A 57,671-nucleotide genomic window follows, 5' to 3' on the forward strand; every position below is an offset into this window, starting at 1 on the left:
AAACAAGGCGATAATGATGCCAAAACCACTGAAGATATCGACGAAGCCCTGCAAAAGGGTAAACATGGACCAGATAAAGATGGACCAGAAGTAAACGCGTTTTGAACCAAAGCGGTCAAGCAGCCAGCCGCCCGGTATCTGGCCGATAACATAGGCCCATGAGAATGCGGAGAAAACGTAACCCATACCCACCGCGTCCAGGCCAATATCTTTCGCCATCTCCGAACCGGCAATAGACAAGGTGGCGCGGTCGCCGTAGTTGAAGGATGTGACAATAAACAACATCACCACTATCCAGTAACGAGCATTGGTGCGCTTTTCCGCCCCGCTCGCAGCCTGACTTAATGAACTCATTGTTGTACTCCTGAATTATAGCTTTCGGCTACATTCACTCTGAACAGCACAACCTGTAGGGTAATCAGAATGACGTATTTGTGTTTTTATCGCAGTGTGTCGTTATGTCTTGCTGACTGCGTTTTATAACTGGCTCAGGAAGTATAAAAAGAGGTCACCTGTGGCTCACCGTGCATCTTCACAGCATTCACGCGGTAAATAAAAGAGATTTATGGCTTATGCACAACGCGCTGGAAGATACCTCACGGAAATGAAAACTGTTTGCGGGAAGAGCACGTTACAAACACAGAGGAAGGCAGAGTGTGAAACAGCTCTCTTGACGCAGTGAAAACGCCCTGCGCTAACCCATTATTAAATGGGCAAATATTGGCATTCGCCCGAGGCAGGTGGCGAAAATGAGGAATAAGATAGTGAAAGCTGCTAGTGCAGCGAACTGGCGATTTAAGGGAACGCCCTCTGCGTAGGGAGAGGGCGACACCTTACTTAAGCAATGTTGCCCACTGCTCAACCCACGGGTTCGACACGCCCTCTGGTTCAGGATCTTCGCTGGCGTCAATCATCAGCATGTCGCCGATACGCTGCGCGCCCTGTTCCTGCAACAACGCATCAAACGTTTTCCCGCCGCCGCAGAAATTAGCGTAGGTACTGTCACCCAGCGCGATAATTCCGTAGCGCAGATGCGGCTGATACATATCTTTGAGATCGTTAAACAGCGGCACGATGCTGTCTGGCAAATCGCCCTGCCCGGTCGTGGAGGTCACCACCAGCACGTATTTGCCGACATACTCTTCCCACTCGCTGACCTGCGGGTCTTCAAACACTTTGGCGGTATGGCCCTGATTGCCCAGAATCGCCTGCGCTTCTTCGGCGACTAACAGCGAATTGCCATACATGGTGCCTACAAAAATCCCTACTTCAGCCATGATTTAACTCCCTGTTTACTTTCAGATGTTCTCATCCTGACCGCTGTTGGCGACAAACTCAACCCTTTCGTTATCGGGGAGAAGCCCGCGCCAGCCAAAGTGTGACAAGGCCTGCATCCAGGTCTCGTCGAACCCGGCGCGCAGCGTAAGCGGTTCGCCAGTAAACGGATGCGTCAGCGAAAGCGAGCTGGCGTGCAGCATCAGACGCTGGCAGCCGAAATGTTCCGCCGCGCTACGGTTCTGACGCAAATCACCATGCTTGCTGTCGCCAAGAATAGGATGACGCAAATGGGACAAATGGCGGCGCAATTGATGCTTGCGCCCGGTTTTCGGTTCCAGCTCAACCAGCCCGTAACGGGTCGTTGGGTAGCGCCCGGTGGCGACCGGCATTTCGACCGTCGCCAGCCCACGATAGTGCGTCACCGCAGGCTGCGGATCTTTATTCTCTTTCGCGAATTTATCGGCGATTTTGTCGAGCTCTTCCACCAGCGGGTAATCGAGCACCGCGTCATCCATCAGCCAGCCGCGCACAATCGCATGATAGCGCTTCTGCATTTGATGCTGCTCGAACTGCTGAGACAACAAACGCCCCGCCTCGCTGGAGAGCCCCATTAGCAGAACGCCTGAAGTCGGGCGATCGAGGCGATGAGCGGTAAACACGTGCTGGCCAATCTGGTCGCGCACCGTTTGCATCACCACCACTTTTTCATCGCGGTCCAGCCAGCTGCGGTGAACCAGCCAGCCGGATGGTTTGTTGACGGCCACCAGCCACTCATCCTGATAAATAATTTCCAGCATCAGTTAGCGTCATCGGCAAAAAAGGCATCGAGCTTTTGCAGCTCCAGCAGAATAATCTCGCGCTGCGGATGCTGTGCATCCAGCGCCATTTCATAATACGGCGCAATGGCAAAACTTTGCGGCAGCGGCTGGCCGTTATCCAGCAATTGATGCATGCGCGGAATCAATACCCACTGCAACCACTCCAGCGGCTCCAGCGTGTCCATGCAAAAAGGTTGGTCGCTGGTAAATTTGCTGGCATGCGGCGCTTCGTCCTGCCAGTGTTGATGCAGACGCAGCATCGCTTCAATGGCCTGAAGTTGTTCGCGCAAATTATCGTGAAGGGTCATGGCTACCTCGGTAGAAACAAAATCGCGTGCAGGATACACCAGCCGAACGCAAAACAAAAAAAGGGAGCACTGTATAAACAGTGCTCCCGGTTCGTTTCGCAGCATTCCAGCTACTTTTCGTGCTCCCTGCTCGTCCGTGACAACTTTTCCTACGGCCTTGCGGCCTGTTCATCCGTAAACTGTTGCGTCCTGCTCACACCACCCCGATGCGAATCTACCCAATCCCTGAGTATGTCCTGAACTTCTTGCTCCACCAGGCATCCTGTCTGGCTCTCATTCTCCGTCCTGGAGGTGTCCTTTAACGCGTCCTGCGTTATCCTTTTGCCTCGTCCTGAAGCCTTTCCTTGTAACACCATCCTGGCGTATCCACTTACCTCATCCTGAGGCCTATCCCTGAAGCACCGTCCTGGTGTGTCCTGTTTGAAGTGTCATCATCCTGATGTTCACTTCACTGTGCGACTCCTTGTCGACGGACATAGAATCGCTTATTCCGCCCCGTCTTACAAGGGCCCTTCAGGCAATCCTGTAAGGACATTTTCATATGAAAGAGCCTAAGAAAAATCTTAATAAACTGATTTATAAGGAAAACATAATAATCGATCAGTAGCTGTCCTACTTACAGCCTGGCGATCTCCTACAAGGCTTGTAAGAGATCTCTCACAAGCATTCGGGCAAACTGGATTACAAATCGGGGTCTAATTGGTTGAGGAAGCTCTCAAGAGAGGGGGCGAGAGTCTGGCGCTTGCGGGTGCCGAGCGTCTCTTTAACCACTTCGCCGGTCAGATTACAGACGGAAATTACGTCCAGTTCACTGTCCAGCGTGGCGATAAACAACGTCGGCGAAAGCTTCAGGCGTTTCTGAGTGACCAAATGGCCGATCAGATTCTCCTGCACGCGACGAAAATCATCCGGGCTCCATACCTGTAGCAGCGTCAGTCGTTGTCCGGCAAAACGGGCTTCCATGTCGCCAGCATACTGAGTGGTATAATAAGTATGAAGGGGTGGTTGTACCACAATGTCCAACGCACGTTCAACGCCATTTACATTCTGTTCACCACTAAACGGCAACGGTTGCCAAAAAACCGCGTCGTCGGTGGTATTGACGATGCAGGGAGACGCTACGCCAAACAGCTCTTCGCTGCGCGGCCAGCAGTGATTCTGTTGCTGCCAGGCGTCGCAATAACGTTGGGTAAAGGCTTTAAGCGCTTCTGCGGTCTGATGGTCCACCGATTTCTCTCTTCTGGTTAGTCAGGTTACACTTGGCGCATAGTCTACCTGCTTTATAACGGTGAAACATGTCTTCTTATGAGAATCATCAGGCGCTGACGGGCCTGACGCTTGGTAAATCAACGGATTACCGCGACACTTACGATGCCGGGTTATTACAGGGCGTTCCGCGTAGCCTGAACCGCGATCCGCTGGGCCTGCATGCCGACACGCTGCCGTTCCACGGCGCCGACATCTGGACGCTGTATGAACTCTCCTGGCTTAACGCCAAAGGGCTGCCGCAGGTGGCGGTGGGTCACGTTGAGCTGAGCCATACCACCGTTAACCTGGTTGAGTCCAAAAGCTTCAAGCTTTACCTGAACAGTTTTAACCAGACGCGTTTTGGCTCATGGGAAGATGTCCGCCATACGCTGGAGCGCGATCTCAGCGCCTGCGCGCAGGGCGACGCCACCGTTTCGCTTTATCGTCTGGATGAAATTGAAGGGCAGCCTATCGCCCATTTCCACGGCACCTGCATTGATAATCAGGATATCGAGATTGATAACTATCAGTTCAATGCCGATTACCTGCTGAACTCAACCGGCAGCAAGAGTGTGGAAGAGACGCTGGTCAGCCATCTGCTGAAATCCAACTGCCTGATTACCCATCAGCCAGACTGGGGCTCGGTGCAAATCCAGTATCGCGGGCCGCAGATTGACCGCGAAAAGCTGCTGCGTTATCTGGTGTCGTTCCGTCACCATAATGAGTTCCACGAGCAGTGCGTCGAGCGTATTTTTAGCGATATTCTGCGCTTCTGTAAGCCGGAAAGCCTGAGCGTCTATGCGCGCTATACCCGTCGCGGCGGGCTGGACATTAACCCATGGCGTTCGAATACGGACTTTGTGCCGGCGATTGGGCGACTGGTCAGGCAGTAAGCTCGCACAAACCTAAATAATTTCTCAATTTGCAACCATTCTCCCACACAGGATGGTTGTAGTATTCCTACAGGCAAGGCTATTGTAATCAGCAGGGAAGACGATTCTCGTCCCGTAAGGAGCTCACTTGATTACACATATTAGCCCGCTTGGCTCAATGGATATGTTGTCGCAGCTGGAAGTCGACATGCTTAAACGCACGGCCAGCAGCGACCTGTACCATCTGTTTCGTAACTGCTCGCTGGCGGTACTGAATTCAGGCAGCCTGACCGATAACAGTAAAGAACTGCTGTCACGTTTTGAGAATTTCGATATTAACGTGCTGCGCCGCGAGCGCGGCGTGAAGCTGGAACTCATCAACCCGCCGGAAGAGGCGTTCGTTGATGGCCATATTATTCGCTCGTTGCAGGCGAACCTGTTTGCCGTGCTGCGCGATATCCTGTTCGTTTACGGCCAGATTCATAACGCCGTACGCTTCCCGAATCTTGATTTGGAAAGCTCCACGCATATTACCAACCTGGTCTTCAGCATTCTGCGTAACGCGCGTGCGCTGCACGTCGGCGAAGCGCCGAGCATGGTCGTTTGCTGGGGTGGTCACTCCATTAACGAAAACGAATACCTCTACGCGCGTCGCGTGGGGAATCAGCTTGGCCTGCGCGAGCTGAATATCTGTACCGGCTGTGGCCCGGGGGCGATGGAAGCGCCAATGAAAGGCGCGGCGGTTGGTCACGCGCAGCAGCGTTACAAAGAAGGCCGTTTCATCGGCATGACTGAACCATCAATCATCGCTGCTGAGCCGCCTAACCCGCTGGTTAACGAGCTGATTATTATGCCGGATATCGAAAAACGTCTCGAAGCGTTTGTCCGTATCGCTCACGGCATCATTATCTTCCCCGGCGGTGTCGGTACGGCGGAAGAGCTGCTGTATCTGCTCGGAATTCTGATGAACCCGGCGAATAAAAATCAGGTACTGCCGCTCATCCTCACCGGCCCGAAAGAGAGCGCCGATTACTTCCGCGTGCTGGATGAGTTTATCGTCCATACGCTGGGTGAGAGCGCGCGGCGCCACTACAAAATCATCATCGACGATGCGGCGGAAGTGGCTCGTCAGATGAAGAAAGCGATGCCGCTGGTGAAAGAAAATCGTCGCGATACGGGTGATGCTTACAGCTTTAACTGGTCGATTAAAATCGCGCCAGACCTACAGATGCCGTTCGAACCGACTCACGAAAACATGGCGAACCTGAAGCTTTATCCGGACCAGCCGGTTGAAGTGCTGGCCGCTGACCTGCGCCGCGCCTTCTCGGGTATTGTCGCCGGTAACGTGAAGGAAGTGGGTATCCGCGCCATCGAAGAGCATGGGCCGTATAAGATCCACGGCGATAAAGAGATGATGCGCCGTATGGACGACCTGTTGCAGGGTTTTGTCGCCCAGCACCGTATGAAACTGCCAGGTTCCGCTTATATCCCTTGCTACGAAATCATGGCCTGATAAGGCCTGTCACGCCGTCGCCCGCTCGTCGGGCGACTTATCCCTTCTTGCCCATTGAATCCATTAGCATAAAACGCCACCCCGTTTCGTTTATCCCCTCACATGTGCTAACGGCGTTGAACAAAAAATGACAACAATCCCTTATCGTTAATCACTTTCCCTCAATCGTTTGCGTACTCAGCAAAGCGTGAATTATTGACAACAAAGATAAATAAACCGTCTAAAACGCTATTTTTGACACTTTTATTAGTGCAAACCGCGTATTTACACTCCTGCCTATTTACCAACCATACTGCTAATGCTAGGTTTCGCGCCCATAAATTTCTGCCCAAATAACAATCACAGGCAGATGAACTGCAAACACAGCGAAGAGGAGTGAATTATTACATTTGGGATCATGATCACTGATAGATTCATCAGTTAAATGTATCTTTCCGCCCCGTCGTAGTGATGGGTGGAAAATCATAAAAAAACCGTCACTGAAAAGATTTCATATTACTGTCGGTCTTAATTCCATTGGATTTAACTAAAAACCGGCAATTTTAGTCCTCCAGGAGATACAGATGGAAAGCACTCAAACCAGCACCATCGCGTCAACACAATCCGCTAGCGGATGGCGCAAAACAGATACCATGTGGATGCTGGGTCTGTACGGTACAGCAATCGGCGCGGGCGTTCTGTTCCTGCCGATCAACGCAGGCGTCGGCGGTATGATCCCGCTGATTATCATGGCAATCCTTGCCTTCCCGATGACCTTCTTCGCACACCGCGGCCTGACCCGCTTCGTGCTGTCCGGTAAAAATCCGGGCGAAGACATCACGGAAGTTGTTGAAGAACACTTCGGCGTAGGCGCAGGTAAACTGATTACCCTGCTCTACTTCTTCGCTATCTACCCGATTCTGTTGGTATACAGCGTAGCCATCACCAACACCGTAGAAAGCTTCATGACGCACCAGCTGCAGATGACTGCACCACCGCGTGCGATTCTGTCGCTGATTCTGATCGTCGGTATGATGACCATCGTTCGCTTCGGTGAGCAGATGATTGTTAAGGCGATGAGTATTCTGGTGTTCCCGTTCGTTGCAGCCCTGATGCTGCTGGCTCTGTACCTCATCCCTCAGTGGAGCGGTGCGGCGCTGGAAACCCTGTCCTTTAGCTCTGCCTCCTCTACCGGCAACGGTCTGTGGATGACGCTGTGGCTGGCTATTCCGGTCATGGTCTTCTCCTTCAACCACTCGCCGATCATCTCCTCTTTCGCCGTAGCGAAACGTGAAGAATACGGTCAGGGTGCGGAGAAAAAATGTTCTAAAATCCTGGCATGCGCACACGTCATGATGGTGCTGACGGTAATGTTCTTCGTCTTCAGCTGCGTACTGAGCCTGACTCCGGCAGACCTGGCAGCAGCGAAAGCACAGAACATCTCGATTCTGTCTTACCTGGCGAACCACTTTAACGTCTCCTTCATCGAATGGATGGCACCAATCATCGCGATTATCGCTATCACTAAATCGTTCCTGGGCCACTACCTGGGTGCACGTGAAGGCTTTAACGGGATGGTGATTAAGTCTCTGCGCGGCAAAGGCAAATCCATCGAAATCAACAAACTGAACAAAATCACTGCGCTGTTCATGCTGGTTACCACCTGGATTGTGGCGACCCTGAACCCAAGCATCCTGGGTATGATTGAAACCCTGGGCGGCCCGATTATCGCGATGATTCTGTTCCTGATGCCGATGTATGCGATTCAGAAAGTACCGGCGATGCGTAAATACAGCGGCCACATCAGCAACGTCTTCGTTGTGATTATGGGGCTGATTGCTATCTCCGCTATCTTCTACTCTCTGTTCAGCTAATATCCCCCGCGCCGCCTTCGGGCGGCGCGTCTCTTCTTTTCCTACAGCAATGGATGCATCATGATCAGCGTATTCGATATTTTCAAAATCGGCATTGGTCCCTCCAGCTCTCATACTGTCGGGCCAATGAAAGCAGGCAAACAATTCACGGACGACTTGATTGCGCGTGGGATCCTGACCGACATCACCCGCGTCGTCGTCGATGTATATGGCTCACTCTCCCTCACCGGGAAAGGCCACCATACCGATATCGCCATCATCATGGGCCTGGCGGGTAACCTGCCGGACACCGTCGATATCGACAGCATTCCTGGCTTTATCCAGGACGTGAATACCCACGGTCGTTTACTGCTGGCAAACGGCCAGCACGAAGTGGAGTTCCCGGTTGATAAGTGCATGAACTTCCATGCCGACAACCTCTCTTTGCATGAAAACGGCATGCGCATCACCGCACTGGTGGGCGAAAAAGCGGTTTACAGCAAAACTTATTATTCCATCGGCGGTGGCTTTATCGTCGATGAAGAGCATTTCGGTCAGCAGACTGAAGCACCGGTCGCCGTGCCTTATCCGTACCGCAGTGCGGCAGATTTGCAGCGTCATTGCAGCGAGACGGGCCTTTCCCTCTCGGGCCTGATGATGCAGAACGAACTGGCGCTGCACAGCAAAGAAGAGCTGGAAAAGCACTTTGCTGACGTCTGGGCGGTTATGAAAGGCGGCATCGAACATGGCACCACCACCGAAGGCGTGCTGCCGGGTAAACTGCGCGTCCCGCGCCGTGCCTCCGCGCTGCGCCGTATGCTGGTCAGCCAGGATAAAATCAGCAGCGACCCGATGGCGGTCGTTGACTGGATCAACATGTTCGCGCTGGCGGTAAACGAAGAAAACGCCGCTGGCGGACGCGTGGTGACAGCGCCAACCAACGGTGCCTGCGGGATTGTTCCGGCGGTGCTGGCGTACTACGACAAGTTTATCCGCGAAGTGAACGCCAACTCTCTCGCACGCTACCTGCTGGTGGCCAGCGCAATTGGCTCGCTTTACAAGATGAACGCCTCTATTTCCGGCGCGGAAGTGGGCTGTCAGGGCGAAGTGGGCGTGGCCTGTTCCATGGCTGCCGCAGGCCTGGCGGAACTGCTGGGCGGTAGCCCGGCTCAGGTGTGCATTGCCGCTGAAATCGGCATGGAGCATAACCTCGGTTTAACCTGCGACCCGGTTGCCGGTCAGGTTCAGGTGCCGTGCATCGAGCGTAACGCGATTGCCTCTGTCAAAGCGGTCAACGCTGCCCGTATGGCGCTTCGCCGTACCAGCGAGCCGCGCGTATGCCTCGATAAGGTCATCGAAACCATGTATGAAACAGGCAAAGACATGAACGCCAAGTACCGTGAAACCTCTCGCGGCGGCCTGGCAATGAAAGTGGTTGCCTGCGATTAATCCCCCCAATTGCCCGGTGGCACGCTGCGCCGGGCAGTTTTTTGCGAGTCGCCTTCCTGATTTTTTATCCCGCGTAGCCTCCCCCTGACGCAAATGTTACCCTAGCCTCAATTGTTACAAGGAGGTCCCGGTGTCCGTTCATCTGCTTATCGTCGACGCACTCAATTTGATTCGCCGCATTCATGCCGTGCAGGGTTCCCCCTGCGGTGAAACGTGCCTGCGGGCGCTGGAGCAACTGATTGCCCACAGCCAACCCACGCACGTGGTCGCCGTATTTGATGATGAAGAGCGAGGTCAGGGTTGGCGACACCAGCGTCTGCCAGACTACAAAGCGGGCCGTGCGCCGATGCCGGACACGCTGGTTGAAGAGATGCCCGTCTTACGCACGGCCTTCGAACAGCGCGGCATTAAATGCTGGGCGCTACCCGGCAGCGAAGCCGATGACCTGGCCGCGACGCTTGCGGTGAAAGTGGCGCAGGCCGGGCACCAGGCGACGATTATCTCGACGGATAAAGGCTACTGCCAGTTGCTCTCACCCACCATTCGCATTCGTGACTATTTCCAGAAACGCTGGCTGGATGCGCCGTTTATCGCCAGTGAATTTGGCGTCACGCCGCAGCAGTTACCTGATTACTGGGGGCTGGCGGGGATCAGCAGTTCGAAAGTGCCGGGTGTGGCAGGAATCGGGCCGAAGAGCGCCACGCAGTTACTGAATGAGTTTGAATCGCTGGAAGGGATCTATGCGCAATTAGAGAAAGTGCCGGAGAAGTGGCGCAAAAAGCTCGAAGAGCATAAAGAGATGGCGTTTATCTGTCGCGACGTTGCGCGGCTGGAGACAAATCTACAGCTGGATGGGAATTTGCAGCAGTTGCGGTTGATGCGGTAGAACTCCCCCTCACCCCGCCCTCTCCCGCAGGGAGAGGGCGAAAACCGGCTCAGTTCTGTCAGATATGCACAATCGGTTCCCTCTCCCTGCGGGAGAGGGTTAGGGTGAGGGGGGCCTTACCGCTCGTCCCGACGTCCACCGACCGCTGCCCACCAGCGACGCATGTGAACCGTCACTTCTTCGCGGTCATGGTACAGCTGACGCGCCTGAATCTCTGCATTGATACCGTTGTCCTTCAGCGCCTGCTCAATATGCGCCAGGTTTGACGACAACTCTTCATAGCGCTTTTTCATCGGCAGCTTAAGGTTGAAGATGGTTTCGCGACACCAGCCGTTTACCAGCCACTGCGCCATCAGCGCGGCGACTTTCGCCGGTTTCTCGACCATATCGCACACCATCCACGAGATGTTGTTGCGAGTCGGACGATAGCGGAAACCATCTTCGCGCAGCCACGTCACCTGCCCGGTATCCATCAGGCTTTGTGCCATTGGGCCGTTATCCACGGAGGAAACCCACATATTGCGTTTCACCAGCTGATAGGTCCAGCCCCCAGGACATGCCCCGAGGTCAACCGCGTACATCCCGTTCGCCAGACGCTCATCCCACTCATCGGCGGGAATAAAGACGTGGAACGCCTCTTCCAGCTTCAGGGTTGAACGGCTTGGCGCATCGGACGGGAACTTGAGGCGCGGAATGCCCATATAGAACGGGGAATTATTGGTACTGTAGGAATAACCGGTGTAGCAACAACCTGGCGCGATAAAGAACACATGCACGACCGGGCGCTTAGGCGTGTCGTATTTGGCTAATACGCCAACCTCACGCAGTGCCGAACGCAGCGGTACGGTGAATTTGCGACAGAACTTCATCAGCTCTTTGCTTTCGTTGGTGTCGGCCACTTCCACACGCAGATCGCCGCCTTTTTCGACCACACCCTGCAACATGCCGACTACTGGCGTAATGCGATCTTCCGGCGGCAAATCTTTGAGTAACTCACCGACAACAAACATCTGACGCGCGAAAATCAGTGAGCTAAACGGCAGCTCACGGGCCAGTTTATCGGCCTCGCCTTCCTGATAACACTCGAATATCACATAGCCAGAGTTATCTTTTACTCGCGCAAAACCAAAGACTTCGCGGCGTGCGGCTTTATCTGTAATTTCCGCAGCACACTCTTTCTCAAACCCAGGGCGGCAATAGAGCACAACCTTATTCATGAACAACACCCTTACGTTTAAGACGAATAGCGCCGACCAACATCAGCGCCCAACCTGCGAGGAAGCTAACGCCCCCCACCGGAGTAACAAACGCCCACAGGCGTAAATGAGAGAGCGCCAGGCAGTACAGGCTGCCGCTGAATAACACGGTTCCTAATGCCAGGAAAACGCTGCTCCAGTAGAACCAGATGCTGATGCGACGCTGCATCGCAACGGATAAGCCGAGAATTGCCAGCGTATGGAACGCCTGGTACTCGAGGCCGGTTTGGATCCAGCCCATCTCAACAACACCCAGAGATTTGCTTAACACGTGTGCGCCAAAAGCGCCCAGTGCGACAAAGATAAAGCCGCTAATGGCGGCGAAAATCAGCATAAAACGGCTGGTCATGCGATTACCCTACATTCATTTATTGTTCGTAGCGGAAGCGGAATGTCTCTTGTTCATTGGCCGCTTTCGCCAGTATCCATTGCCGGAAGGCAGCTATTTTACCCAGTTCAGCCTGACTGTCATGACAAACCAGATAAAAAGCGTTTTTACTGACCAGGACATCATTAAACGGGCAGACCAGGCGGCCTGCTTCTATTTCCGATTGCGCCATGACGTTATTCGCCAGCGCAACGCCTTGTCCATGAATGGCAGCCTGTAGCACCATCGCGCTATGGCTGAAGATCGGTCCCTGCTGAACGTTGATGTGGTTAAGCCCCAACTGACGAGTATAGGTTTGCCAGTCGCGACGCGAAGCATCGTGTAATAACGTGTGCTTTGCGAGATCTGCTGGCGTTTTAAGCGCTTTATCGCCCGTCAGCAGCAGCGGTGAGCAAACCGGCAGCAGATATTCTGCGTACAATTTTTCGACACGCAGCCCCGGCCAGTTGCCGCGACCATAAAAAATAGCCACGTCAACATCGTCAGCCAGCTTGTCTTCCTGACGGTCAACAGCCTGGATTCTGACGTCGATTCCCGGATAAGCTGAGTTAAAGCTTGTAAGACGAGGCACCAACCACTGAATGGCAAAACTGGGCAATAAACTGACCGTCAACGCCCCTTTTGCACTTCGTGCCTGTAGTTTACGCGTTGCCTCGGTTAATTGCGAAAAGATCTCTTTGATGTCGAGGAAATAGCTCTGCCCCTCTTCCGTAAGCAGCAACGATCGATTGCGGCGTCGGAACAGCTTCAGACCCAAAAAATCCTCAAGTGACTTGATTTGGTGGCTTACTGCGGCCTGTGTCACAAAAAGCTCATCGGCGGCGCGAGTAAAACTTAAATGGCGGGCTGCTGCATCAAATACACGTAATGCATTCAGAGGTGGCAATCGCTTCGACATGGTCCCAGAACCTGAATGTTAATAGGATTTAACAAATAGGAAACAACGTTTAACCTATTAGTTTTTTTTATCTGAGACATTATAAATTGTCCGTTGAGCTTCTACCAGCAAATACCTATAGTGGCGGCACTTCCTGAGCCGGAACGAAAAGCTTTTTTCGGAATGCGTGTTCTGATGGGCTTTTGGCTTACGGTTGTGATGTTGTGTTGTTGTGTTTGCAATTGGTCTGCGATTCAGACCACGGTAGCGACGCTACCCTTTTTCACTTCCTGTACATTTACCCTGTCTGTCCATAGTGATTAATGTAGCACCGCCAAATTGCGGTGCTTTTTTTTGCCTGTAAACCTGACTTAGTCTTCCAGGGCAACCATCTCTTTCACATCGGTACGGTTAATCTGCTGCTTGTTCCCGTTGGCATCTTTGTAAGAAATCATCCCGGTTTCGTCATCCGTTTTCGGCTTACCATCAGAGACGATACTACGGCCATCATTCGTGTGCATGACGTAGTTCGGGGAAGAACAGGCGCCCAGGGCAAAGGTCATTACACAAGCTGAAATAATTGCGGCAGTCTTTTTCATCTTCTACTCCTTTAAGCGATTTATGCCAGATAGTTCATATTCCGTAACAGGCAAAAACATTTGCCTAACGTTATTTAGCATATGTCACTGGTCAGATTTCGCCAGGATATCCAGATTATTCTGATGGTTAGCACAAGCCTTGTCACAGGGCGTGTTTTGCGCCACGATCGCACTACTGAACCGAGGAATATCATGAACGCTTTCAACCCCGCGCAGTTTCGCGCCCAGTTCCCTGCTTTGGCCGATGCAGGCGTCTATCTTGATAGCGCCGCGACGGCCCTTAAGCCGCAGGCCGTCATTGAAGCCACGCAGCACTTCTATTCGCTCAGCGCAGGCAATGTCCACCGCAGCCAGTTTGCACAAGCGCAAAAGCTCACCGCCCGTTATGAAGCCGCCCGCGATCAAGTTGCAGAGCGCCTGAATGCCCCTTCCGGGAAAAATATCGTCTGGACGCGCGGAACGACAGAAGCCATCAACATGGTGGCGCAGTGCTATGCACGGCCTCGCTTGCAGGCAGGTGACGAGATTATCGTCAGCGAAGCAGAACACCACGCCAACCTGGTGCCGTGGCTGATGGTTGCGCAACAAACCGGGGCGAAAATCGTTAAGCTCCCGCTGGGCAGCGATCGTCTGCCCGATCTCAACCTTTTGCCTTCGCTTATCACACCGCACAGTAAGTTTCTGGCGCTGGGGCAAATGTCCAACGTGACCGGCGGCTGCCCGGATTTAGCGCGCGCCATTACCCTTGCTCATCAGGCAAATATGGTGGTGATGGTTGATGGGGCACAGGGCGCGGTGCACTGCCCGGCGGATGTGCAACAGCTGGATATCGATTTCTACGCTTTTTCCGGGCATAAACTGTATGGCCCGACAGGTATCGGCGCGCTGTACGGCAAAAGCGACCTGCTCGACGACATGTCGCCATGGCTTGGCGGCGGCAAGATGATCAGTGAAGTCACCTTCGACGGATTTACCACGCAACCGGTACCTTATCGCCTGGAAGCGGGCACGCCAAACGTAGCGGGCGTCATTGGCCTGAGCGCCGCGCTGGAGTGGCTTGCGGATATCGATATCGTACAGGCAGAAAACTGGAGCCGTGGGCTGGCAACGCTTGCGGAAGATGAACTGGCGAAGCGACCGGGATTCCGTTCCTTCCGCTGCCAGGATTCCAGCCTGCTGGCCTTCGATTTTAAAGGCGTTCACCATAGCGATATGGTTACGCTGCTGGCAGAGTACGGTATCGCCCTGCGTGCCGGGCAGCACTGCGCACAGCCGCTGCTGGCCGCACTTGGCGTAAGCGGTACGCTGCGTGCTTCCTTTGCACCCTATAATACGCAGGATGACGTTTACGCGCTGGTCAACGCCGTTGATCGGGCGCTCGAATTACTGGTGGATGAATGACAGCTTCCCTACTCGCCGGGCATCCGTTCGGCACAACCGTAACCCCCGACTCGCTGCGCCAGCTTTTTGCGCCATTGCAGCAGTGGGAAGAGAAATACCGGCAGGTGATTCTGCTGGGCAAGCAGCTTCCTGCGCTCAGCGACGATCTCAAAGCGCAGGCACGGGAAATCCCCGGCTGCGAAAATCGCGTCTGGCTGGGTTATACGGTTACGCCATCGGGTGCAATGCATTTCTTTGGTGACAGTGAAGGAAGGATTGTGCGCGGGCTGCTGGCTGTATTGCTGACAGCGGTAGAAGGACGAAGCGCCAGCGATCTGGCTTCAGCCGACCCACTGGCGCTATTTGATGAACTGGGGCTACGCGGTCAACTTAGTGCTTCACGCACGCAGGGCCTGGCGGCCCTGAGTGAGGCGGTAACGCAAGCTGCACGTCAGGCGCTGGCCTGACGCTCCGCTTTCGCCATCATTTTTTTCAACGCATGGGATACCGCAACAAAGCCGAAGGTTGCGGTGACCATGGTCGCCGCGCCAAAGCCGGAGGCGCAGTCCATCCGTTTTGGCCCTTCTGCCGTGCTTTTCATCGCACACACTGAACCATCCGATTGCGGATACACCAGCGCTTCGGTGGAAAATACGCAGTCCACACCCAACTTGCCTTTACTGTTTTTCACCACGTTGAACTCACTCTTCAGCCGCTCACGCAGTTTCGCTGCCAGCGGATCCTGAATCGTTTTCGCCAGATCGGTCACCTGAATCTGCGTCGGGTCGATTTGCCCGCCCGCCCCGCCGGTGGTTACCAACGGCACCTTATAACGACGACAGTAAGCAATCAGCGCCGCTTTAGGACGCACGCTGTCGATGGCATCAATCACATAGTCATAGCCAGCGCTCATGTACTGTGCGACGTTTTCCGTGGTAACGAAATCATCGATCACCGTGACGCGGCATTCCGGGTTGATTTGGCGGATGCGCTCGGCCATCACTTCCGCCTTAGCCTGCCCGACATTGCCAGTTAGCGCATGCAACTGACGATTGGTGTTGGTCACACAGACGTCATCCATATCGATAAGCGTGATTGCACCAATCCCGGTACGCGCCAGCGCTTCTGCCGCCCAGCAGCCGACGCCGCCGATCCCTACCACGCAAACGTGCGCGCCCGCAAAGAGCTGCAACGCTTTTTCACCGTACAACCGCGCCGTGCCGCCAAAACGCTGGCGCCAGGCGTCACTGATGACAACTGACATAGAACCTCGGAGTTGAAAAACATAAGAGTGAGAGTGGATGGTTACCCTCACCCTAACCCTCTCCCTGAGGGAGAGGGAACCGAGCGAGCGCGGAGTGACGACTCTGCTCCGCCTTTCTCCCTCTCCCTCAGGGAGAGGGCGGGGTGAGGGTGAAGGAATTAACCGCTAAACACGTTCCCGGCGCCTGGCGCAGGTTTCAGCACCCACACGCGGCCATAGTGATTATACCAGCCTGCGCGGTGTCCGGCATCCGGGCCGATCCCCTGATAGATATCAAAGTGTTGGCCTTTAATCGCCCCGCCCACATCCAGCGCGACCATCAGTCGCAGCTCGTACTGACCGTTAAACTTGCCGTTATTGTCCAGCAGCGGCACTTCCGCCAGCAGCGTGGTGCCCGCCGGAACGATGCTACGATCCGATGCCACAGACGCGCGACCAATCAGCGGCACCGCGCTTGCCCCTTTCACCGGCGCAAATGATTGAGGTTTAAAGAAGACGAACGACGGGTTCTGTTCCAGCAACTCACGCACTTCCGCTTCGCTGTGTTTTTCGCCCCACTCACGGATCGCCTGCATCGACATATCTTCGCGCTTCACTTCCCCGCGATCGATCAGCACTTTACCGATGCTGCGATACGGCCAGCCATTTTTGCCGGAGTAGCTAAAGAAGTTGAGCGGCGAACCGTCGCCAAAATCGATATAGCCGCTGCCCTGCACATCCATAATGAAGTTATCCATCAGCGAGTTGCTGTAGGCAAGGATATAGCTGTCGCTCAGGCCACCGGCATAAATGCTGGCGCGCGACGGCAGTTTTCCGCGCTTCGGCGGCATGCGGTAAATCGGATACTGGAACTCACCCTGACGGGTATGGCGCGCCTGAATCACCGGCGTGTAGTAACCAGTAAACTGGACGTTACCGTAGTTATCGGCACCTTCCATTTGCCAGGCGTCGAGACCGAACTGGCGCATGTTGCGCGTATCACCCCCGGCACGCAGCCACTGCTGCACGGCGTTATACACGTTGCTCTGGTTACCATACAGGCGCGGCGACGCGCTGCGAATTTGATTAACCTGTTCTGCAAAATCACCGGCGTTGATTGGCGCGCCGACGGCTTCAGGTTGATTGACCAGTGAGAAAGGCTGGGTAAATTTCCCGTCTTTATACTGTTGACCGCGATCGGTCGGTTTGGAAGAACAGGCTGCCAGCATCGCCAGCATTGCGCCCGTCACCACATACTTTGCCCAACGTCCTTTCATGGTATCTCGTCTTCTACGTAATTCGTGAATGCCCGAAGAAGATAACAAACCGCCAGGCCTATTGAAACGTGATAACGTCCCCTGAGCGCAATTTCGTACAAAAAACAAACCAAGCTGACGCTTTTTAACGCGTTTTCGGAAAAAATAACCATTTAAATCAAAAAATAGTTGCATCAGAAAGCGAGCAGAGTATAGTGCGCATCCACGGACGCGGGGTGGAGCAGCCTGGTAGCTCGTCGGGCTCATAACCCGAAGGTCGTCAGTTCAAATCTGGCCCCCGCAACCAATTACAATGTGAAAAGAGTTACTTGAAAGAGAGTAACAGACGGACGCGGGGTGGAGCAGCCTGGTAGCTCGTCGGGCTCATAACCCGAAGGTCGTCAGTTCAAATCTGGCCCCCGCAACCAACACATTGTACAAAAGAGAAAAGGTTACTCGATGGAAGAGTAACAGACGGACGCGGGGTGGAGCAGCCTGGTAGCTCGTCGGGCTCATAACCCGAAGGTCGTCGGTTCAAATCCGGCCCCCGCAACCAACAAAATCAAGCACCCATTTGGGTGTTTTTTTTTGCCTGTCATTTAGCCCAGCCATAAAAAAGAGCGCCGCAGCGCCCTCCTCCTGTGCCTTATCGCCTCGCCAGCGTCGCGCCATCGGCAAAATAGGCTTTTATCCCCGCCAGGATAGACTCGGCGACTTCCTGCTGGAAGGTTGCCGTCTTGAGCTTACGCTCCTCTTCGACGTTACTGATAAACGCTGTTTCGACGAGGATAGACGGAATATCCGGCGCTTTCAGTACCGCAAAGCCCGCCTGCTCAACCTGATTCTTATGCAGCTTATTCACCTTACCCATGTGTTTAAGCACCGCTTTGCCGAATTTCAGGCTATCGGCGATGGTCAGCGACTGCACCATATCAAACATGGTGTGGTCGACGTAGCGATCGCCGCTTTTACTCACCCCACCGATTAAGTCGGCGGCGTTCTGGGTTTGTGCGAGGAATTTCGCGGCGGTACTGGTTGCGCCTTTGGTTGAGAGCGCAAAAACCGATGACCCGCTCGGCTGACGGCTGGTGAAAGCATCGGCGTGAATAGAGACAAACAGATCTGCGCGCTGCTTCTGGGCTTTCGCCACACGCACCTTCAGCGGAATAAAGATATCTTCATTTCGCGTCATGTAGACCTTCATGTTGCCTTCTTTCTCGATAAGCGACCGCAGGCGTCGGGCAATTTGCAGCACCACATCTTTTTCACGCGTTTTATATTTACCCACCGCGCCGGAGTCTTCCCCACCGTGCCCCGGATCGAGCATGATAACGATAGGACGATCGCGCCCGGCCTTACCAGGCTGCGGCCCACTCTGCGCAGGCGGCACCTGTTTATCGAGATCGCCACGGTTGTAATCTTCCAGCAACGCCAGCAGCGGATCCTGAACATCCTGCGCATTCGCCGGGTACAGGTCCATGACCAGACGCTCTTTAAACCCGGCAACCGGCGCCAGCGCAAACAGCTGCGGCGTGACGTTCTGCTTGAGTTCGAACACCATCCGCACGGTTTGCGGATCAAACTGCCCGACGCGCGCAGATTTAATAAAGGGATCGTCAGCGCGGATTTGCGCCGTCATGCCTTTCAACACCGAGTTCAGGTTCACGCCCTCAAGGTCGACGACCAGGCGTTCCGGATTGCTCAGCGCAAACTGTCGGTATTTCAGCTCCCGATTTGACTCAACCGTCACACGCGTATAGCTGGACGCAGGCCAGACGCGCACGGCCACCACCTGGCTTGTGGCAGCCATACCTACCTGACTGACGCTTAATAACCACATGGCGCCCGCCCCTTTTAACAAGCGGCGGCGGCTAAATGACTGACTTCCCGACATGCTTCTCCCGAGCCAATAATGCTTACTTTGGTATTACGCATAATAAGTTTGACCAAAAACTTTAACCAAAGGCGCATAAACTGTCATCTATAAAAGGGTAAACATTCTTTTGCTAAGCCCTTTTTCGGAATTCATTTTACCCTTTCGCGGAAAATTCGCGCTTGCACTCACGGCCAAAACAGAATAAAAATACACTTATTGCGAATAAAAATGCACTGAGAGGTCATGCCGTGGTGAAGGAACGTAAAACCGAACTGGTCGAAGGGTTTCGTCATTCAGTTCCCTATATCAATGCCCATCGGGGAAAAACGTTTGTCATCATGCTGGGCGGAGAAGCCATCGAACATGACAATTTCTCCAGTATTGTCAATGACATTGGTCTGCTGCATAGTCTGGGGATTCGCCTGGTGCTGGTCTATGGCGCGCGCCCGCAAATCGATGCCAATCTTGAAGCGCATCATCATGAGCCGCTCTACCACAAGCAAATTCGCGTGACCGATGCGAAAAGCCTGGAACTGGTTAAACAGGCAGCCGGGTTGCTACAGCTCGATATCACCGCGCGTTTATCCATGAGCCTCAACAATACGCCGTTGCAGGGTGCGCATATTAACGTCGTCAGCGGCAATTTTATCATTGCCCAGCCGCTGGGCGTCGATGATGGCGTCGATTACTGTCACAGCGGGCGCATTCGTCGTATCGATGAAGAAGCGATTCATCGTCAGCTCGACAGCGGCGCAATCGTCCTGATGGGGCCGGTCGCCGTTTCCGTCACCGGCGAAAGCTTCAACCTGACCTCTGAAGAGATTGCCACGCAGCTGGCTATCAAACTGAAAGCGGAAAAGATGATCGGCTTCTGCTCTTCTCAAGGGGTTTTTGACCGTGAGGGTAACATCGTGCCAGAGCTGTTCCCCAACGAAGCACAAGCCCGCGTTGAGGAGCTTGAGCAGGAAGGCGATTACTTATCTGGCACCGTGCGTTTTCTGCGCGGTGCGGTCAAAGCATGCCGCAGCGGCGTGCGCCGCAGCCACTTGATCAGCTATCAGGAAGATGGCGCGCTGTTGCAGGAGCTTTTCTCCCGCGACGGTATCGGGACCCAGATTGTGATGGAAAGCGCCGAGCAGATCCGCCGCGCCACCATCAACGATATTGGCGGCATCCTCGATCTCATCCATCCGCTTGAACAGCAGGGTATCCTGGTGCGCCGCTCCCGCGAACAGCTGGAGATGGAGATCGACAAATTCACCATTATTCAGCGCGATAACACCACCATCGCCTGTGCGGCGCTCTATCCTTTCCCGGAAGAGAAAATCGGCGAGATGGCCTGCGTGGCGGTACATCCGGATTATCAAAGCTCATCACGCGGGGAGGTACTGTTGCAGCGCATCTCTACGCAGGCAAAGCAGATGGGGCTGAGCAAGCTGTTTGTGCTGACCACCCGCAGCATTCACTGGTTCCAGGAACGTGGGTTCCAGCCGGTGGATGTTGAGCTGCTGCCGGAGAGCAAAAAGCAGATGTATAACTACCAGCGACGCTCAAAAGTGCTGATGGCGGATTTGGGGTGACGTTTTACGCCGGATGGCGCTAACGCTTATCCGGCCTACAGGGCATCCGACAACCCCATTAATCCTCGGCGAAAATCGCCGCCAGCCCGCTGCGTCGCTCGGTTCTGGCGACAATCGCCTGCCCTAACAACGCCGTATCGGCGTACATCGACAAGCGTGATTTCGCACGCGTAATCGCCGTATACACCAGTTCCCGCGTCACAACCGGCACGGGCTGCGTCGGCAAAACCAGCGCGGCATGGTCAAATTCAGAGCCCTGCGATTTATGCACCGTCATCGCCCAGGCCGTATCGTGCTCGGGCAAACGACTCGGCTGCACCGATTTAATGGTTCCGTCCGGCATCGGGAACCAGACGCGTAACCCCTGTCCGCGATCGAGCGCCACGCCAATGTCACCGTTAAACAGCCCCAGCGCACTGTCGTTTCGGGCGATCATCACCGGACGCCCTTCATACCAGCGAGAATGCCGCTGCGGCGCAATCATGCGATGGCGCACCAGCGACAGTTCGAGCTGCTGATTCAACCCGCTGACTCCCCACGGCCCTTCGCGCAGAGCGCACAGGAGCTGATACTCACCAAAAGCCTGCAAAATTTCAGCCGGGTCGGCCTGCTGGCGCAGGCATTGCAGATAGCGCCCATAGCCCGCGCGCGCATCGTCGAGCATCGTTTCATACTCGTCGCTGGTACGCAGGGATTTCAGTTCAATATCCGCGAAGCCTCGCGCAAAGACGTCACGCACGCCAGCACGATCGCCCTGATTCACCGCGCGCGCCAGTTGCCCAATTCCGGAATCACTGCCGAAGCGGTAGCTGGTACGCAGCAGGCAAAGGCTGTCACGCAATGCGCGAGCCGTCTCGCCTTCCCCTTCCGGCACCGTCGTGCCTGTCAGGCGGCTCAGTTGAAGAGCGCGCTCCGACGTATAGCCGCTATTAACCCACGCACAGATATCGCCCAGCACCGCGCCGGCTTCCACCGAGGCCAGTTGGTCGCGGTCGCCAAGGAAAATCACCCTCCCGTGACGCGGCAGCGCGTCAATCAAGCGCGCCATCATCGGCAGGTCAATCATTGACGCTTCATCCACCACCAGCACATCCAGATGCAGCGGGTTTCCCGCGTGATAACGCATGCGCTGGCTGCCAGGCTGCGCGCCTAACAGACGATGCAGCGTACTGGCATCGGTTGGCAGCATCGCTTTCTGACTTTCGCTCAGCGGCAATTTGCGCAGCGCAGCGCCCAGCGATTCAGTAAGTCGCGCCGCGGCTTTCCCGGTCGGCGCGGCCAGGCGAATACGGCATTTATTCTCGCCCGCAATGCGCACCAGCGCCGCCAGCAGTTTTGCTACGGTGGTGGTTTTCCCGGTGCCAGGCCCACCTGAGATCACCGAAATACGTCGGGTGAGCGCGACGGCGGCAGCGACTTTTTGCCAGTCGATGGTGTCGGAGGGCGGGAAAAGATCGGCGAGCGTCTCGGTAATCAGCGATTCATCAATAGGCTCTGCAAGTTGCGCATCGCGGAAGAAACGCGCGACGCTTCGTTCATTACCCCACATGCGGTTCAGATACAGACGGTCCCCGCAGAGGATCAGCGGCGTCGGGCGCTCGCCCTGGCTCACCGCCTGCGAGGCCAGTAACAAGGCCGCCCAGTCGTCGGGTATTTCGACCGCGTCCAGTAGTTGCGTCCACAAGACTTTTGCCCGACCATTCAGCGTCGGCGCATGCTGCAAATGGCTGAGCGGCAGGCAAACGTGTCCCTCTCCGGCGTCGCGGCTCAAAATTGCCGCCGCCAGCATCACGGCAGGATGTTCATTGCGGGCGATACTCAGCGCGAACTGCACATCCAGCGGGCGCAGCAGTTTTAACTCTGCGGCTTCAATCAGTAAATTTTCCAGGCTCACGATGCCATCTCCAGCGTCTGCCCGGCAAACAGGGCGTCCATTGCATCAACCAGTTCGAATTGGGGGCGGGTGCTAAAAATCCCCTGTTGACCCGGTTCGCCATCCACACCGCGCAGGAACAGATAAATCACGCCGCCAAAGTGTTGCTCGTAGTCATAATCGGCCAGGCGGTGCCGCAAATAGCGGTGCAGCGCCAGCGTATAGAGCTGATACTGCAAATCGTAGCGGTGCGACTGCATCGCCTGCGCCATCGCCTGCTGGGTGTAGGCGTCGCTGTTCGCGCCCAGCCAGTTCGATTTATAGTCAAGCAGGTAGTAGCGCCCGTTGTGGCGGAAGACCAGGTCGATAAAGCCCTTCAGCATCCCTCGCACCTGACGGAAATCAAGGGGCGGACAGCCCGCCGAAAGCGAGTCGTAGCGGCGTACCACGGTATCCAGCGCCACCGGGTCGAGCGGCTTTTCGATAGGAAGATAGAACTCCATCTCCACCTGTTTTTGCCGTGCATCCAGTTGATTTAGCGCCACGCCTTCCGGCGTAAGCGGCGTGGCCAGCACCTGAGAAATCCAGCGCGTCAGCACCGGCTCCCAGTGCTCTTCAAAACCGTTAAGCAGCAGTTTTTCACGCATCCATTCGGCATCAACCGGCTGCGTAAAATCGAGATCTTCAAACAGGCTGTGCAGGAAGGTGCCAGGCGATGCGCCGCGCGGGAAGTGATGCGGCGTGAGCGCCTCCTCTTCCATCGCCTCCCCTACGCCTGCGGCATCGATATCCAGACGTGGTAGCAGATCCTGCGCCATGCTATGGCCGCGCTGTTGCAGGCCGGAATAACTGGTAACGCGCCAGTCATCGACCATGCGCCGCATCACCTGGCGCGCCGTCAGTTCAGGCACCTCTGGCTGTAACGCCTGCCAGCGGGTATCGTCGGGTTCGCTGGCAATCGTCAGCGCAATATGTTCATCACACAGCGCGCGCAGTGCGGCTTCCAGCCCGGCGGCGTCAAGCTGCTCGCCTTTTTGCAGCAGGCGGCCCGGCGCACTGTGGTGGATATCGGTTTCGGTCGCTTTGTCGCTACGACGCGAAGTCAGCGGCGCCATGCCCAGGCTGCAGTGCCAGACGGCGCGGGTTAGCGCCACATAGAGCAGGCGTAAATCTTCCGCCAGCCGTTCCGCTTCCGCCAGCTCCAGGCTCTCTTCGCCCTGCTGGAGATCCAGCACCGCCGAGAAGGATTCGCGATCGTGATAAAACGCCTGATCCTGTTTGCGAAAACGGGCGATAAACGGCAGCCAGACCAGCGGATACTCCAGCCCTTTCGATTTGTGGATAGTAACGATTTGCACCAGGTGCTTGTCGCTCTCCAGACGCATCTGTTGATTCGAGGCGTTGGTGTTGGGCTCGGCGATTTGTTGGTTCAGCCAGCGCACCAGCGCGTGCTCACTTTCAAGCTGTGTCGCCGCTTCCTGTAACAGTTCGCTTAAATGCAGGATGTCGGTTAAACGGCGCTCGCCGCCGTGGGTCGCCAGCAGGTTTTCAGCGATGTTTCGCGCGCTCATCAGGGCGCGGAGCATCGGCATCACGCCGCGCTTTTGCCAAATGTCGCGGTACTGGCTGAACTCTTCCACCAGCGCATCCCAGGCATCTTCATCCTGATTCAGGCGCTCGATATCCTGCGCGTTCAGGCCAAACATCGCCGTCGCCAGCGCGCTGCGCAGCGTGGTTTCACGCTCAGGGCTTAATGCCGCTTGCAGTACCCAGAGCAACTCCTGCGCTTCCGGCGTTTCAAACACGCTATCGCGGTTGGAGAGATAAACCGAAGGGATCGCCAGCGCATTGAGCGCATCGCGAATCAATGATGCTTCCTGGCGATTACGCACCAACACCGTGATATCTGACGCCTGTACCGGACGGGCTTTTTCGCCGCGCCACAACAGCGCCGTGCCCCGTTGCCCGCCAGTCAGCCAGTCGCGAATTTGCGCCGCGCACTGGCGTGCCATAAAGGCCTGATAATCGCCCGCGCCAACGCCCTGCCCTGGCATCAGGCAGACGTTCATCGCCGGTTGCGTTTCGCCATTAATTTCAAATTTCAGCGACTGGTTTTTGGCGGCGGATTTTACCGGCAAAAAAGGGATATCGCGGAACATGAACGGGTTATCAACCGTGGAAAAAAGCTTGTTGACGCTTGCCACCACGCCCGGCGCGGAGCGCCAGTTGGTGTCCAGCGTATAATGCGACGCCACGTCGCTGCGCGCGCGCATATAGGTAAAAATGTCCGCACCGCGAAACGCGTAAATGGCCTGCTTCGGGTCGCCAATCAGCAACAGCGCGGTGTCCGGCTGCTGTCGCCAGATACGGCGGAAAATGCGGTACTGCTGCGGGTCGGTATCCTGGAATTCATCGATCATCGCTACCGGGAAACGCTGGCGAATCGCCGTGGCCAGCGCGTCGCCGCTTTCGCTTTGCAGCGCGGTGTCCAGACGGCTAAGCATGTCGTCAAAACCCAGTTCGCCGCGGCGACGTTTCTCCTGCGCCACCGCATCACGAATTTCTACCATCGCCTGAGTGATCACCAGATCATTCAGGCTGAGCGGCGCGGCAAGCAGTGCCTCAATGGCGCTGAACAGCGGATGCGTAGGCACCTCACCGCCTGCTTTGGTTCGTTCGGCTAAAAAGGCCTGCGAGAACTTTTCCAGCGCATCCGGAAGCTGATAGCCCCGGGTTTCCTCGCTCGCCCAGGCGCTGACCTTATCAATCCATTTGCCCTGGTTGCCGCGATTAAATTTGCGCCGGTCAATACCGGAGTTTTCCAGCACATCATTCAGTTCACCGACAGCCGCCAGCCACTGGCTTTTAACCGCATCAATGTGGGCGACGATTTTTTCGTGCCGCGACTCCAGCGTCTCGCTGTCATCCGGCGGGCGTTTGATGGTGGGTGCTTCGCCCTGCAAATAGCGGTCGATGGATTTCAGCAGATCCTGCGGCCCTTTCCAGGTGTCAAAAATCACCTGCGCGATTTCGCGCTTTAATGGGTAGCAGTGACGTCGCCAGAAATCGGCACAGGCCTGGTAGCGAAGCTGAGATTCATCTTCAATGAGCTGTTGTTCAAACAGCATGCCTGACTCAAAGGCGTTGAGGCTGAGCATCCGCTGACAGAAGCCGTGAATGGTAAAGACCGCCGCATCGTCCATCTGCCGCTCGGCCAGCAGCAGCACTTCCGCCGCCTGCTGTTTATCGGCGATTTCATCCAGCAGCCGGGCGTACAGGGGGTCAACGGTGGTTTCGGGTTCATCGGGGTTATAGCGAAGACAAGCAATACGCAGCTCGTGAATGTTGCTGCGGATACGCCCGCGAAGCTCTTCCGTCGCCGCTTCGGTGAAGGTCACTACCAGCAGTTCTTCGACGTTGACGGGCCGGGGGAAAGCGGCGCTTTCGCCCAGGCCCAGTAAGAGCCGCAGATAGAGTGCGGCGATGGTGAAGGTTTTTCCGGTGCCCGCAGAGGCTTCAATCAGACGTTCGCCATACAGGGGCAAGCGCAGGGGATCAAGGGACTCGGCGGTATCGGTCATTCGTTCTCTCGTCTCAACGGTAAGGTTTGCTGCAATTCACTGATGCTTTGCCATACTTTCCAGCCTTCAGGATGCGCGTAGTCCTGTTTTCCGTTATCACTCCCGGAAACCTGCGACAGTACGGTCATACCCTGCGGCTCAACCACCGTTTGATGGAAGAAGTCGGCAACTTTAAGCGGCGTCAGTAACTTAATCTGGGCCACTACTTTATCACGTGAATCGAACGCCATATTACCCCTGTCGAAATCTTTACTGAGCTGTGACGCTTCTTCGCTCAGGGTTTGCGGGGCCTGCACCATTTGCGCAATCACCGCCTGCTGAATTTGTGCAAACTCTTCCGGTTTCATGGCACGCAGCTTCGCTTCCGCCGTTGGGAAGAAAGCTTTAAAACGCTCCCACAGGAAGGCCGGTTGCTTGTCGCTGCTCTGCAGCAGGAAGCCCATACCCCACTGGCGGCCCACGTTCATCGAGAAGGCAAATACCGCGTAACCCAACTGCTCTTCCGTGCGCAACTGCGTGTAGAACCACGGTTGGACAATTTGAGCCAGGACGGCGCTGGTCGCGGAGGTGATGGCCTCATCGGCACTCACCGGCGCGAAAACGGCCGCCAGGGCGGAGTCCGTACTCGGGCCCGCTTTTTCAAAAATCGCCGACTGTTTTTTATCAATCAGCACATCTTTGTTACGACACCATTCGGTACCTTTTGCGCCAAGCTGCGTCTGGATATTGTGCGCCAGCGTGCTGGAGGCCTCTTTGCTCAGGTTACCAATTACCATAAATTCCGGACGAGCGTTGGTTTTCAGGCGATCGCGATAGGCCATCACCTCTTGCAGAGTAATGGACGACAGCAACGCCCGACGCTCTTCACGCTGGAAGTACGGCACCTGAGAAAGCATCTGCACCGGCATAATCGCCTGTTCGTAGGCTTTGCCTTTATCGGCGGAATCCATCATCTGCGCGTACCAGGATTTCGCCTGTGCCAGCTGTTCTTCCGTTGTCTGATAGCTGAAATAGCCCTGCAACAGCGCATCAAACAGCTGCGGCAAACGCTGGGTATACCCATTAGCGTTCAGCATCAGGCCATTATTTGCACCGGTCGAGAAGCTGATGCCGCCCACCGCCGCCTGATTGCTGAGCTGGTCGAGCGAGATCCCCGCCAGATAATCATTGAGCGCGAACATCACCTGGTTACGGGCGCTGTCCATCGCTTTCGGATTACGCAAAATCAGCGTGACATCAGCCTTCGGTTCGCTGGCAAAGTAGTGGCTCGGCATATACACCAGACGCAGCGTCGGCTCATCAATGACAAGTTCAGGGTGCGTATAGCTTTTTTCCGGCTTAATCAGGGTGAAATCATCCGGGATATAGGGGTTCAGCTCAGGCAGCTTCAGCGAGATCGTTTCGGCTTTTTGCTTCCACTCGCTAAACGTCTGCGCGCTGATTTTGTCGACCTGATAAGGCGCATTCACGAAGTACGCCGTTTTGTTATGCGGCTCTTTTTCGCTGATATACCAGACGCGCGCATTCTGCGGGGTCATCATCGCCAGGCGCGCTTTTACCGCCTGCGCATCAAACTGGTCGGCGATATTCACCGCATCCAGCGTATGCTGGACCGGTACGCGGATCATGGTGTCCGCCAGCCATTCGACATAGCCCATATCGCGGTTGATTGACGGATAACGGAAGTCGAGATCCAGCACATGGGCCAGCTCATCGAAGTAACGTTTATCGATGCCCTTTTCACGTAACAAATTGAGATAGCTAAAGATAGCGGCAACAACCTCATCGCGATGCGCGAGGCCCTTATCGGTTAAGGTCGCGGAAATCGCCAGCACGCCGCTGTTGCCGTTCACCACCGGGTCAGAGTCGGCGCGAATGCCTTCCACCAGCCCCTGATTTTGCAGCCAGTCGGACAGCGTACCCGGGCTACGGTTGCCAATCATGTAGGTAACCAGTTCATCGGTTTTGCTGCGGAACTGAGCGGTGTTGTTGTCGATGCGAAATTCCACGCGCAGCACTTTACGCGGCAGCGCCGGGACATAGTGAATCAATACGCCCTTTTGCGCGTCGGTCACCACGGGCACATCAATTTGCGGCACGGTAATGGATTTGTTGGGCACGCGACCATAGGTTTGCGCCGCCATCTGCGCCAGCTCCGGCAACGGTTTATTGCTGTAGATAACCGCTTTCATCAGGTTGGCAGAATAGTATTGATCGCGGAAGGCGAGCAGCGCCTGGTGCACCGGGCTGCCGGGCTTGTCGCTCAGCGTTTCAAGGTTACCGCCGGAGAAGCGTGAACCGGGGTGCGCCGGGTTAATGGTTTCGGCGCTCACCTGCGCCATGCGCATACCGTCCCGCGAGCGGGCCATAGTCAGCTCGGCGTTCACCGCATTGCGTTCACGCTCAACGTATTTTTTGTCCAGTTTAGGTGATGCAATCGCATCAGCAAGGCGGTCAACCGCGCCCTGCAATGCATCGTTTTCGACTTCCAGATAAAAAGCCGTACGGTAAGGCGCGGTACTGGCGTTGTGGCTGCCACCGTGCATTTTCAGATATTCAGCGAGGCTGTCAGGCTGCGGGTACATTTTCGAGCCCATCAGCGTCATATGTTCGAGGAAGTGCGCAAGGCCAGGATGGACCTCGGGATCCTGCAACGAACCCACCGGCACAACCAGCGCCGACAGCGATTTCACCGCCTGAGGATCGGAAACCAGCAGCACCACCATGCCGTTATCGAGCTTGATAGCCTGATAGTGACGAGGATCTTTTTCACTTTTGCGGATGGTCTCCTGTACGGGTTGCCATCCTGTGTCTGCCTGACTAATGGGTGCCCAAAGGGCGGTAATCAAAACAACAACACTCAACCAGATACTACGGGGCATTCACGGACCTCATCATTAACAAACCGGCGGCTGAACATGTCAGCCGTTGTATCGTATGCGCATCAGTCCGTGACTTCTTGCGCATAGTAAACGAAGGGTTTTAATTGCGCAATTTTTATACTGCCATTATGACTGGTGATAACGGAAAACCGGCAACAGGTAGCGCTGCGTCTGTTCGATAATGGCTTCATATTGCTCATTTTCGAGCGTGCGCCACAGGCGTTGATACCACAAATCACTCCCTTCGCCACTGACTACCATATTCCCTTCATACGCCTGAAGAAACTTGCTTCGCGCTTTTTGCTGCGTTTCGTCGTCCATCAGGAGCGTGTTGCTTTCGGCGTCGAAGCAGGCTTTCAGCCAGGCGCCGCCGCTTTCAGGCAGGAACAGTAGCGGCTGCGTCATGCCGAGTCGGTAACCTTCAACCAGCTCAGCAAGATAGCCGCTCGCTTCCATGGCCGACAGCGGCGGGAAGCGCCACTCCCCCTCTTTGCGCAGCAGCAGACGGCTCTCGCCGGTTCCGCCACTGGCACAGTAGACAAGGTGTTCCAGCCAAAGTTGCATTCCCTGTGAAACGCTGAGCAAAGATGGGCGCCAGCGCAACAATCCGCTCGACTGTACTTGCGCCAGCCAGCCGGTAATGTTAACGCCCGCACAATCAAGGTCGATCTCCATGCTTTGCGCAGGCTCGCGCAGCTCGATAACGCGCGAGGCCAGCGCCTCCATCTCCTGACGCTGCACCTCCCAGGCGATTTCCCCATAAGGGCCATAAGGCAGCGTACCCGCCGCCCGATAACGGCGATACATCTGCCCGGCGTCCTGCTCTTCAATCAGCGTATTCAGTAGCTGTTGATTGAGCTGATAGCGGGTCAGCCCTTCCAGCGTAAACGGTTCGGTGTCCGGGATTTCACTCTCTTCCGCGCGGAAATTCACCTGTAAGCGCATCTGGAAGAAGGCGCGCACCGGGTGCTGCCAGAAGCGCTGAAGCTGCTCCAGCGGTAGATGCGTGATATCGAGCGGCGCGAGGGGCTGAATAAACGGTGAATGCGCCTCGCCTTGCTGGCTGGCCGCCGCGAGCCATTCGCGGGCGTAGCTTTGCCGCTCATTAGCCGTGAAGTTCTCGGCATCAAACGGCATGCGCGTATGCTGGTGCATAATATGCGCTTTCACGCGCTTATCGCTCTCGTCGCAGTTCAGCGCTTCATCGCCCTCCAGGCAATGGCTTTGCCCGATGTAATCCAGCAACTCCTGCACCAGCACCGACGGATAGCGTTCACTGTTGTCCTGAATGGAACGGCCAATGTAGCTGATATAGAGCGTCTGCCCGGCGGACATCATCGCTTCGAGGAACAGATAGCGGTCGTCATCACGACGGCTTCGGTCGCCGCGTACCGGTTTCTGGCTCATCAAATCAAAGCCCAGCGGCGGTAGCGCGCGCGGATATACGCCGTCGTTCATGCCCAGCAGGCACACCACTTTGAACGGAATAGAACGCATCGGCATCAGGGTACAGATGTTCACCGGCCCCGCCAGGAAGCGTTGGCTGATGCGCTCCTGATCGAGCCGGGAAGCCAGCTCGTCGCGCAGCAGTGAAAGCGGGACCATGCCCTCGTATTGAGACTGCGTTCCTTGCGCAATAATCGCCTGCCACTGCTGCTCAATCAGCGCCAGTGCGGCTTCCGTATCTTGATCGGGCAGGAAGAAATCGTTGAGCATATCGCGACACACCGGCAGCCACTCTTCCAGAGGACGATCCTGCGATAAGCCCTGCCGCCAGTGGTTAAGCTGCATTAATAACGATGCCAGATGCCCCACCAGTTCGGCAATCAGACCGCTGGACTCATCATAAGGTAAGACAGATTGCCACTCGCCCTGCTGGCTTTCCATCGCGTAGCCAAGCAGCATACGCGTCAGGCCAAAGCGCCAGGTATGTTGCCCGGTGGCAGGAAGGTCGAGCTCGCGGACGTTATCGTCATCAAGCCCCCAGCGAATACCAGACTCATTCACCCACTGACGCAGGTAACGCAGCCCCTCTTCATCAATGTTAAAGCGAGCGGCCAGCACGGGTACGTCCAGCAGCGCCAGCACGTCTTCGCTGACAAAGCGGCTGTCGGGCAGCGAGAGCAGCGTGATAAACGCCTGCATCGCCGGATGCGCCTGACGGGCGCGACGGTCGGAAATTGCATACGGTAGATAGCGCTCGCCGGTGGCACTACCAAACACCGCCTGAATAAACGGGCTGTAGCTGTCGATGTCCGCTACCATCACAATGATATCGCGCGGCGTCAGCGTCGGGTCTGCTTCCAGCATCGCCAGCAGGCGATCGTGCAATATTTCCACTTCACGCCGCGGGCTGTGGCAGACGTGAACCGTCAGGCTGCGATCGTCGGGCTTCAACACGCGTTTGGCCCCACTGTGGGCAAACTCTTGCGCCGTGCGCCCGGCGATGGCGGAATTTTTTAATTCGAGAACGTCATGTTGCAGGTTGTGCAGCAGGTTATCCGGGTCAATATCAACAAACGCTTCCAGCTCCTGATAACGCTCCAGGCCAGCAAGCAGGTAAATATAATCGCGCCCCAGTTTACCCCATGAGGCCAGCATCGGGTTGGTGACATTCTGCTCGCCGTCGTCGTTAAACAAACCCGGCGCGGCGGCGGCGTCACGAAACAGCGGCAACTCGCGTTCTTCACGGAAATGCCGACGCTGGCGCGCCTGCAAACGCGCCAGAAACGCCGGGTCCTGAATATCGCCCCAGTAGTAACGGCAAGGGTTAGTGAACAGCACGTAAATATCAATGTGCTTGCCCAGCGCCTGTAAGGCGTGGAGATAAACCGGCGGCAGCGCCGAGATACCGCAGATAAACACCCGCGACGGCAGGCCTTCCGGACGCGTCTCGCTTTGTTCAAGGATATCGATAAACCGTTGATACAAATTGGCGCGGTGCCAGAGCGGCTGGCCTAGCGCTTCGGTGTGCGCCACCAGCGATTTCCACAGCGGTGCCTGCCAGAGCTGCGCCTCACCGAGGCCATCCACCAGCTTGTCGTTTTCCCAGTCGGTTAGCCACTGCGGGCGATACACCAGATACTGGTCGTAGAGATCCGCCACCCGTGAGGCAAGCTGGAACAGTTTGCGCTTGTCAGCATCATCGTGCAGATAATGACGCAGCGGGGTAAATGCGTCGTCATCCAGCATTTGCGGCAGCAGGGTCATCAACTTCCAGCTCATGCTTTGCTTGTTGAAGGCGCTTTCGCCGGGAATATCCGGCAGCACGCGGGTGAACATATCCCAGATAAAGCTGGCGGGAAGCGGGAAGTCGATATTCGCCGCAATGCCAAAGCGTTGCGACAGGGTCATCTGCAGCCATTGCGCCATCCCGGTGCTTTGCACCAGCACCATTTCAGACTCGAATGGGTCATCGAGCCGCTGTTGCTCAACAATGAACTCCATTAATGCTTCCAGCACATCCAGACGGTTGGAGTGGTAGACCCGTAACATATTCGCTCCTGACTACAGATTGACGGGGCAATGCAGCCGCGTCATATGACCTTGCTTACCCAGCGGGGCGGTAATAGTAACATTGATGCTGACACAACGTTGGCTTGTTGTCTGCACACGCTGGCTGCTCCAGCCTTCCGGCAGGGGTTGAGCCTGCCGCTGCGTTTGCAGCCACGCATAGCGCCAAAGCTGGCGATACTGATTAAGCTGATGGTTGCTCAGCGCCAGGCTACGATAATATCCACCCAACGCCGTAATGACGCTGACCATCAGCAGCATCGCCAGTAACACTTCCGGCAGGCTAAAGCCGCGCGTTTTGGTCAGGGCATCTGGCATAGGGCTCTCTCCTGTAAGGGGCAAAAATCGCTCCAGCCGTGAGGCAAAAACACCATACTGTTATCCTGCCGCCTGCCGGATTGCCAAAGCTGAACGCCGTTACTCTCCGCCATCAGCAGTATGGCGTCATCGTTAAGCTGCCGCAGACACGCGCGAGCGCCGTCGCTGTTTGCCCGACACTGCACGCTCATCGCCATCGACCACGGTAAGGTTTTTCCCCACTGTAGCGCGGTGTGCGCCCGCGCCGTATCGCGCAGCGCCAGCGTTTCATCATTGACCATTGCGACTTGCCGGCGCTGGGTCTGATTAAGCCCCTGTAACATCAAAATGCCTAACACCAGCAGTAACAGAACCAGCGCCAGTGACGATGCCCCCCGCTCGCGATTCACAGGTTGTATCCCGTCACGCTATACAGCGCATTGACGTTACCCGCGTCATTGATACCGGATGCACTTAGCGCGACCGTTAACTCCGGTGGAAACCCGGCGCTGTTTTGCCGCGTAACCTGAAATTGCGTGATGGTCACCGTCGCCGGGTCGGTCATTTTATCCCACCCTTTTCCCTCGCAGCTCGACGCGCCGCGTAAGGTTTCCAGCACGCCCTTTTGCAGGCGGAACCCGATACTGTCGGCATCAGTCATCGGCGATGCCTGCCAGATACCGTCGCTGTTAGCATCCCAGCGAATAATGACGCACTGCCCCTGCTGTGCAAGTTCCAGCGGCTCGCCACTGCACTCGCCGTTGCAGTATCCGGCGCGTTGCAGATGCTTCGCCACCGTGTAAAGCCGCTGCCAGACCTCATCTTCCAGCGCCTGCTGACGGGTCTGTTGTAAAATGCCACGCTGTAACGCGGGCAGAAAACGGGACGCCCCCAGCAGCAATACGCTGCTGATAGCCATTGAAATCAGCACTTCCAGCAGCGAAAAACCGCGCATGATCACTGGCATTCGTTGTCTCCTTCACGTTCGCACAAACGTAACCGCCCAAAGCTTGAGAGAATCACCTCCCAGTGTCCGGCAGTGCTTTGAACTGAAATACTCCCGGCCCACGCGGTATTACGTAACCCGAAAAAACCCAGAGAAGGTGTGATGCTCGCCAGTTGCACCTCAGCCCACGGTGGCAGAAAAACCAGCGGATTAGCCAGTGGGCAACCTTCCGCCACGCTGTCATCCGCCACCAGGCACCAGAGCGTATCAACGTAATGGGCTTTAATCATCCGATCACGGTTATGCCAGTTAGCGTCATTGCGCAGAAATAGCAGGTAATCACGCAGCTGCGTCGCGGTTTGCCATAGCCGCTGTTGCTGCTGCCAGCTTTGCCAGCCGTATAGCCCACCCGCGCTGAGGATGATAACCAGCGAGACCGCAACCAATGTTTCAATCAGGGTATAACCCGTTTGTCTGTTCATGGCGGGGAGTATCGGAAAACCGAAGATGCGTTGCGAGAGGCAGATTGCATTTCTACGAGGCGCTTTCCAGTGAATTTACGTGATTGCAGCGGCTTGCAAAAAAATGGGAAGGCGAATTCCAGACATAAAAAAACCGGCACGCAGAAGCTGCCGGTTTTTCATACACTGCGATTAAATCGCGACGGGTGCTTTGATACCCGGATGCGGGTCGTAGCCTTCAATCTCGAAATCGTCGAAACGGTAATCAAAGATAGATTCTGGCTTACGTTTAATGACCAGCTTCGGCAACGCGCGTGGTTCGCGAGTTAGCTGAAGTGCAGTTTGTTCCATGTGGTTGCTGTACAGGTGCGTATCGCCGCCCGTCCAGACAAAATCGCCCACTTCCAGGTCACACTGCTGCGCCATCATATGCACCAGCAGCGCATAGCTGGCGATATTAAACGGCAGGCCGAGGAATACATCACAGGAGCGCTGATAGAGCTGGCAGGAGAGCTTGCCATCCGCAACGTAGAACTGGAAAAACGCATGGCACGGGGCCAGCGCCATTTTATCCAGCTCGCCGACATTCCATGCCGACACAATAATGCGGCGGGAATCCGGGTCGTTTTTCAGCTGATTCATTACCGTGGTGATCTGGTCGATATGGCGGCCATCCGGCGTTGGCCAGGCACGCCACTGTTTACCATAAACCGGGCCTAAATCGCCGTTTTCATCAGCCCATTCGTCCCAGATGGTGACGTTATTTTCACGCAGATACGCCACGTTGGTGTCGCCCTGCAGGAACCACAACAGTTCGTGGATGATGGAGCGTAAATGACAACGTTTCGTCGTCACCAGCGGGAAGCCATCCTGCAAGTTAAAGCGCATCTGGTGGCCAAAAATGGAGGTCGTGCCCGTGCCGGTACGGTCATTTTTCTGGGTGCCTTCATCAAGCACCTTCTGCATCAGTTCAAGATACTGTTTCATGATTCCTCAAGAGACGTGTTGCTGCGGACGGCGGAATGCCCAAACCATCATAATGATACCCGCAAGCACCATCGGAATGGAAAGGATCTGCCCCATGCTGATGTACTGAACCCACGCGCCGGTGAATTGCTGATCCGGCTGGCGGAAGAATTCGACGATGATACGGAACAGGCCATAACCGATCAGGAACAAACCGGAGACCGACCCCGCCGGGCGCGGTTTGCGAATAAACCAGTTGAGGATCAGGAACAGCACTACGCCCTCCAGCGCCATTTCATACAGCTGAGACATATGACGCGGCAGCGAGCCGTAAGTATCAAACAGCGATTGCCATTCCGGGTGCGATGGCAGCAGCGCCAGGTCTTCGGCGCGCGAATTTGGGAACAGCATGGTGTACTTGAAACCAGGATCGACGCGGCCCCACAGTTCACCGTTGATAAAGTTGCCCAAACGCCCGGCGCCCAGGCCAAACGGAATCAATGGAGCAATAAAATCAGAGACCTGGAAGAAGGTGCGTTTGGTGCGTTTCGCGAAGACGATCATCACGATAATCACGCCAATCAACCCGCCGTGGAAGGACATGCCGCCATCCCAGACGCGGAACAGATACAGCGGGTCATTCAGGAACAGATCGAAGTTATAGAACAATACGTAACCGATGCGCCCGCCGAGGAATACCCCGAGGAAGCCCGCATATAGCAGATTTTCAACTTCGTTTTTTGTCCAACCACTGCCAGGGCGATTCGCCCGACGGCCCGCCAGCCACATCGCGAAGACGAAGCCAACCAGATACATCACGCCATACCAGTGCAGCGAGACCGGTCCAATAGAAAAAATTACCGGGTCAAATTCCGGGAAACGCAGATACCCACTATTCATCTGTCACCACAAGTTCTTGTTATTCCGCCGAAAGTGGTCAGCGGTATGGATGTGCGCCTACGTGAAACGGGCGCGCCAAAGGGCAGAATGATAGCACAAGGCTTGCAGGAGAGGATGCGGGGAAGATGTAAAAGATGTGTATAGGGAGAGGGCATCAACGTGCCCAATCTCACGATTTACCGCCCCCCGCGAATCAATCCACCCAGCCCGCGACGCTCCATAAACGCCGCCACCTGATGGCGTACTTCAGTGGTGAGCTGCGCTTCCAGGCTGCGCTGCGCCAGCGTTTGCGCCTCTTCAAGCTCAACGTTGCGAAGCAAATACTTCACACGTGCCACTGAGCGGCCATTCATCGACAAATGCCGGAAACCGAGCCCAACCAGTATCGTCACACACATCGGGTCGCCAGCCATTTCACCACACAGACGAAGATCGATATCGTAGCGCTCCGCTTCCTGCGCCACCATCGACAGCACGCGCAGCATGGCCGGATGCAGGCTGTCGTAGATGTTCGCCACCCGCGTATTGTTACGATCCACCGCCAGAATGTACTGGGTAAGATCGTTGGTGCCGACGGAGATAAAGTCGATGCGATTCGCCAGATGCGGCAGCATAAAGACCATCGACGGCACTTCAAGCATGATGCCGATACGCGGTTTCGGGATCGCGTAGCCGATCATCTCTTCCACTTCACGTCCGGCGCGATCAATCAGACGACGCGCTTCATCAACCTCTTCAAGGCTGGTGACCATGGGCAGCAAAATGCTGAGGTTACCGGTCGCGGCGTTGGCACGCAGCATGGCGCGCACCTGGATCAGGAAGATCTCCGGCTGATCGAGCGTAATGCGGATCCCACGCCAGCCCAGGCACGGGTTCTCTTCGCTGATCGGCATGTACGGCAGTTGTTTATCCGCACCGACATCAAGCGTACGCAAGGTCACCGGTTTGTCGTTGAACATCTGCAACATGCCCTGATACTGGGCAACCTGTTCCTCTTCCGACGGGAAGCCACTTTGCAGCATAAATGGAATTTCGGTGCGATAGAGGCCAATGCCGTCAATGCGTCGCCCCTGCTTCTCTTCATGCTCCGGGCTGAGGCCCGCGTTGAGCATGACTTTTACCCGTTCACCGCTTTTAAGCTGCGCCGGGCGTTCAACATCATCTTCGGCGATGCGGCTGAGTTCATGTTCTTCGCTGATAAGGCGTTGATATTCCTGAATCAGGATCGGTTCAGGGTCAACCAGCAATTCACCGCGATAGCCATCCACCACCAGGTTGCGGCCATGCAGCACCGAAGGCTGAATATCCGCGCCCATAACGGTAGGAATGCCGAGTGCGCGCACCATAATCGCCGCATGCGAGTTTGCTGCGCCATCGCGAACGACCACCCCCACCAGCCTGTCCTGTGGCACTTCCGCAAGCGTGGTAGCCGAGAGTTCATCCGCCACCAGCACGAAACGTTCCGGCCAGGCATTTGCGCCCTGAATGGTATCGTCGAGATGGAACAGCAGACGCTGGCCCAGCGTACGCAAATCGCCCGCGCGCTCTTTCAGATAGCCGTCACTCAGCGCTGCAAACTGTTCGGCAAACTTCTCAATAACTTTTTTGACCGCCCACTCAGCGACCGAGCCTTTATCCACTTCGGCAAACAGCGCCCGACGCAGGCTGGCATCGGAAAGCAGGTGCGAGTAAAGGTCGAAAATCGCCGCCGTTTCTTTCTGCGCTCCGGCGGCATAACGCTTGCTGTAGCGACGGAACTCATTGGCCGCCTCTTCCAGCGCGCCGGTCAGGCGTTCGCGCTCTTGCGCGGTGTCGAGCGTCGAGGCTTCGTATACCTGCTCCATTAATGGCAGCGTGGCATCCATCCAGCCTTCGGCAATCGCCACCCCGGACGACGCCGGAAGCGCGCGAATACGCGTCTGGCGATACTGTCCAAACAGCGCAGTCAGCTGCGACTGAGAAAGTATCGCCGCCATCTGCGTGGCGAGGGTGACCAGGAAAGACTCTTCACTTTCGTCGTACTGGCGCAGCTCGCGCTGCTGAACGACCAGCACGCCAAGCAGCTGTCGCCGCTGAATAATCGGCACGCCAAGGAAGGCGCGGAAGCGCTCTTCTTTTACGGAAGGAATGTATTTAAAACTGGGGTGTTTTTGCGCGTCGGCCAGGTTGATGGGTTCGGCAAGTCGGCCAACCAGGCCGACAATACCTTCATCGAAGGCGAGCGTGACCGTACGACCGCGCGGTTTTTTTAAGCCGCGCGTCGCCATCAGGTAATAGCTGCGTCGGTCGTGGTCGGCCAGGTAAACCGAGCACACCTCGGTTTCCATCGCCAGGCAGATATCCGTAACCAGGATATCCAGCGCCTCGTTTAAACGCGGCGCACTGGCAACCTTCTCGACTATTTCGCGTAAGCGAGTGAGCATAATGTGCGTGGCTTAACCTCTTTTACGTCGATAAGCTGGTGCGCTTTGCGGCCTGGAATTGCTTTCCGCAAGCGCCATCACAACACTGGCGAACTCTTTCATCACCCGGCGGTATACATCACGCTTAAACGAGACGACCTGACGCACCGGATACCAGTAACTCACCCAGCGCCAGCCATCGAACTCCGGCGTGCTGCTGGTTTGCATATTGATATCTGCGTCATTGCCAATCAACTGCAAGAGAAACCACTTCTGCTTCTGGCCGATACAAACCGGCTTTGTGTCCCAACGCACCAAACGTTTCGGCAACTTGTAACGCAACCAGTTTCGGGTTGAAGCGAGGATCCGCACATCCTTGCGGCTTAATCCTACTTCTTCAAACAGTTCCCGATACATCGCTTGCTCTGCGGTTTCTCCTGGATTTATCCCGCCCTGCGGGAACTGCCAGGAGTGCTGACCATAGCGCCGAGCCCACATGACCTGGCCCTGACGGTTGCAAATTACAATACCAACATTTGGGCGGTAGCCATCGTCATCAATCACCGGACTACCTCAAAATAAGCTTCAATGTGAATGATTGTTTCATACTCCCCGGAAACGGTAAACCACTCTATTACCCCGCTCACAACGAATAACATTTGAATAACTCACAGTAATGAGCCGAGTTATAAACAGAGGCGCGGGCACAAAGGCGATTTTATTCACTTTTTCTGTGGATAGAGTTGTGAAGAAGTATGGAATTAACCAGGGAAAACCCGGAGTAGTCCTAATCAACAGGGATGAGAGCATCTCAGGAAAACGCTATTTTTCATAAAGTTATTATCACCATTTGTCAGTTATTACAGCATAACGTGATGATCATCACATCACCGATCCTTTGATTGATGAAAGATCGAGCAACGTTGGTTTTATCCACAGATTGTGCCAACATCTTAGGCATCTTTTGTGCGAAAATTCGATTTTCGTCGCACGTCAAGGCTGTAAATCGAAACAGTAGTGGGGCTTTTCCCCAGTTATCCCACTTTTCTGTGGATAACATGGTGTAAGATCCTGTTCATTGCCAGTGACCAGAATTGGAAAACCTTTTTTCTACAACTTTTTCATGAGCAAAAACCCAAAAAAAAGTCATATTAATCATGCCATTGGTATATTTACTCAGAAAAAGTTAAACTCTATCCACAGTGTGCAAAACTCTCGTTCATTTTTTGACCAAAAGGTTCAACCTCATGTCTGCCCTGATTCCATTGACCACTTCCCCACAAACTCAGGCTGAGTTGTTAACACAAGCGCAACGTCTTGCCGGGTATTCATTGGGGGAACTGGCGGCGATGGCAGGGCTACCCATTCCGAAAGATTTGAAACGCGATAAAGGCTGGATTGGCATTCTTCTTGAGCTATGGCTGGGGGCCAGCGCGGGCAGTAAACCCGAGCAAGATTTCGCCGCCCTGGGCGTCGAACTTAAAACGATTCCCATTGATAGTCTGGGCCGCCCGCTGGAAACCACGTTTGTTTGCGTTGCACCGCTCACCGGCAACACCGGGGTAACCTGGGAGAACAGCCACGTACGTCATAAACTGAAATGCGTTTTGTGGATCCCGGTTGAAGGCGAACGTTCAATTCCGCTGGCTGAACGCCGGGTGGGATCGCCGCTGCTGTGGACGCCGAGCGCCGAAGAAGAGAGGCAGTTGCAGATGGACTGGGAAGAACTGATGGACCTCATCGTGCTGGGTCAGGTCGAGAAAATCACCGCCCGCCACGGCGAAGTGCTGCAACTGCGCCCTAAAGCCGCCAACAGTAAAGCGCTGACGGAAGCCATTGGCGCGCATGGCGAACCGATTCTGACGCTGCCGCGGGGCTTTTATCTGAAGAAAAACTTCACCTCCGCCCTGCTGGCCCGTCACTTCATGCTACAAACGTATTAATCTTTTTACCCCGCCGTGTGACACGCTTATAATTGACGCTTTCGTTTTTGGCAGGACTTTATAGATGTTATTTGCATGGATAACCGATCCCAACGCCTGGCTGGCGCTAGGAACCCTGACGCTTCTGGAGATCGTCCTTGGGATCGACAACATTATCTTCCTCTCTTTGGTTGTCGCGAAACTTCCCACCGCACAACGTGCCCACGCCCGTCGCTTAGGGTTGCTGGGCGCGATGATTATGCGTCTGGGTCTGCTGGCTTCCATCGCCTGGGTCGTCAAACTGACAAACCCACTGTTCTCAGTGCTGGGACAGGAAATCTCGCTGCGCGATCTCATCTTGCTGGTCGGTGGGCTATTCCTCATCTGGAAAGCCAGCAAAGAGATCCACGAGTCGATCGAAGGCGATGAAGAGGGGCTGAAAACCAACGTCCACTCGTTCATGGGTGCCATTGTGCAGATTATGCTGCTGGATATTATTTTCAGCCTCGACTCGGTGATTACGGCGGTAGGTCTGTCCGATCATCTGTTTATTATGATGGCCGCCGTGGTGATTGCAGTTGGTGTGATGATGTTTGCCGCCCGCCCGATTGGCGATTTTGTTGACCGCCATCCGTCGGTCAAAATGCTGGCGCTGTCGTTCCTGATTCTGGTGGGTTTCACCCTGATTCTGGAAAGTTTCGACGTTCATGTGCCGAAAGGCTACATCTACTTCGCGATGTTCTTCTCCATTGGCGTCGAAAGCCTGAACCTCATCCGCAACAAAAAGAATCCGCTCTAATCCCCTTCTTCAGCCCTCTTTTGAGGGCTGAGTCTTATTTTTTTAAGACTTTACTGCTTTATCCTCTCAAAATATTGAGTTATTACTACAATGATAAACGTGCGGCCATAAAAGGGGATTAAGGATGAAAAAATGGGCAGTGTTGATTTCCGCAGTGGGTTTGGCTTTTGCTGTATCGGGTTGCAGCAGTGATTACGTGATGGCAACCAAGGATGGCAGGATGATCCTGACGGATGGAAAACCGGAAGTCGATGACGACACCGGGCTGATTAGCTACGAAGATCAGCAGGGCAACAGAATGCAGATTAATCGCGACGACGTTTCGCAAATCATTAAACGCTAAGAAAATGAGGTCAGCCGCCTGCTGGCCTTTTTTGATCTTTTTGCTTCCACTTTCTCTCTCCCTCTGCCATTTTTATATTCCTTTGTCGGGACATTCCTGACGTTGTTAAGAAAAAGGAAGCTGGCTATGCACTACCACCGTATTCCCCACAGCTCACTTGAGATAAGTACTCTTGGGCTGGGCACTATGACGTTTGGTGAACAAAATAGTGAAGCCGACGCCCACGCACAGCTCGATTACGCCGTCAGTCAGGGTATCAACTTAATTGACGTCGCCGAAATGTATCCGGTTCCTCCTCGCCCGGAGACACAGGGTTTGACCGAGACCTACGTCGGTAACTGGATTGCCAAACGCGGCAACCGCGAAAAACTCATCCTGGCCTCAAAAGTCAGCGGCCCTTCGCGCAATAACGACAGCGGCATCCGCCCAAACCAGGCGCTGGATCGCAAAAACATTCGCGAAGCCCTGCATGATAGCCTGACCCGCCTGCAGACGGATTACCTCGATTTATACCAGGTACACTGGCCGCAGCGCCCAACCAATTGCTTTGGCAAACTGGGCTACACCTGGGCCGATTCCGCACCGGTGGTTTCATTACTCGATACGCTGGAAGCGCTAACCGAATTCCAGCGCGCCGGGAAAATTCGCTACATTGGCGTCTCGAACGAAACGGCTTTCGGTGTAATGCGCTATCTGCATCTGGCGGATAAACACGATCTGCCGCGCATCGTCACCATCCAGAACCCGTACAGCCTGCTCAACCGCAGCTATGAAGTGGGTCTGGCCGAAGTGAGTCAGTTTGAAGGCGTTGAACTGCTGGCCTACTCCTGCCTGGCCTTTGGCACATTAACCGGCAAATATCTTAACGGCGCAAAACCCGCTGGGGCGCGCAATACGCTGTTCAGCCGCTTCACCCGCTACAGCGGTGAGCAGGCGCAGAAAGCGGTGGCAGCTTATGTCGATATCGCCAAACGCCACGGGCTCGACCCGGCGCAGATGGCGCTGGCTTTTGTGCGTCGTCAGCCGTTTGTCGCCAGTACGCTGCTGGGCGCCACCACGCTTGAACAGCTGAAAACCAACGTCGAGAGCTATCACCTTGAGCTAAGCGAAGAGGTGCTGGCAGAGATTGAAGCGGTGCATCAGGTTTATACCTATCCGGCACCGTAATTCCCCGGCCTGACGTTTTGCGTCAGGCCTCTCGTTTTCCCCTTTTTCAGAATTCATTCACACGTTTTAGTCACGTTTTTCTTAACGACGCGCAATAGACTTACGCCAACGCCACGCGGGCGTTTTTCTTCGTTAAGGACAACCATGTTTATTTTAAAACCGCTTCCCCTTGCCCTGTTTCTGGCAGGCGTGTCTGTTTCATCGGCCTGGTCTGCACAGCTTACGCAGCCGCTCTCGCTTAAAGAGGTCACCGTTTATCTGCGCGGTGCGAGTCTGCAAAGTGAAGAGGCGCTCAATCTCCCTGCCGGAGAGAGCGAAATTACCTTTACGCAGGTTGCCGATTCCGTGCTTCCTGACAGCATTGCCATTGCCATGGATAACGGCGTCACCGTACTTTCCTCGCGCGTCGCGCTGCAGGAAACACAATCCGGCGCGGACCTGTCCGACATCCAGCAGCAGCTTAACGCCGCCAGACAAGAAAAAGAGAAACTGACCGCCGAGAAAAACAATATCAACGCGCAAATTAAGGTGCTGGAAGCTAACCGTTCGTTAACCACCAAGAGCGCGGCGGAGGTGGGAAAATATCTGCAAATGGTCAAAGAAAAGAACGGCGAACTGTTGTTAGCCGCCGGTCAATTGACGCAGAAAATCAGCGATAAGCAAAGGGATATCGATAAGCTGGAGCTACGCGAAAGTATGAGCAAAGGCGAGTTGGGCGGCGAAAACGAACCGCAGGTGATTATCGCCAGAGTGTATGCCCCCAAAGCCGTCAGCTCCCGGGCAGTGGTGCGATATATGACCCGAGCCGCCTCATGGACGCCGCTCTACGATATTCACGCCAGCGCCATTAATCAACCGCTGCGGCTGGTCTATAAGGCCAGTATTCGCCAGTATACGGGGCTGGCGTGGAAGAACGTTAAGCTGGTGCTCTCCACCAGCGAGCCGAATACGCATCTGACGTTGCCGCGCATGGGGACGCAGTATGTGGATGTACGCGATGAAAGCAATGTAATCCAGGGTTATGCCTACGGCTCCGGCAGCGGCTCACTTGATGCGGCCTTCCAGGCACGAGAGGAAGCGACGGCTCGTAAGGACACTTATGCCGCCGAGAAAGCGGCAGTGGCGGCAAAAGCCGCCGCTGATAAAAAAGCAGCAGAAGCCGGTCGTCGTTATGCTGCCCCGGAAAAAGCGCCATCCCCAAGGCCCGCAGAAAACTTCACCGCATTAAACGTCCGTTATGCACTCACCCTTCCCTGGCAAATAGACAGCGATAACAACGCGCGTACGGTGGTGATTAAAGAAGAGTCCGTCTCCGGCAACTATCGCTTCTTTGCGATTCCGAAAATCAGCAATGACGCCTATTTGCAGGTGCAGATTAACGCGTGGGAAGATCTGAACCTGATCCCCGGCGAAAGCCAGATTTTCTTTGGCAACAACCGTACCGGAGTCGGTTATTTACAGCCGCCGGAAGATGGTAAATCACTGAACATTCAGCTTAATCGTGATCCGAAGCTGATTATCCAGCGTAAAACGGTGCAGAAGAAAGAGAATGCGGTCTCTATCTTTAACGACGATGCGATACGCAATTTCAGCTATTCCCTGAACGTGAAAAATAGCTATGCCGAAGCCGTGGATTTAACCCTTCTCGATCAAATCCCGGTCAGCGCCAACAGCGATATTACGGTGGAAAAAGTGCAGTATGGCCAGGCGCAGTACAACGCCAAAACCGGCGAGCTGAGCTGGAAACTGCATCTGGCGGGGAAAGAGAACGTCAGTTTGCCGTTCTCCTATACGGTGAAGTATCCGAAAAAAATCACGCCTTCAGGATTATAAATTCAGCGGGTGGCGTTAAACGCCACCCTATTCACGCTTAGCGCCTGTGCCCCCACAGCCACAGACCGATAATCGCCAGCGCAAACAGCACGCCAAAGCCAATGCCTACGCCAATGACCGGAATTCCTACCATCACCGCCAGCGAGTAAATTCCCAGCATAATCAGCATCGCGCTGTTTTCGCCAAGGTTCTGCACGGCGATAGCATTACCTGCGCCCACCGAGTGTTTGCCGATATCCTGAAGCAGCGCGTTTAGCGGCACGACAAAGAAACCGCCGCAAATCCCGATGACAAACAGCAGCGCATAGGCTGGCAAAATCGCGTGTTGCAGGGCGAAAATCGCTACCACCACACCAATCAACACGCCTGCAGGCATACAACGGGCGACGGTTTTCAGCGTCACCAGTTTGGCCGCTGCGCCTGCGCCGACCACAATCCCTACGGCGACCATGGCGTTAAGATACGTGGGCGTGGCGTTATCGGTAATGCCAAGCGCCACCGGTACCCACAGCACCAGCAGAAAACGCAGCGTTACGCCTGCGCCCCAGAACAGACTGGTCCCCAACAGCGAGAAACGCGCTTCGCCGTTGTGCCACAGGGTTTTGCAGGCGCTGAAGAAACTGTTGGTCATCGGGCGAAAACGCCAGGATTGCCCCGGACGCGCCGCCGCCAGCTTCGGAATAAACAGGTTCGCCACCACCGCGCCGCCGTAAGCGATAGCACAGGCCACCAGCGCCGCAATCACGTGCCAGTCGGCGAGCACGCCGCCCGCCACAGACCCCAGCAGTATGGCGGCAATGGTCGATGCTTCCATCAACCCGTTGGCTTTCACCAGCTTATCGCCGGTCGTCAGCTCGCCCAGAATGCCATACTTGGCCGGTGAGTAACCCGCCGCCCCAATGCCCACCAGCAGATAGCCGATGAACGGGTTTACGCCGAGACAAATGCTCGCCGCGCCAATCAGTTTCAGGCCGTTGGTCATCATCATGACGCGCCCTTTGGCAAAGCTATCTGCTATTTGCCCAACGAACGGCGCGAAAAGAATGTAAGCGCCCACAAACACCATCTGTAAAACCGGTTGACTCCAGTCGGGATAAAACTGCTGTTTCATCAACGCCAGCGTGGCAAACAGCAGAGCGTTATCACCGAACGCGGAGAGGAACTGGGCGGCAATCACCGCCATCATGCCCTTCGACCAGATAGAGGTGTTAGTGTGTACTGACTCACTCATTGTGCTGTTCTGCCTCTTCAACCATACCTTTGAGCGTCACGAAATCGGGCTTGCCGCTGCCCAATAGCGGCAGCTGTTTCAGCCAGCGGATATCGCGCGGCACTGCCAGCTCCGGTACGCCATGTGCCCGCGCGTACTGCAACAGTTTGTCGCGGGTCAGCTCATTATCGGTGGTAAACAGCACCAGCGCCTCCCCTTTGCTGGCATCCGTTTTCACGGCTGTGGCGTGCATTTTCTCTGGCGATACCGCCAGCGCGACCTGCTCGACCATTTCCAGCGACACCATTTCCCCGGCAATTTTTGCGAAACGTTTGGCACGGCCCTGAATTTGCACAAAGCCCTGTTCGTCAAAGGCGACAATATCGCCCGTGTCGTACCAGCCCTCTTCCAGCTCGCCGTGTTGATTCTCGGCGCTCGGTTTTTCCAGCACGCCAGGGTTCTCGACGCGCAGATAGCCGGTCATGATATTCGGCCCTTTCAACTGCAAACGTCCGCCTTTATCAATGCCAGGGATTGCCAGCAAACGCGCATCCATTCCAGGTAAAATGCGCCCCACAGTACCCGGCTTCGCCGCCATCGGCACGTTGATAGAAACCACCGGCGCACACTCCGTCACGCCGTAGCCTTCCAGAATGCGCAGGCCGAACTTGTCCTGCCACAGCTCTTTGGTACTTTGCTGCAGTTTTTCCGCCCCCGCCACCACGTAGCGCAGACGATAAAAATCATAGGGATTCGCGAATCGCGCATAGTGGCCAAGGAAGGTGGAAGTGCCAAACAGTACGGTACAGTTACGGTCATAAACCAGCTCCGGCACGATGCGGTAATGCAGCGGGCTCGGATAGAGGAAAACCTGCGCGCCGGTCAGCAGCGGCGTAAACAGCCCGACCGTCAGACCGAAGGAGTGAAACAGCGGCAGCGCGGACATAAAGCGATCGTTAGCGGTAAAGTCGGCGATGGTTTTAATCTGCTCGACGTTCGCCAGAATGCTTTTATGGCTGTGCACCACACCTTTCGGGTTGCCTTCGGAACCGGAGGTAAAGAGGATAATCGCCGGGTCTTCCGGTTTCTGTTCGACCTGCGCCAGGCGCGGCATCAGCAGGCGCGAGAAAATCCACAGTTTGTCCTGGGTGGTGACATCGCCTTTTAAATCTTCGAGGAACACCCAACGTACCTGAGTCAGCTGTTCGGTCAGGTGCCAGAGCTTGCCTTTATCAAGGAAGGTGCGCGAGGTAAATATCGTCTTCAGTTCCGCCGCGGTAATCGCGCTGGAAAGCCCCTTCACGCCTGCCGTGTAGTTCATCATCGCCGGAATACGCCCGCGCGCAATCGCGCCGAAAATCACCGCCGCGCTGATCCCCGCGTTCGGCAACATCAGGCCGATGCGTTCGCCTTTCCGGGTATATTTGTCGAGGATACGCGCCACAAACAGCGTTTTGGTCATCAGCTTGTGATAGCTGTCGGGCTGGAAATTAATGTCTTCCACGCACGGTTTTTTCGCGCCGTAGCGATATTGCGCCGTAATGAGTGACTCAAAGAGCGTTTCACGCGGACGCACTGCCATCCGCGCTTCCATCATGATTTGATGCAGCATTTCGCCCGCAATTTTGCGGCGATCGCGCGCGCGCGGCGCGTCCGGCATCTCAATGCGGGTCGGCGGCAATAAATGCAGCCGAATTTGCGGGAAGAGACGCTGTTTCACCAACCCTTTCAGGCGACTGAAATAGGTCAGTTCTGCCCCTTCAATACGTAACGGGATAATGGTCGCGCCCGATTTTGCCGCCACAAAGGCCGCGCCGTCGTAGATTTTCATCAGCGAACCAGACACTGAAATACGCCCTTCCGGGAAAATCACCACCGGTCGGCCCTGTTCAATCAGGCGCACCAGGTGTTTGATAGACATCGGTTTAGTCGGGTCGAGCGGCACAAAATCGATCAGTGGCGCAAGCCAGCGCATAAACCATTTTTGTGAAATTGAGGAGTAAACAGCAAACACCGGACGCACAGGCAGGAACAGCGCCAGCAAAATACCATCAATAAATGAGACATGGTTCGGGGTAATCAGCACCTTTGATTGCGTTAAAGCCGCTGTGTCGCCGGTCATCCTTACCCGAAACAGAACTTTAAAAAGCTGCCGAAAAAAACCAATAACCATACCAACTCCTTTTGCCAAAGTTTTCTCTGCAAGCAGGGTACATGAGAAAACAGCGGAAAAGCAGCAAACCCCAGTTTCTTGACAAAAAAAAACCTGCGCATCTGCGCAGGTTGGTGTAATTCAAGTCAGTCAACCTTGCGGATGACTTCACCTATCAATACCTCTGGGATAATCAGAGTAGCAATCCCGTTGCTGCTTTCTCCAGCACAGAACCGCAACAGCCCTTCGCAAAGTGTAAGCAAAAGTTTGTATTCGTTTTTTTAGAATCACTTAGTGCTTTTTCGTGCCATCGGGGCGATATCAAAGATCTTCCCCTCAAGCGTCTCCCGGCCTTGAACCTGTGCGAAATTTCCGTAACACTACAGTGGTGTAACCGTTTACCCATCAAAAAGGCAGTGTATGGCGACTATCAAAGATGTGGCTCGACTGGCTGGCGTCTCTGTCGCCACCGTCTCCCGCGTAATCAATAATTCCCCGAAAGCCAGCGATGCTTCTCGTCAGTCGGTTTCTTCGGCCATGGAAACACTCAACTATCATCCGAACGCCAACGCGCGTGCCCTGGCGCAGCAGTCAACGGAAACCGTGGGGCTGGTAGTAGGCGATGTGTCCGATCCCTTCTTTGGTGCCATGGTCAAAGCCGTTGAGCAGGTGGCTTACCACACCGGTAACTTTTTGCTGATCGGCAACGGCTATCACAACGAATTAAAAGAGCGTCAGGCCATCGAGCAATTGATTCGCCACCGCTGCGCGGCGCTGGTGGTGCACGCCAAAATGATCCCCGATGAGGAACTGATAGGGTTGATGAAACAAATGCCCGGCATGGTGCTGATTAACCGCATTTTACCCGGTTTCGAAAAACGCTGTGTGGCACTGGACGATCGCTATGGCGCATGGCTCGCGACGCGTCATTTGATTCAGCAGGGGCATACCAGGATTGGCTACATCTGCTCGAATCACGCGATTTCCGATGCGGAAGACCGCTTGCAGGGGTATTACGACGCGCTAAAAGAGAACGGGTTGCCGTGTAACGATCGGCTGGTCACCTTCGCCGAACCCGACGAAAGCGGCGGCGAGCAGGCAATGACCGAGCTACTGGGGCGCGGAAAGCAGTTCACCGCCGTCGCCTGCTATAACGACTCGATGGCAGCAGGCGCAATGGGCGTGCTCAATGATAACGGCATCGACGTGCCGCAGGAGATTTCGCTGATTGGTTTCGATGATGTGCTGGTCTCACGCTATGTGCGCCCGCGTCTGACCACCATTCGTTATCCGATTGTCACCATGGCAACGCAGGCAGCAGAACTGGCGCTGGCACTGGCGGAAAAACGTCCGGTGCCGGATGTCACCCACCTCTTCAGCCCGACGCTTGTGCGTCGCCATTCGGTGTCGGTGCCGGCAGAGAGCGATAAGGCATAGTGTTTCAGGCGGGTAGCACTGCGCTCTCCCGCCATATCCTTATATTATCCAACGAACATCCCGAGCACTTTTCCTAAAATCTCCTGTTTATGTATTGCCTCTCATTTCGCTTTCATCTTTGTATAAATAATAAATGCATTATTTTGTTAAGAAGGCTTCAACGTTATGGCTAACATTGTTTATCTCACCCTCAAGGGTGAAACTCAGGGACTAATCTCGGCAGGATGTTCTTCATTACAATCAGTGGGTAATAAGGCACAAGTCAGCCATGGTGATCAAATACTTGTTTACGCGCTCTCCCATTCAATAAGCAGAGTGCAAAACGTCAATCACCACGAGGTGATTATTGTTAAGCCTCTCGATAAGTCATCACCACTATTAGGTAAAGCCATCTCCGAAAACGAAACATTGGAATGTGAATTTGATATCTATCGCACCTCTCCTGAAGGACGTAATGAACGTTGTTACCAAATCAAACTCACCAAAGCCCATATAGCTAATATTGATTTTGTTATTCCACACTGCATTCTTGAACCCGGTGGAGAAATGCAGGAGAAGGTCGCCTTCTCCTACGAATCTATCAACTGGGACCACAATATTGCCGGCACCTGTGCATTTAGTTTTTGGCAAGATCGTATTCTTTAATATTTGGATATGGATTACTACATGGAGTGAGTACATGCTTAGAAATGATAATATGGGGGACTATTTAGGCGATATATTATCTGGACGGCAGCAGATCAACAGCCTTAATCCCGACCATGCATTTTTACAATCACTTCCGTTACTGGAAGAGATGATGGAAAATAATACAGAATATTTTCTGTTGCTGACTATTGATGAAGCCCAGGGTGTTGTAAATGATTTAATTGGCTATACCGATGATTTTATGTCATACCGAATGGGAGCAGGTAATATTAAAGATGCATGGGATGGTTTACGAAATACAACGTTACTCATGACCTGGCGAGATACAAATAAAATTTGTTTTAATCTCAGAGCTCTCTTCATCAAGGCTACGCCGTATCGCGTGAATGGGGTTGAGTACATCAAGATCAGCGGCTATCCAGGCCTGCGCAGAATACTTAACGGTACACGTTACCGGGCAAATAATCTCCAGATGCTGGAACTGGGGATTGGTAAGAGAGGGGTAAACTCAACCATTATAAATGGAGCTAAGTTTTGTATCTACTTCTCCTTAGCCTGGCGAGGAATAGAGTTGATTCTCAAATCAGAATATAACTTGGTTGACTTTATTGGTGATATTGCTATGGATAGCGCTAAAATAATAGCCTCCAGCATAGCTGCTTATATTACTTATGGAATATTAGGTTTAGCTAGCACCCCTGTAATAATCACAAGCTTATTTGTTATTGCAATAGGTGTTTATGTAAATATGCAGCTAAATATAATTGACACGCAATGTGGCTTTTCCAACAAGTTAAAAGAAAAAATAAAAGAGGCATTCAGAGAAAAAATGGCAATTGAAAGATGGCATAGAGAAAATTTCAATCATGAAAACTATTATTTATACCATTCAAAAAACTAAATCAATGATGGGACATAAAACAAACAATAAGTTCTCAAAGAAAACATTTATCTTGTGGGATAAAGCAAAAACCGGCCTTAGCGGTGTTATTATCAGTATAGTCTCCATACTCATACTGTATGACTATTCCACCACGCTGACAGCATACAAACTAACATCAATCTTTCATTACGGAGAAATCATTTATTTTAATACTGTCGATTTTTCATTATTAATGACGGTACCGGGATTTTGTTGCGGGTTTATTTTTGGCGTACTCACTATTATCTTTGGCGTTAAACGCCCCAAAAACGTTGAGTTTACGATGTGCATCGCCGCTTGCATAATGATCCCACTTTTAGTTTTGACACAGGTCGTCGGTTTTCTCGTCACCATCTGGCTCGGTGTATTCTCCCCCTACAAAACATGCGAACCAGAAGGCTTCAGGTATTACTACGTACGGGATATCGGAGATTGCCAACGTTTGAAGGGGGAAGAAACGCGCAAAGAGTGAGAAGGATAGCGTGTTATCCCAGGCCTCGCTGTACACGCACTTCCCTTCAAAAGCGTGATCCCGATAGTTATTTGCCGCGTTCTCAAAGCATATGCCCCTGAATGTCTGTGATAAACTGCGGAAATCACGTGGCATCAGGAACAGACAATGACAACAATGCTGGATGTCTCAATTCGCGCAGGCGTTTCAAAAGCAACGGTTTCCCGCGTTTTGAACGGCACAGGTCAGGTAAAAGAGAGCACCCGTCAGCAGGTGTTCAAAGCAATGGAAGAGTTGGGCTACCGGCCAAATTTTCTGGCGCGCTCACTGGCAAACCGCACCAGCAATAGCATTGGGCTGATTGTCTCAACCTTTGACGGCTTCTATTTTGGCCGCCTGTTACAGCAGGCATCACGCCAGACAGAAGTCTGGGGCAAGCAGTTGATTGTCGCCGACGGGCACGACGAACCAGAGCGAGAAAAGCAGGCGGTGCAGATGCTGGCCGATCGCCAGTGCGATGCGATTGTGCTCTACACCCGTTTTATGAGCGAAGAAACCATCATGTCGCTCATCGATTCCATTCCCATGCCGCTGGTGGTGATCAACCGCGACGTCAGCCAGGCGCGCGAGCGCTGCGTCTTCTTCGAACAGCAGGATGCCGCGTTTCAGGCAGTGGAGTACCTGATTTCCCAGGGCCATCGCGATATCGCCTGCCTCACGGTTCCCATCCACACGCCGACCGGGAAAGCGCGTTTAGAAGGGTATAAAAATGCGCTGGAAAAACATGGTATTGCGTGGGATCCGGCGAAGGTAAAATATGGCGATGCGGGTATGACCTGCGGCTTTGAGAAGTGCAATGAACTGCTGAACGAAAAGGTGCCATTCAGTGCGCTGTTTGCCTGTAACGATGATATGGCGCTGGGCGCGTCAAAAGCGCTGCATCAGGCGGGGCTACGTATTCCGCAGGATATTTCACTGTTTGGCTTCGATGACGCGCCGAGCGCGAAATGGCTGGAGCCGGGGCTGTCGACGGTTTATCTGCCGATCGATAACATGATTGTCACCGCTATCGATCAAGCCATTAAGCTCGCCAACGGCGAGCCGATTGAAACGATCCCGCCGTTTACCGGCACGCTGGTGTTACGTGATACGGTGACGACGGGGCCGTTTTACGCCAGTTCCAGCGCCAGCAGTTCCTGAATCGTCTGGCGGCGGCGAATCAAACGCGCCGCGCCATTTTCAAATAACACTTCCGGCAGCAGCGGGCGGCTGTTGTAATTCGATGACATCGACGCACCGTACGCACCGGTGTCGTGCAGCACCAGATAATCGCCCGGCTTCACCGCAGGCAAGGCGCGCGTTTCCACTTTTCCGCCTTCCTGCTGCGTAAAGACATCGCCCGACTCACACAGCGGACCGGCAACCACCGTTTCAATCAACGGTGCCTGGGACAGATCGCGCCCGTCAGCAGCGAGCGCTGAAATGTGGTGATAGCTGCCGTACATAGCCGGACGCATCAGGTCGTTAAACCCGGCATCGATCAGCACAAAGTGGCGGCTCCCCATCGCTTTCACGCTACGCACCTGCGCCACCAGCACGCCAGACTCCGCCACCAGGAAGCGACCCGGCTCGAGTTCCAGTTTTACCGGATGGCCCAGATGTTTGGCAATCTGCTCACGCGCACCGTTCCACAGACCATAGTAGTGATCGGTGTTGATCGCCTCTTCACCTTCACGATATGGAATAGACAGCCCGCCCCCCGCAGAGATCGCTTCCAGATCCTGGCCAAATTCAACAACCTGACGCACCATTGCGCCGCAAACCTGCTCCAGATGCGCATAATCCACGCCGGAACCGATGTGCATGTGAATGCCCACCAGTTTCAGCTGATAACGCTGAATCACTTCCAGCGCGGCTGGAAGATCGCTGTACCAGATACCGTGTTTGCTGTTTTCGCCGCCGGTGTTGGTTTTCTGGCTGTGACCGTGACCAAAGCCTGGATTCACGCGCAGCCACACGCGATGGCCTGGGGACACCTCACCCAGTTGCGCCAGCATATCGACGGAACCGGCGTTAACCGGGATCTGCAACTCATGCACGCGCGAAAGCGTCGCCTCGTCGATAGTGTCAGCGGTGAAAACGATATCATCAGAATCTGCACCCGGCTGATAGCCCGCTACCAGCGCGCGCTCAATCTCACCCAATGATACCGAATCAACCTTCACGCCCTGCTCGCGCATCAGACGCAGAATATGGATGTTCGAGCACGCTTTTTGAGCAAAACGCACGACGTCAAACTGGCTCAGTTTGGCAATCTGCTGGCGAATAATTTGCGCGTCATATACCCAGACCGGGCAGCCAAATTCAGCGGGCAGGTGCAGCAGATTTTCTGCGGTCAGGTCAGTGTCGGTACTGTTAAGCGGGCGTGGCATACAAGGCTCCGGTGTCAGATGTTGCTTTTTACCGATTACGCCACAGGATGAAGGGAATAAAAAATATCGTTTTATAGCGAGTCTATGCAAAAATGATATACATTCACACCAGGAGCCTCTCATGCCCGCCGTCAACCTGCGTCACATTGAAATCTTCCATGCGGTAATGACCGCCGGTAACCTGACGGAAGCCGCGCGCCTGCTGCACACCTCGCAGCCCACGGTCAGCCGCGAACTGGCGCGCTTTGAAAAAGTGCTCGGTTTGAAGCTCTTTGAACGCAGCCGTGGCCGCTTACATCCTACCGTGCAGGGGCTGAGGCTGTTTGAAGAGGTACAACGCTCCTGGTACGGGCTCGATCGCATCGTCAGCGCGGCGGAAAGCCTGCGCGAGTTTCGCCAGGGCGAGCTGTCGATTGTGTGCCTGCCGGTCTTTTCACAATCCTTTTTACCGTTGCTGATCCAGCCTTTTCTGGCGCGCTACCCGGATGTCAGCCTGCAAATTGTGCCGCAGGAGTCGCCGTTGCTGGAGGAGTGGCTCTCGGCGCAGCGCCATGATTTAGGGCTGACGGAAACGCTGCACACGCCCGCAGGGACTGAACGCACGCCGCTACTGACGCTCAACGAAGTCTGCGTTCTGCCGCAGGATCACCCACTGACCGCAAAAAGCGTACTGACGCCGGAAGATTTTCAGGGCGAGAACTACATCAGCCTGTCGCGCACCGACAGCTATCGCCAGCTGCTGGATACATTATTCAACGAGCATCAGGTGAAACGGAGAATGGTGGTAGAAACCCACAGCGCGGCGTCAATTTGTGCGATGGTGCGGGCAGGCGCGGGAATTTCAGTGGTTAACCCGTTCACCGCGCTGGATTACGTTAATAGCGGTGTGGTGATCCGCCGTTTCAGTAAAGATGTGCCTTTTACCGTGAGCCTGATTCGCCCGCTCCACCGGCCCGGTTCGGCGCTGGTTGAGGCATTTACGCAGCATATGCAGGCAAACCTGGGCGTGATTACCGATACGTTGAATAAGGTTCTCGCGCCGTAAGGAGATGCCGGATGGCGGCAATCTTGTAGGCCCGGTAAGCGAAGCGTCACCGGGCATTAAGGCTCAGGAGAGCATGAAATCCACCGCATCAGCGGCGTGGATCGCCGCCGTATCGAACACCGGCAGCGGGCTGAGTTCCGCAGGCACCAGCAGCCCAATTTCGGTGCAGCCGAAAATCACGCCCTGCGCGCCCTGCGCTTTCAGTGCCGAAATCACCTCAAGATAATAGTCACGTGACGCCTCGCTGAAGATGCCAAGGCACAGCTCATCAAAGATTATCTGGTTGATACGCGCGCGGTCGTCGCTGTCCGGGATCGGCGTGCTGATGGCAAATTCCTGTTGCAGACGGCCGCGATAGAAATCCTGTTCCATGGTGTAGCGCGTGCCCAGCAGCGCAACATTACTCATTCCGGCTTTCTGGATTGCGCGTCCGGTCGCATCGGCAATGTGCAGGAATGGCACAGTCACAGCGTGCTCAATTTGATCCGCCACTTTGTGCATGGTATTGGTACACAGCACAATCCCTTCCGCGCCGGCCTGCTCCAGCCCTTTTGCCGCCTGCGCCAGAATGTCGCCCGCGCGCTGCCAGTCTCCGCTCGACTGACAGGCTTCAATCTCATGGAAATCAACGCTGTGCAGCAGTATTTGCGCCGAATGTAGCCCACCCAGACGCTGCTTTACGCCTTCATTAATCAGCCGATAATAGGGAATTGTCGATTCCCAGCTCATGCCGCCTAACAGACCAATCGTTTTCATTTTTATGCCTCGGTTTTTCGCGTGCCTTCCAGTGAAGCAAACTTGTGATCAACTTTCCACTTCTCCAGCAGCCGATTTCTTTTTCACGCATTCTGAGATAAGTTAAATGAAACATTGTTTCAACTTACTACAGGACTGCCTGATGTTTATTTTTCATAAAGAGACCACCCTTGAAGACCTGGGTAACGGCGTCACCCGTCGTATCCTCGCCCATGATGGCAAGATGATGGCGGTAGAGGTCAACTTTGAGCAAGGCGCCGTTGGCCCGCTGCATAACCACCCGCACGAGCAGTTGACCTACGTGCTTTCCGGTGAATTTGAGTTCACTATCGGCGACGAAAAACACGTCGTGCGCGCAGGCGACACGCTGTATAAAAAACCGGAAATTATGCACGGTTGTGTTTGCCTGCAAGCCGGTACGCTGCTGGATACCTTTACCCCGATGCGCCAGGATTTCCTCAAAGACTAATATTTTCACACCGCCAAAAGCCTTCGTTAAGCGAGGGCTTTTTTTTACTTCAAATAAGTAAGCATTAGCCTGTTAACCATTAATGGAACCACTAATTTCAGCCGGTTAGTGCGTGATTTCTCTTATCTACTTCCATACCACCTTAGTAGAAACACCACCCACCTCACTTAATTGAAACATCGTTTCGACTTCGATCACATTTCCATCATTAAACGCATGACGCGGAAACAAATAGCAATAAAATAAAATTAAAACGGTGTTTTACTAATCACGCGTTACAAAACGTCAGAGTTGAAACAGCAAAACGCCACCAATGGAATGAGTAGTAAAAAAGTCTTACACAACATTTATTTACAGGGAAGGATCGTATGACCGACACCAAGCTAACACCGTGAATTCCGCGCCCCGTGCCCCTCGTGTGGAGCGATGACCGAACCTCAATCCGTTTTACAAACTTGTTTGCCAGGTAGGTATCTATGAATGAAAACAGAATGCTGGGTTTGGCCTGGATTTCGCCCTATATCATTGGGTTGATAATCTTTACGGCCTTCCCGTTTGTGTCATCTTTCTTTCTCAGTTTTACTGAGTACGACTTGATGAGTCCGCCGGTATTTAACGGCATTGAGAACTATCGCTATATGTTTACCGAAGATACGCTCTTCTGGAAATCAATGGGCGTAACGTTCGCGTATGTATTTTTGACCATTCCGCTGAAGCTCGCTTTCGCCCTTGGCATTGCGTTTGTTCTGAACTTTAAATTACGTGGCATCGGGTTCTTCCGTACCGCCTATTATATTCCGTCCATTCTTGGCAGCTCCGTGGCCATCGCCGTGCTGTGGCGCGCCCTGTTTGCCATCGACGGCCTGCTGAACAGCTTCCTCGGCGTGTTCGGTTTTGATGCCATTAACTGGCTCGGCGAGCCGTCTCTGGCGCTGATGTCCGTTACGCTGCTGCGTGTCTGGCAGTTCGGTTCCGCGATGGTTATCTTCCTGGCCGCACTGCAAAACGTTCCGCAATCGCAGTACGAAGCCGCGATGATCGATGGCGCGTCTAAATGGCAGATGTTTATGAAAGTGACCGTGCCGCTGATTACGCCGGTTATCTTCTTCAACTTCATCATGCAAACCACCCAGGCGTTCCAGGAGTTTACCGGCCCGTACGTGATTACCGGCGGCGGCCCAACTTACTCCACGTACCTGTTCTCGCTCTACATCTACGACACCGCGTTTAAATACTTCGATATGGGTTATGGCGCAGCGCTGGCGTGGGTTCTGTTCCTGGTCGTCGCGGTCTTCGCCGCCATCGCCTTTAAGTCTTCAAAATACTGGGTGTTCTACTCCGCCGATAAGGGAGGCAAAAATGGCTGATATTCAACAAATCGACGAAGCAAGAAGCATCGCTGAACGTGAGGTTGCCCGCACCCTGAGACGCGAGAAGATTAACGCCTGGATTCGCTATACCATCCTGCTGTTTGTCGGCCTGCTGATGCTTTACCCGCTGGCGTGGATGTTCTCGGCGTCGTTCAAACCGAACCACGAGATCTTCACCACCCTGGGTCTTTGGCCAGCAAACGCCACCTGGGAAGGGTTTATCAACGGCTGGAAA

51 protein-coding genes and 3 tRNA genes (2 of these 54 running past the window's edge) are annotated in these 57,671 nt (G+C 54.6%); 26 read left to right on the forward strand and 28 right to left on the reverse strand.

The features are described from left to right. The 5 genes from gudP to syd form a co-directional block, all read right to left on the reverse strand. Nucleotides 1-354, reverse strand: the beginning of a protein-coding gene (gene gudP, locus ACWWFX_RS03225) for a galactarate/glucarate/glycerate transporter GudP (RefSeq protein ID WP_276223993.1). It extends 1,005 nt beyond the left edge of the window; only the first 354 of its 1,359 coding nucleotides appear in the window; it begins with the start codon at nucleotides 352-354; its stop codon lies beyond the left edge, outside the window. 479 nt (nucleotides 355-833) lie between these two features. Further along, on the reverse strand, nucleotides 834-1,277 hold the full coding sequence (locus ACWWFX_RS03230) for a flavodoxin (protein WP_473223207.1): 444 nt from the start codon (nucleotides 1,275-1,277) through the stop codon (nucleotides 834-836). 21 nt (nucleotides 1,278-1,298) lie between these two features. Next, nucleotides 1,299-2,075 carry a tRNA pseudouridine(65) synthase TruC gene (gene truC, locus ACWWFX_RS03235; RefSeq protein WP_276223990.1) on the reverse strand — a complete coding sequence of 259 codons (777 nt, stop codon included), beginning with the start codon at nucleotides 2,073-2,075 and terminating at the stop codon, nucleotides 1,299-1,301. Beyond that, nucleotides 2,075-2,404, reverse strand: coding sequence for a YqcC family protein (locus tag ACWWFX_RS03240; protein WP_473223208.1), 330 nt, complete (start codon nucleotides 2,402-2,404; stop codon nucleotides 2,075-2,077). Before ACWWFX_RS03240 ends, truC begins: the two co-directional genes overlap by 1 nt. A gap of 681 nt (nucleotides 2,405-3,085) precedes the next feature. Next, a complete protein-coding gene (syd, locus tag ACWWFX_RS03245; RefSeq protein ID WP_015963227.1) occupies nucleotides 3,086-3,631 on the reverse strand; it encodes a SecY-interacting protein in 546 nt (181 codons plus the stop codon). 68 nt (nucleotides 3,632-3,699) lie between these two features. On the opposite strand from syd, the gene queF reads away from it, so the two are divergent. From queF to xni, 5 genes are all read left to right on the forward strand, one after another. After that, a complete protein-coding gene (queF, locus tag ACWWFX_RS03250) occupies nucleotides 3,700-4,545 on the forward strand; it encodes an NADPH-dependent 7-cyano-7-deazaguanine reductase QueF (RefSeq protein WP_473223209.1) in 846 nt (281 codons plus the stop codon). Nucleotides 4,546-4,672: 127 nt separating this feature from the next. Next, nucleotides 4,673-6,037 (forward strand): nucleotide 5'-monophosphate nucleosidase PpnN, encoded by a 1,365-nt coding sequence (gene ppnN, locus ACWWFX_RS03255; RefSeq protein ID WP_276223981.1) that lies wholly within the window; start codon nucleotides 4,673-4,675, stop codon nucleotides 6,035-6,037. 563 nt (nucleotides 6,038-6,600) lie between these two features. Further along, complete coding sequence (locus ACWWFX_RS03260) at nucleotides 6,601-7,890, forward strand: HAAAP family serine/threonine permease (protein ID WP_276223979.1); 1,290 nt, start codon at nucleotides 6,601-6,603, stop codon at nucleotides 7,888-7,890. A gap of 60 nt (nucleotides 7,891-7,950) precedes the next feature. Then, nucleotides 7,951-9,318, forward strand: coding sequence for an L-serine ammonia-lyase (locus ACWWFX_RS03265; protein ID WP_276223976.1), 1,368 nt, complete (start codon nucleotides 7,951-7,953; stop codon nucleotides 9,316-9,318). Nucleotides 9,319-9,448: 130 nt separating this feature from the next. Then, complete coding sequence (xni, locus tag ACWWFX_RS03270; RefSeq protein WP_276223974.1) at nucleotides 9,449-10,204, forward strand: flap endonuclease Xni; 756 nt, start codon at nucleotides 9,449-9,451, stop codon at nucleotides 10,202-10,204. A gap of 116 nt (nucleotides 10,205-10,320) precedes the next feature. Here xni and rlmM read toward each other — a convergent pair whose 3' ends face one another. From rlmM to ACWWFX_RS03290, 4 genes are all read right to left on the reverse strand, one after another. After that, on the reverse strand, nucleotides 10,321-11,421 hold the full coding sequence (gene rlmM, locus ACWWFX_RS03275) for a 23S rRNA (cytidine(2498)-2'-O)-methyltransferase RlmM (protein ID WP_473223210.1): 1,101 nt from the start codon (nucleotides 11,419-11,421) through the stop codon (nucleotides 10,321-10,323). Then, nucleotides 11,414-11,809, reverse strand: a complete 396-nt coding sequence (locus ACWWFX_RS03280) for a DUF423 domain-containing protein (RefSeq protein WP_108477165.1) — start codon at nucleotides 11,807-11,809, stop codon at nucleotides 11,414-11,416. The genes rlmM and ACWWFX_RS03280 overlap by 8 nt, the downstream gene beginning before the upstream one ends. A gap of 19 nt (nucleotides 11,810-11,828) precedes the next feature. Next, entirely contained in the window at nucleotides 11,829-12,746 is a 918-nt protein-coding gene (gcvA, locus tag ACWWFX_RS03285; RefSeq protein WP_015963219.1) for a glycine cleavage system transcriptional regulator GcvA, read from the reverse strand. A gap of 350 nt (nucleotides 12,747-13,096) precedes the next feature. Next, entirely contained in the window at nucleotides 13,097-13,324 is a 228-nt protein-coding gene (locus tag ACWWFX_RS03290) for a YgdI/YgdR family lipoprotein (RefSeq protein WP_015963218.1), read from the reverse strand. 192 nt (nucleotides 13,325-13,516) lie between these two features. Between ACWWFX_RS03290 and csdA the strand changes: the two genes are divergently transcribed. Next, nucleotides 13,517-14,725 (forward strand): cysteine desulfurase CsdA, encoded by a 1,209-nt coding sequence (gene csdA / locus ACWWFX_RS03295; RefSeq protein WP_276223968.1) that lies wholly within the window; start codon nucleotides 13,517-13,519, stop codon nucleotides 14,723-14,725. Then, nucleotides 14,722-15,171 carry a cysteine desulfurase sulfur acceptor subunit CsdE gene (csdE, locus tag ACWWFX_RS03300; RefSeq protein ID WP_473223211.1) on the forward strand — a complete coding sequence of 150 codons (450 nt, stop codon included), beginning with the start codon at nucleotides 14,722-14,724 and terminating at the stop codon, nucleotides 15,169-15,171. Before csdA ends, csdE begins: the two co-directional genes overlap by 4 nt. On the opposite strand, the gene tcdA is transcribed toward csdE, so the two are convergent. After that, nucleotides 15,156-15,968: a tRNA cyclic N6-threonylcarbamoyladenosine(37) synthase TcdA gene (gene tcdA / locus ACWWFX_RS03305; RefSeq protein ID WP_015963215.1), complete on the reverse strand. Its 813-nt coding sequence runs from the start codon at nucleotides 15,966-15,968 to the stop codon at nucleotides 15,156-15,158. The two genes, csdE and tcdA, sit on opposite strands and share 16 nt — an antisense overlap. 158 nt (nucleotides 15,969-16,126) lie before the next feature. Next, nucleotides 16,127-17,224: a murein transglycosylase A gene (gene mltA, locus ACWWFX_RS03310; protein ID WP_276223961.1), complete on the reverse strand. Its 1,098-nt coding sequence runs from the start codon at nucleotides 17,222-17,224 to the stop codon at nucleotides 16,127-16,129. Nucleotides 17,225-17,433: 209 nt separating this feature from the next. Here mltA and ACWWFX_RS03315 point away from each other — a divergent pair. From ACWWFX_RS03315 to ACWWFX_RS03325, 3 genes are all read left to right on the forward strand, one after another. Further along, nucleotides 17,434-17,510: transfer RNA gene (locus ACWWFX_RS03315), tRNA-Met, on the forward strand. A gap of 44 nt (nucleotides 17,511-17,554) precedes the next feature. After that, a tRNA-Met gene (locus ACWWFX_RS03320) sits at nucleotides 17,555-17,631 on the forward strand. Between the two features lie 51 nt (nucleotides 17,632-17,682). Next, nucleotides 17,683-17,759, forward strand: a tRNA-Met gene (locus tag ACWWFX_RS03325). A 90-nt stretch (nucleotides 17,760-17,849) separates the two neighbouring features. On the opposite strand, the gene amiC is transcribed toward ACWWFX_RS03325, so the two are convergent. After that, a complete protein-coding gene (gene amiC, locus ACWWFX_RS03330) occupies nucleotides 17,850-19,097 on the reverse strand; it encodes an N-acetylmuramoyl-L-alanine amidase AmiC (RefSeq protein ID WP_231826367.1) in 1,248 nt (415 codons plus the stop codon). A 230-nt stretch (nucleotides 19,098-19,327) separates the two neighbouring features. Here amiC and argA point away from each other — a divergent pair, with 230 nt between their 5' ends. After that, nucleotides 19,328-20,659, forward strand: a complete 1,332-nt coding sequence (gene argA / locus ACWWFX_RS03335) for an amino-acid N-acetyltransferase (RefSeq protein ID WP_149463375.1) — start codon at nucleotides 19,328-19,330, stop codon at nucleotides 20,657-20,659. A 58-nt stretch (nucleotides 20,660-20,717) separates the two neighbouring features. On the opposite strand, the gene recD is transcribed toward argA, so the two are convergent. The 12 genes from recD to rppH all read right to left on the reverse strand — a co-directional run bounded on the left by recD (nucleotide 20,718) and on the right by rppH (nucleotide 39,044). After that, a complete protein-coding gene (gene recD / locus ACWWFX_RS03340) occupies nucleotides 20,718-22,553 on the reverse strand; it encodes an exodeoxyribonuclease V subunit alpha (RefSeq protein WP_473223212.1) in 1,836 nt (611 codons plus the stop codon). Next, on the reverse strand, nucleotides 22,550-26,113 hold the full coding sequence (recB, locus tag ACWWFX_RS03345; RefSeq protein WP_473223213.1) for an exodeoxyribonuclease V subunit beta: 3,564 nt from the start codon (nucleotides 26,111-26,113) through the stop codon (nucleotides 22,550-22,552). The genes recD and recB overlap by 4 nt, the downstream gene beginning before the upstream one ends. Further along, nucleotides 26,110-28,995 (reverse strand): pitrilysin, encoded by a 2,886-nt coding sequence (gene ptrA, locus ACWWFX_RS03350; protein WP_473223214.1) that lies wholly within the window; start codon nucleotides 28,993-28,995, stop codon nucleotides 26,110-26,112. The genes recB and ptrA overlap by 4 nt, the downstream gene beginning before the upstream one ends. Before the next feature lie 126 nt (nucleotides 28,996-29,121). Beyond that, on the reverse strand, nucleotides 29,122-32,490 hold the full coding sequence (gene recC, locus ACWWFX_RS03355) for an exodeoxyribonuclease V subunit gamma (RefSeq protein ID WP_473223215.1): 3,369 nt from the start codon (nucleotides 32,488-32,490) through the stop codon (nucleotides 29,122-29,124). Nucleotides 32,491-32,502: 12 nt separating this feature from the next. Then, nucleotides 32,503-32,826, reverse strand: a complete 324-nt coding sequence (locus tag ACWWFX_RS03360) for a prepilin-type N-terminal cleavage/methylation domain-containing protein (RefSeq protein WP_276224468.1) — start codon at nucleotides 32,824-32,826, stop codon at nucleotides 32,503-32,505. Continuing rightward, nucleotides 32,811-33,215, reverse strand: coding sequence for a DUF2509 family protein (locus ACWWFX_RS03365; RefSeq protein ID WP_473223216.1), 405 nt, complete (start codon nucleotides 33,213-33,215; stop codon nucleotides 32,811-32,813). Before ACWWFX_RS03365 ends, ACWWFX_RS03360 begins: the two co-directional genes overlap by 16 nt. Then, a complete protein-coding gene (locus tag ACWWFX_RS03370) occupies nucleotides 33,212-33,772 on the reverse strand; it encodes a prepilin peptidase-dependent protein (protein ID WP_276224472.1) in 561 nt (186 codons plus the stop codon). Before ACWWFX_RS03370 ends, ACWWFX_RS03365 begins: the two co-directional genes overlap by 4 nt. Continuing rightward, nucleotides 33,763-34,233: a prepilin peptidase-dependent protein gene (locus ACWWFX_RS03375; RefSeq protein ID WP_473223217.1), complete on the reverse strand. Its 471-nt coding sequence runs from the start codon at nucleotides 34,231-34,233 to the stop codon at nucleotides 33,763-33,765. Before ACWWFX_RS03375 ends, ACWWFX_RS03370 begins: the two co-directional genes overlap by 10 nt. 171 nt (nucleotides 34,234-34,404) lie before the next feature. Further along, nucleotides 34,405-35,199 carry a thymidylate synthase gene (gene thyA / locus ACWWFX_RS03380; RefSeq protein ID WP_276224476.1) on the reverse strand — a complete coding sequence of 265 codons (795 nt, stop codon included), beginning with the start codon at nucleotides 35,197-35,199 and terminating at the stop codon, nucleotides 34,405-34,407. Nucleotides 35,200-35,205: 6 nt separating this feature from the next. Further along, nucleotides 35,206-36,078 carry a prolipoprotein diacylglyceryl transferase gene (gene lgt, locus ACWWFX_RS03385; RefSeq protein ID WP_015963202.1) on the reverse strand — a complete coding sequence of 291 codons (873 nt, stop codon included), beginning with the start codon at nucleotides 36,076-36,078 and terminating at the stop codon, nucleotides 35,206-35,208. Between the two features lie 176 nt (nucleotides 36,079-36,254). Continuing rightward, nucleotides 36,255-38,501 (reverse strand): phosphoenolpyruvate--protein phosphotransferase, encoded by a 2,247-nt coding sequence (ptsP, locus tag ACWWFX_RS03390; protein ID WP_276224479.1) that lies wholly within the window; start codon nucleotides 38,499-38,501, stop codon nucleotides 36,255-36,257. Between the two features lie 12 nt (nucleotides 38,502-38,513). Beyond that, the gene (rppH, locus tag ACWWFX_RS03395; RefSeq protein WP_015963199.1) at nucleotides 38,514-39,044 is read right to left on the reverse strand and encodes an RNA pyrophosphohydrolase; all 531 of its coding nucleotides are present in this window, start codon (nucleotides 39,042-39,044) and stop codon (nucleotides 38,514-38,516) included. A 453-nt stretch (nucleotides 39,045-39,497) separates the two neighbouring features. On the opposite strand from rppH, the gene ACWWFX_RS03400 reads away from it, so the two are divergent. The 6 genes from ACWWFX_RS03400 (at nucleotide 39,498) to ACWWFX_RS03425 (ending at nucleotide 44,544) form a co-directional block, all read left to right on the forward strand. Then, nucleotides 39,498-39,635, forward strand: coding sequence for a hypothetical protein (locus ACWWFX_RS03400; protein WP_276224481.1), 138 nt, complete (start codon nucleotides 39,498-39,500; stop codon nucleotides 39,633-39,635). A gap of 92 nt (nucleotides 39,636-39,727) precedes the next feature. After that, a complete protein-coding gene (mutH, locus tag ACWWFX_RS03405; RefSeq protein WP_015963196.1) occupies nucleotides 39,728-40,423 on the forward strand; it encodes a DNA mismatch repair endonuclease MutH in 696 nt (231 codons plus the stop codon). A 64-nt stretch (nucleotides 40,424-40,487) separates the two neighbouring features. Beyond that, complete coding sequence (locus tag ACWWFX_RS03410) at nucleotides 40,488-41,201, forward strand: TerC family protein (RefSeq protein WP_276224485.1); 714 nt, start codon at nucleotides 40,488-40,490, stop codon at nucleotides 41,199-41,201. A gap of 124 nt (nucleotides 41,202-41,325) precedes the next feature. Beyond that, nucleotides 41,326-41,544 carry a YgdI/YgdR family lipoprotein gene (locus ACWWFX_RS03415; RefSeq protein WP_015963194.1) on the forward strand — a complete coding sequence of 73 codons (219 nt, stop codon included), beginning with the start codon at nucleotides 41,326-41,328 and terminating at the stop codon, nucleotides 41,542-41,544. Nucleotides 41,545-41,670: 126 nt separating this feature from the next. Further along, the gene (locus ACWWFX_RS03420; protein ID WP_108475950.1) at nucleotides 41,671-42,711 is read left to right on the forward strand and encodes an NADP(H)-dependent aldo-keto reductase; all 1,041 of its coding nucleotides are present in this window, start codon (nucleotides 41,671-41,673) and stop codon (nucleotides 42,709-42,711) included. 144 nt (nucleotides 42,712-42,855) lie between these two features. Next, nucleotides 42,856-44,544 (forward strand): DUF4139 domain-containing protein, encoded by a 1,689-nt coding sequence (locus ACWWFX_RS03425; protein ID WP_473223218.1) that lies wholly within the window; start codon nucleotides 42,856-42,858, stop codon nucleotides 44,542-44,544. Nucleotides 44,545-44,581: 37 nt separating this feature from the next. Here ACWWFX_RS03425 and lplT read toward each other — a convergent pair whose 3' ends face one another. Continuing rightward, a complete protein-coding gene (gene lplT, locus ACWWFX_RS03430; protein WP_015963192.1) occupies nucleotides 44,582-45,775 on the reverse strand; it encodes a lysophospholipid transporter LplT in 1,194 nt (397 codons plus the stop codon). Further along, nucleotides 45,768-47,927, reverse strand: coding sequence for a bifunctional acyl-ACP--phospholipid O-acyltransferase/long-chain-fatty-acid--ACP ligase (gene aas / locus ACWWFX_RS03435; RefSeq protein ID WP_473223219.1), 2,160 nt, complete (start codon nucleotides 47,925-47,927; stop codon nucleotides 45,768-45,770). Before aas ends, lplT begins: the two co-directional genes overlap by 8 nt. A gap of 399 nt (nucleotides 47,928-48,326) precedes the next feature. Here aas and galR point away from each other — a divergent pair, with 399 nt between their 5' ends. From galR to ACWWFX_RS03460, 5 genes are all read left to right on the forward strand, one after another. After that, nucleotides 48,327-49,343, forward strand: coding sequence for an HTH-type transcriptional regulator GalR (gene galR / locus ACWWFX_RS03440; protein WP_276224492.1), 1,017 nt, complete (start codon nucleotides 48,327-48,329; stop codon nucleotides 49,341-49,343). 165 nt (nucleotides 49,344-49,508) lie between these two features. Beyond that, nucleotides 49,509-49,988 carry an Hcp family type VI secretion system effector gene (locus tag ACWWFX_RS03445; protein WP_473223221.1) on the forward strand — a complete coding sequence of 160 codons (480 nt, stop codon included), beginning with the start codon at nucleotides 49,509-49,511 and terminating at the stop codon, nucleotides 49,986-49,988. A 34-nt stretch (nucleotides 49,989-50,022) separates the two neighbouring features. Further along, nucleotides 50,023-50,892, forward strand: coding sequence for a hypothetical protein (locus ACWWFX_RS03450; RefSeq protein WP_473223222.1), 870 nt, complete (start codon nucleotides 50,023-50,025; stop codon nucleotides 50,890-50,892). Next, nucleotides 50,858-51,385 carry a hypothetical protein gene (locus tag ACWWFX_RS03455; RefSeq protein WP_473223223.1) on the forward strand — a complete coding sequence of 176 codons (528 nt, stop codon included), beginning with the start codon at nucleotides 50,858-50,860 and terminating at the stop codon, nucleotides 51,383-51,385. The genes ACWWFX_RS03450 and ACWWFX_RS03455 overlap by 35 nt, the downstream gene beginning before the upstream one ends. 147 nt (nucleotides 51,386-51,532) lie before the next feature. Then, on the forward strand, nucleotides 51,533-52,564 hold the full coding sequence (locus ACWWFX_RS03460; protein ID WP_456146333.1) for a LacI family DNA-binding transcriptional regulator: 1,032 nt from the start codon (nucleotides 51,533-51,535) through the stop codon (nucleotides 52,562-52,564). Here the strand turns inward: ACWWFX_RS03460 and lysA are convergent. Then, on the reverse strand, nucleotides 52,534-53,796 hold the full coding sequence (gene lysA, locus ACWWFX_RS03465; protein ID WP_473223224.1) for a diaminopimelate decarboxylase: 1,263 nt from the start codon (nucleotides 53,794-53,796) through the stop codon (nucleotides 52,534-52,536). The two genes, ACWWFX_RS03460 and lysA, sit on opposite strands and share 31 nt — an antisense overlap. 121 nt (nucleotides 53,797-53,917) lie before the next feature. Here lysA and ACWWFX_RS03470 point away from each other — a divergent pair, with 121 nt between their 5' ends. Then, entirely contained in the window at nucleotides 53,918-54,841 is a 924-nt protein-coding gene (locus ACWWFX_RS03470) for a LysR family transcriptional regulator (RefSeq protein ID WP_276224503.1), read from the forward strand. A gap of 63 nt (nucleotides 54,842-54,904) precedes the next feature. Here the strand turns inward: ACWWFX_RS03470 and ACWWFX_RS03475 are convergent, their stop codons facing one another. Next, nucleotides 54,905-55,597 carry an aspartate/glutamate racemase gene (locus ACWWFX_RS03475; protein WP_276224505.1) on the reverse strand — a complete coding sequence of 231 codons (693 nt, stop codon included), beginning with the start codon at nucleotides 55,595-55,597 and terminating at the stop codon, nucleotides 54,905-54,907. A 142-nt stretch (nucleotides 55,598-55,739) separates the two neighbouring features. Between ACWWFX_RS03475 and ACWWFX_RS03480 the strand changes: the two genes are divergently transcribed. The 3 genes from ACWWFX_RS03480 to ACWWFX_RS03490 form a co-directional block, all read left to right on the forward strand. Next, nucleotides 55,740-56,066, forward strand: a complete 327-nt coding sequence (locus ACWWFX_RS03480; protein WP_276224507.1) for a cupin domain-containing protein — start codon at nucleotides 55,740-55,742, stop codon at nucleotides 56,064-56,066. Between the two features lie 476 nt (nucleotides 56,067-56,542). Beyond that, nucleotides 56,543-57,433: a carbohydrate ABC transporter permease gene (locus ACWWFX_RS03485; protein WP_108475941.1), complete on the forward strand. Its 891-nt coding sequence runs from the start codon at nucleotides 56,543-56,545 to the stop codon at nucleotides 57,431-57,433. Next, nucleotides 57,426-57,671 carry the 5' portion of a carbohydrate ABC transporter permease gene (locus ACWWFX_RS03490; protein WP_276224509.1) on the forward strand. Its footprint extends 657 nt past the window's final position, so the window shows 246 of its 903 coding nt (coding positions 1-246); its start codon is at nucleotides 57,426-57,428; its stop codon lies off the right edge, out of view. Before ACWWFX_RS03485 ends, ACWWFX_RS03490 begins: the two co-directional genes overlap by 8 nt.

This window comes from Pseudocitrobacter sp. 2023LY-00077, assembly GCF_055796175.1.

Excerpts from the sequence above, each read along its gene's own strand:
- ACWWFX_RS03230 (WP_473223207.1), bottom strand. The coding sequence starts at position 1,277 with ATGGCTGAAGTAGGGATTTTTGTAGGCACCATGTATGGCAATTCGCTG.
- truC (WP_276223990.1), bottom strand. The coding sequence starts at position 2,075 with ATGCTGGAAATTATTTATCAGGATGAGTGGCTGGTGGCCGTCAACAAA.
- ACWWFX_RS03240 (WP_473223208.1), bottom strand. The coding sequence starts at position 2,404 with ATGACCCTTCACGATAATTTGCGCGAACAACTTCAGGCCATTGAAGCG.
- queF (WP_473223209.1), top strand. The coding sequence starts at position 3,700 with ATGTCTTCTTATGAGAATCATCAGGCGCTGACGGGCCTGACGCTTGGT.
- ACWWFX_RS03260 (WP_276223979.1), top strand. The coding sequence starts at position 6,601 with ATGGAAAGCACTCAAACCAGCACCATCGCGTCAACACAATCCGCTAGC.
- ACWWFX_RS03265 (WP_276223976.1), top strand. The coding sequence starts at position 7,951 with ATGATCAGCGTATTCGATATTTTCAAAATCGGCATTGGTCCCTCCAGC.
- rlmM (WP_473223210.1), bottom strand. The coding sequence starts at position 11,421 with ATGAATAAGGTTGTGCTCTATTGCCGCCCTGGGTTTGAGAAAGAGTGT.
- ACWWFX_RS03280 (WP_108477165.1), bottom strand. The coding sequence starts at position 11,809 with ATGACCAGCCGTTTTATGCTGATTTTCGCCGCCATTAGCGGCTTTATC.
- gcvA (WP_015963219.1), bottom strand. The coding sequence starts at position 12,746 with ATGTCGAAGCGATTGCCACCTCTGAATGCATTACGTGTATTTGATGCA.
- ACWWFX_RS03290 (WP_015963218.1), bottom strand. The coding sequence starts at position 13,324 with ATGAAAAAGACTGCCGCAATTATTTCAGCTTGTGTAATGACCTTTGCC.
- csdA (WP_276223968.1), top strand. The coding sequence starts at position 13,517 with ATGAACGCTTTCAACCCCGCGCAGTTTCGCGCCCAGTTCCCTGCTTTG.
- csdE (WP_473223211.1), top strand. The coding sequence starts at position 14,722 with ATGACAGCTTCCCTACTCGCCGGGCATCCGTTCGGCACAACCGTAACC.
- tcdA (WP_015963215.1), bottom strand. The coding sequence starts at position 15,968 with ATGTCAGTTGTCATCAGTGACGCCTGGCGCCAGCGTTTTGGCGGCACG.
- mltA (WP_276223961.1), bottom strand. The coding sequence starts at position 17,224 with ATGAAAGGACGTTGGGCAAAGTATGTGGTGACGGGCGCAATGCTGGCG.
- amiC (WP_231826367.1), bottom strand. The coding sequence starts at position 19,097 with ATGTCGGGAAGTCAGTCATTTAGCCGCCGCCGCTTGTTAAAAGGGGCG.
- recB (WP_473223213.1), bottom strand. The coding sequence starts at position 26,113 with ATGACCGATACCGCCGAGTCCCTTGATCCCCTGCGCTTGCCCCTGTAT.
- ptrA (WP_473223214.1), bottom strand. The coding sequence starts at position 28,995 with ATGCCCCGTAGTATCTGGTTGAGTGTTGTTGTTTTGATTACCGCCCTT.
- recC (WP_473223215.1), bottom strand. The coding sequence starts at position 32,490 with ATGTTACGGGTCTACCACTCCAACCGTCTGGATGTGCTGGAAGCATTA.
- ACWWFX_RS03360 (WP_276224468.1), bottom strand. The coding sequence starts at position 32,826 with ATGCCAGATGCCCTGACCAAAACGCGCGGCTTTAGCCTGCCGGAAGTG.
- ACWWFX_RS03370 (WP_276224472.1), bottom strand. The coding sequence starts at position 33,772 with ATGCCAGTGATCATGCGCGGTTTTTCGCTGCTGGAAGTGCTGATTTCA.
- ACWWFX_RS03375 (WP_473223217.1), bottom strand. The coding sequence starts at position 34,233 with ATGAACAGACAAACGGGTTATACCCTGATTGAAACATTGGTTGCGGTC.
- thyA (WP_276224476.1), bottom strand. The coding sequence starts at position 35,199 with ATGAAACAGTATCTTGAACTGATGCAGAAGGTGCTTGATGAAGGCACC.
- lgt (WP_015963202.1), bottom strand. The coding sequence starts at position 36,078 with ATGAATAGTGGGTATCTGCGTTTCCCGGAATTTGACCCGGTAATTTTT.
- ptsP (WP_276224479.1), bottom strand. The coding sequence starts at position 38,501 with ATGCTCACTCGCTTACGCGAAATAGTCGAGAAGGTTGCCAGTGCGCCG.
- mutH (WP_015963196.1), top strand. The coding sequence starts at position 39,728 with ATGTCTGCCCTGATTCCATTGACCACTTCCCCACAAACTCAGGCTGAG.
- ACWWFX_RS03410 (WP_276224485.1), top strand. The coding sequence starts at position 40,488 with ATGTTATTTGCATGGATAACCGATCCCAACGCCTGGCTGGCGCTAGGA.
- ACWWFX_RS03415 (WP_015963194.1), top strand. The coding sequence starts at position 41,326 with ATGAAAAAATGGGCAGTGTTGATTTCCGCAGTGGGTTTGGCTTTTGCT.
- ACWWFX_RS03420 (WP_108475950.1), top strand. The coding sequence starts at position 41,671 with ATGCACTACCACCGTATTCCCCACAGCTCACTTGAGATAAGTACTCTT.
- ACWWFX_RS03425 (WP_473223218.1), top strand. The coding sequence starts at position 42,856 with ATGTTTATTTTAAAACCGCTTCCCCTTGCCCTGTTTCTGGCAGGCGTG.
- lplT (WP_015963192.1), bottom strand. The coding sequence starts at position 45,775 with ATGAGTGAGTCAGTACACACTAACACCTCTATCTGGTCGAAGGGCATG.
- aas (WP_473223219.1), bottom strand. The coding sequence starts at position 47,927 with ATGGTTATTGGTTTTTTTCGGCAGCTTTTTAAAGTTCTGTTTCGGGTA.
- galR (WP_276224492.1), top strand. The coding sequence starts at position 48,327 with ATGGCGACTATCAAAGATGTGGCTCGACTGGCTGGCGTCTCTGTCGCC.
- ACWWFX_RS03445 (WP_473223221.1), top strand. The coding sequence starts at position 49,509 with ATGGCTAACATTGTTTATCTCACCCTCAAGGGTGAAACTCAGGGACTA.
- ACWWFX_RS03450 (WP_473223222.1), top strand. The coding sequence starts at position 50,023 with ATGCTTAGAAATGATAATATGGGGGACTATTTAGGCGATATATTATCT.
- ACWWFX_RS03455 (WP_473223223.1), top strand. The coding sequence starts at position 50,858 with ATGAAAACTATTATTTATACCATTCAAAAAACTAAATCAATGATGGGA.
- ACWWFX_RS03460 (WP_456146333.1), top strand. The coding sequence starts at position 51,533 with ATGACAACAATGCTGGATGTCTCAATTCGCGCAGGCGTTTCAAAAGCA.
- lysA (WP_473223224.1), bottom strand. The coding sequence starts at position 53,796 with ATGCCACGCCCGCTTAACAGTACCGACACTGACCTGACCGCAGAAAAT.
- ACWWFX_RS03470 (WP_276224503.1), top strand. The coding sequence starts at position 53,918 with ATGCCCGCCGTCAACCTGCGTCACATTGAAATCTTCCATGCGGTAATG.
- ACWWFX_RS03475 (WP_276224505.1), bottom strand. The coding sequence starts at position 55,597 with ATGAAAACGATTGGTCTGTTAGGCGGCATGAGCTGGGAATCGACAATT.
- ACWWFX_RS03480 (WP_276224507.1), top strand. The coding sequence starts at position 55,740 with ATGTTTATTTTTCATAAAGAGACCACCCTTGAAGACCTGGGTAACGGC.
- ACWWFX_RS03485 (WP_108475941.1), top strand. The coding sequence starts at position 56,543 with ATGAATGAAAACAGAATGCTGGGTTTGGCCTGGATTTCGCCCTATATC.